The organism is Paraburkholderia sp. MM5477-R1, from assembly GCF_050436385.1.
In the GTDB taxonomy this organism is placed as follows: domain Bacteria; phylum Pseudomonadota; class Gammaproteobacteria; order Burkholderiales; family Burkholderiaceae; genus Paraburkholderia; species Paraburkholderia tuberum.
Window position 1 is genome coordinate 172,517 of sequence record NZ_JBNDMC010000005.1, and the last position, 56,496, is coordinate 229,012.

Genomic DNA, 56,496 nt, shown 5'->3' on the forward strand with positions numbered 1-56,496 from the left:
GTGACGACGGTGATCGTCCAGATCGGCCAAACCCTTGCCACGTTTGATCAGTTTCTTGTGCCGACGACGCAGGACATCGGCGGCGAATGACTTCACCGGGCCGCTGATTGCGTTGCGCTGTTCGTCGGACATCTCATCTCGCCAACCTTTGCGGTTCATCCAGAGCGCGAACTGGAGCGCGAGCCGCGTGTAGCGAACCGACTCGACCGCGGCCGCCGCGCGCTGCCGGTTGTTGACGGCAATCTGCTCGCACGCCTGTCTGACGGGCCGGATCTCGTCCGCATTGCCGTCGGCGCCGGCATGGTCGAGCGTCGATCCCGCAAGCACTTCCCAGTCGCGCGCGCCGCCGAGTTCCGAGGCAATCCAGCGCAACTCCTCGTCGAATCCGGACGAGGCGGGGATGACCTTCGCAAACAGGTCGAGAGCCGAACGCAAGCGACGAAGTCCCACGCGCATCTGATGGACGCTCGATGGATCGTGGCCCGACACGACGCCCCGTTCATTCGCGTGGACCTGGTCCAGACAGTTGCGCACAATCACGCAGAACGCATCCTCGACCGAGTCGCGTTTGTTCAGTCGCACTGGTTGCGCTTTCACCGCCTCGCTGTGCTCGTCAATGAGCAGTGCATACCCGACATCTGCCTTGCTGCGATGATCGATACGCAGCGGCACAGTTTCGAGCATTTCCAGCGCGACACGGTACAGCACATCCGGATTGCCCTGTTTCAGTTCCAGTTCCACCGCGGCGATCTGCACTGATCCCGAATCCGCTTCGACGCTTCCTTCGTCGAGAGCAAGCTCGAGTTCGTCTCCGGACGGCTGGCGCAGCACAAACGCTGACCGGTTGATCCGCGTGACGAACACCGGCTTCAGTTGGGCCGCAACGGTCTCGTCGCGAATCAGCTTTCCGCAGTCGCTGTCGTCGGGGATCTGGTCGTACAGCAGCGTTAGATCGGGCGCGTCGGTATTCACGGGCATCTCGAACTCGTCCCGGTCGAACAACCCCGCCTTGGCCGATCCTTCGCGCTTCAGCGTCTGGATTTTCTCGTTGCCGACGGTGCGCACGCGCAGCGAAGCCCCGCACCAGTGAAATGAAAAATCGGGCGTGTCGAAATAGGTGCTCGTCAGCAGGTGAGGCGTTCCCGCTGTGGCTTCCGATTGCGCAAGCATCGACGCGTTACGCAATTTGACGAGATCTTCGTTTGCAACGCGCAGCTTCAGCTCCCGTTCCATGCCGCCTCCGAAATGAGCACCGGACTGTCAGACTACACCGGATTGGTTGGACCGCGTCACGGCCGATCGTCCCCAGTGGCCTCGGATAAAAGTCGTACACGGAAAAAGTGGATGAGACGGTGGACGAGCCTGGCGCGAATGCCTGTACACGTTGGGACAGCTTGATTAGGAAATGATCATTTCCTATAATCGCTGTATGACTACACGCAACCATGCTGCCAGACAGCCACGTGCTCCAGGTCGTCCACGCGAATTCGACATGGACGTCGCGCTGGACGGCGCAATCCAGATTTTTCGTGAGCGCGGTTATCAAGGGACGTCTCTTGGCGAGCTTGGGTCCGCGATGGGGCTCACGGCCGGCAGTATCTACAAGGCGTTCGCCGATAAGCGAGCGGTATTCCTTGCCGCGCTCGAGCGCTACATCCACCTACGAAATGACCAGTTGCAGAGCCTGCTCGACGCGGAGCAGACCGGCCGCGACAAGGTACGGGCCATTCTGCGGTTTTATGCTGAGTCTGCAATTGGCGATGAGGGCAAGCGAGGCTGTCTCGTAGTCGGAAGTGCAGTCGACCTGCTGGCCTTCGATGATGAGGTCGCGAGTCACGTGGTCGCGTCTTTGCAGCGAACGGAGCGTCTGTTGTGTCGTTTGATCCGAGTGGGCCAGACAGACGGTTCGATCGCGTCCGCCGTGGATCCGGACGCTACCGGCCGCGCACTGCTGAGTCTGACGCAAGGTTTGAGAGTCGTCGGCAAAGTCGGGCGATCCCGGGCACACATGATGGCGGCGGCGGATCAGGCCATGCGTCTGCTGGACTAAGCACAGCAAGACATAGCATCGCATGACCTCCGCGTGCCGCTCGCCCTATTAGGAAATGTCCATTTCCTAACATCATCCGCCAATGAGAAAAGCCGCTCAACGGTGTCATCCCCCAACCCAGAGGAGTCTCGTTCGTGAAAACACATCACTCGTCGGTGCCATCAGGGAGTTCCGGATTCGTAAGCACGTTGCCAGTAGCAAGGCCCGTTGCGGGGCTAGCAGGATTCGAGCACAAGTTCGCGACCGTAGACGGACTGAGGCTGCACTACGTCACCGGTGGAAACCCACAGGGCGACGTGGTCGTGTTGCTCGCGGGCTTTCCCGAGAGCTGGTTCGCCTGGCGCAAAGTGATGGGACTGCTTGCAAAGACCTACCGAGTCGTCGCACCGGACCTTCCCGGACAAGGTGATTCGGATCGTCCGATGGACGGCTACGACACACAAACCCTTGCGAGCCATGTTCACGGTTTGCTCCAGCAACTGGGGATGACCCGGTACTTTCTTGCTGCACACGACATTGGAGCGTGGGTGGCTTTTCCTTACGCCGTAATGTTCGGCGACGAGATCCGGCGACTCGCGCTGCTGGATGCGGGGATCCCCGGCGTGACGTTGCCTGATGCGTTGCCGAGCGCGCCCGAGCGTGCATGGCGCACCTGGCATTTCGCATTTCACGGGCTACCGGACCTGCCGGAAGTGCTGCTCGCCGGCAAGGAACGTGAATACCTCGACTGGTTTTTGCGGCGAAAGGCGGCCAATCCCGATACTTTCACTGACGCCGATATCGATGAATATCTACGCATTCTCAAGAAAGACGGCGGCTTACGCGCGGGCCTTGCGTATTACCGGGCCGCGCATGTGTCCGCCCAACAGAATGCAGAACTGAAGCAACGAGGCATGCTCGACCTGCCACTGCTGACGCTCGGTTCCGATCAAGGTTCCATCGCCGATATGGCAACACCTTTGAGAGCCTTTTTCACCGAGGTCAAAGGCCGCATCATTAGTCACTGCGGGCACTTCATTCCAGAAGAACAACCGCGCGCGGTCGCCGACGAACTCACTGCGTTCTTTGGAAGCGCAGAGGGGTAACGGGGCTACGGGGGCGCAAGATGCCGCGCATGGCTCAGGCGATGCGGGCGTGCTGTACGACGATCCATGCGGACCACACAAGCAACGCAATGCCGAGCGGCTTGCCGATGGAGCTGCCCCAGCGGAAATTCTTCTCGGCCGACATGATCGCGCCCAGCGCCAGCATCCAGCCGACGCTGCCAGTGCCGACCGCGAACATCAGCAGCATCAGGGCCCAACAGCAGCCGATGCAGAAAGCGCCGTGACTGATGCCGAGCGCAAAGCTCTCGCGGCGCGCGCTCCTGCCGCGCCAATGCTCGGTGATGAACATCAGCGGCGAGCGGCATTTGTCGAGACATCGGTGCTTGAGGCTGCTGAACTGATAAAGGCCCGCGAGCGCGACGATCGCGGCGCCGATCAGCCAGCCGTTTGCAAGCAAGCTCGCAGACTGGTCCGCGATCAGATGGAGCGCCGCGTCGAAGCCGTGCGCAAGCACGCCGAACAGCGCCCACATCGTCGCATAACCGACGATCAGAAGCGCCATCAGCGTGCGCCGGTTGGCGCGCGCGACGGTCATCCGCCGGAACGTGTCGAAGAGCGGGAAGGCGGTCGGCAGCATCATCGCCGCGATCATCAGCAGCCATGCGACGCTGTGCAGCAATGCCGCAATCGTGAGGCTCGCGCCGGGCACCTGACGGCATATCGCGCCGACGAGCGGCAGTTCGGCCCAACTCGCATGATGCAGAAAACGCGCATAGGGCCCCGCGTCCCATATCCATAACGCGATCCACGCGCTGCCCGTCAATGCGACGAACAGCGGCGCGAACAGCCGCGAGCGTGCGAGCATCTTCACGACGCGAAGCTGAACGATCCCTGAATGGCGTTATGTCCGGTCAAGGCGAGGTCGAGATCGAGCTTTTCGTGCCGCAGGCGGAATGAGTTCGCCTTGCCGACGAAAGCAGGGGAGCCGGGTATCGTCGAAAAGATGCTTTCGACCAGTTTGGTCGGCTCGCCGGTCGGGCCGCGATAGGGCTCCAACTCGGCCTCGATGGCTTCGCCGACTTTCATCCTGCCCTTGCCGTCGACGACCGCGTATTCGATCGGCGCGCGTTCCACGGACACGACTTCGCCGATCAACTGCACGAGATCCGCGATGGGGCCACCGCGCTCGCCACGGTACACGCTAACCAGGGCGTCGAATTGCGCGTCGCTCGCGCGCTCGTCGACGAACATCGCGACGCGCCAGCCGCCTTTGAGCGCGTTGCCGGGAATGAACGCCGCGAACGCGATCGTCAGGCCCGATACATCGACGCCGTCGATCATGCCTTGCTCGTAGTGGTATGCAAGCGCGCTGCGGCAAATGCCGTTATCGGGATCTTCTCCGATCCAGCACGGACACAGCACCTTGCATTCACACACTTCGAGGATGCTGCCCATCAGTTGATAGCTCATTCACGCCTCCGCTGCCGGTTGGATCCGGCCGGGAAGAACATCGCCGGACATCCTCTGTTGTAGCCGTTAAGCGGGCAGTAATCAAAGTGTTCGGGCGCTGCGAATGATTGAAGCGGCTTACACAGTCGGTGCTTTTGCGGTGCAGGAGGGGCGCAACTCTTATATAAGACATAAGACATTTGACCTTGCATGGGTATTGCAATTAAAATCGCGATCGAAGCAGTGCCCGGCACAGCTTGGAGTGCCTTAAAAGCCTTTCCCTGAAACGCAAATACCAGCAGGTCCCCCATGCTTGAAAATTTTCGTGCTCACGTGGCCGCGCGCGCCGCGCTCGGCATTCCTCCCCTGCCGCTGACGGCTCAGCAGACCGCCGAGCTGGTCGAACTCCTGACGAACCCGCCCGCTGGCGAAGAGCAGACGCTGCTCGACCTGATCACCAATCGCGTGCCCGCCGGTGTGGACGAAGCCGCCCGCGTGAAGGCAGGCTTCCTCGCCGCCGTGGCCAACGGCCAGACCGCCTGCGCGCTGATCTCGCGCGCCCGTGCCACCGAACTGCTCGGCACGATGCTGGGCGGCTACAACATCCAGCCGCTGATCGAACTGCTGTCCGACGCCGAAGTGGGCACCGTGGCCGCCGACGCGCTGAAGAAAACCCTGCTGATGTTCGACCAGTTCCACGACGTCAAGGAACTGGCCGACAAGGGCAACGCCAATGCGAAGGCCGTGATGCAGAGCTGGGCCGACGCCGAATGGTTCACGAGCCGTCCGGAAGTGCCGCAAAGCCTGACCATCACCGTCTTCAAGGTGACGGGCGAAACCAATACCGACGACCTGTCGCCGGCCCCGGATGCGACCACCCGTCCGGACATCCCGCTGCACGCACTGGCAATGCTGAAGAACGCGCGTCCCGGTATCACCCCGGAAGAGGACGGCAAGCGCGGCCCGGTCAAGTTCATCGAGTCGCTGAAAGAAAAGGGCCACCTGGTCGCGTACGTGGGCGACGTGGTCGGCACCGGCTCCTCGCGCAAGTCGGCCACCAACTCGGTGCTGTGGTTCACGGGCGAAGACATCCCCTTCATCCCGAACAAGCGCTTCGGCGGCGTGTGCCTCGGCGGCAAGATCGCCCCGATCTTCTACAACACGATGGAAGACGCCGGCGCTCTGCCGATCGAACTCGACGTGTCGCAGATGGAAATGGGCGACGTGGTCGAACTGCGCCCGTACGAAGGCAAAGCCCTGAAGAACGGCGCAGTGATCGCCGAGTTCCAGGTCAAGTCCGACGTGCTGTTCGATGAAGTGCGCGCCGGCGGCCGCATTCCGCTGATCATCGGTCGCGGCCTGACCGCCAAGGCACGTGAAGCGCTGGGCCTCGCCCCGTCGACGCTGTTCCGCCTGCCGCAGCAGCCCGCCAATAGCGGCAAGGGCTTCTCGCTGGCGCAGAAGATGGTCGGCCGCGCTTGCGGTCTGCCGGAAGGCCAGGGCGTCCGTCCGGGCACGTACTGCGAACCGAAGATGACCTCGGTCGGCTCGCAGGACACCACGGGCCCGATGACCCGCGACGAGCTGAAGGACCTGGCGTGCCTCGGCTTCTCGGCCGATCTCGTCATGCAGTCGTTCTGCCACACCGCCGCTTATCCGAAGCCGGTGGACGTCAAGACCCACCAGACGCTGCCGAACTTCATCAGCAACCGTGGCGGCATCGCGCTGCGCCCGGGCGACGGCGTGATCCACTCGTGGCTGAACCGCATGCTGTTGCCCGACACCGTGGGCACCGGCGGCGACTCGCACACGCGCTTCCCGATCGGCATCAGCTTCCCGGCCGGTTCGGGTCTGGTCGCCTTCGCGGCCGCCACCGGCACGATGCCGCTGGACATGCCGGAATCGGTGCTGGTCCGCTTCAAGGGCAAGATGCAGCCGGGCGTGACGCTGCGTGATCTCGTCAACGCAATCCCGCTGTACGCGATCAAGCAAGGCACGCTGACGGTTGCCAAGCAAGGCAAGAAGAACATCTTCTCCGGCCGCATTCTCGAAATCGAAGGCCTGCCCGATCTGAAGGTCGAGCAAGCGTTCGAACTGTCGGATGCTTCCGCCGAGCGCTCGGCCGCCGGTTGCACGGTGCACCTGAACAAGGAACCGATCATCGAATACCTGAACAGCAACGTCACGCTGCTGAAGTGGATGATCGCCCAGGGCTACCAGGATCCGCGCAGCCTGCAGCGCCGCATCAAGGCGATGGAGCAGTGGCTGGCCGACCCGCAACTGCTGTCGCCGGATGCCGACGCCGAATACGCAGCCGTCATCGAGATCGATCTCGCCGACATCCACGAGCCGATCGTGGCCTGCCCGAACGATCCGGACGACGTGAAGACGCTGTCCGACGTAGCCGGCGCGAAGATCGACGAAGTGTTCATCGGCTCGTGCATGACCAACATCGGTCACTTCCGCGCCGCGTCGAAGCTGCTGGAAGGTAAGCGCGACATCCCGGTCAAGCTGTGGGTGGCCCCGCCGACCAAGATGGACCAGAAGCAACTGACCGAGGAAGGCCATTACGGCGTCTTCGGCACGGCTGGTGCGCGTACCGAAATGCCGGGCTGCTCGCTGTGCATGGGCAATCAGGCACAGGTGCGCGAAGGCGCGACGGTCATGTCGACGTCGACCCGTAACTTCCCGAACCGCCTCGGCAAGAACACGAACGTGTACCTCGGCTCGGCGGAACTGGCGGCGATCTGCTCGCGCCTCGGCAAGATCCCGACCAAGGAAGAGTACATGGCCGACATGAGCGTGCTCAACGCCAACGGCGACAAGATCTATCAATACATGAACTTCGACCAGATCGAGGACTTCAAGGAAGTCGCCGACGCCGTGACGATGTAAGTGTGCTGCCGGGCTACGGCGTGTTGTTTGCGTCGTAGCGCCACGAAATGGCGCCGTGGGCTGAATGCCTGCGGCGCCATTTTTTTTGCGGCGTTCGAGTCGAGGTCCGCGCGCGGCAGCCTCGCCGGGATCGCAGATGAATCTCAGGGCCTGGCGATAGCCGATCCGCATCGCAAGACAAACCCCGCGACCTGGTCCAACGCGTATCGGGCGCTTGCAAGCTCGTCGGTCGAGCGCTGGAACACGTGATGGAGTCCCTCGTAGATTTCCAACTGCACCGTGTTTCCCCGCTGCGCAGCGGCAGCCGCGTAGCGCCGGGCGTCGTCGAGCAGCAGTTCGTCCGTACCGACCTGAATGGCGATCGGCGGCAGATGTGCGGGAACGTGGTACAGCGGCGACGCGCGTCGGTCCGCGGGATCGGCTGACCCAAGGTACGCGGCGGCGGCATCGGCGAGTATGGGCCGCGTCAAGACCGGGTCGCGGGTCTCCTCACTGCGCGACGACGGGCCCGTCAACGCAAGATCGAGCCACGGCGAAAAAGTGGCCACACAAGAAACGTTCATCGACCGGCCTCCATCAGCGCCCAGCGCCGCAAGCGCGAGCCCGCCGCCTGCCGAGTCGCCAACCAGCGCGATGTCGCGAATGCCTGACTGCGCCATCCACCGCAACGCTTCGATCACGGCATCGTATGCCGCGGGAAACGGATGCTCGGGCGCAAGCGGATAGTCGAGAACGAAAGTGTCGATGCCGGCACGCACGGCGATCTGACTCGCCAGGCCGCGATAACCGGTGGCAGACCCGAGTACGAACGCGCCTCCGTGCAGAAAGACGATCGCGCGGCCGGCCACGGCGGATTCGGGCCGAATCCACCAACCCATTACGTCCGCGCTCTCGACTCTTTCAAGATCGACGCCGTCCGCTATAGGCGTTTGCGCCGTCATCGCGTCGTAGGCCTCACGCGAGGCTCCGCCGAATTCCGCAAAGAGTCGCTGAGTTCGGTCGAGCACCGAGATCGCCGCCTCGCGGTCGTCGTCACTCAAGGGGTGCCGCATCTCGATCAGGTTGGTCTGCTGTACGACGCTCATCATTTGCTCCTTCGTTAGTGGTGGTCGATGGGCAGACGATATCGATTCCGTGCAGCGTACAGAAGAAGGCCAAACGGAATACAATCAATTCCATTCCGGAAGTTTTGGGAGGCAAGGAGTGGACCGTCTGGATGCGCTCAAACTTTTCGTCCGCATCGTCGAGAGCGGGAGTTTCGCTGCGGCGGCGCGCGAAATCGGCGTGGGCCAGCCCGCGGTCAGCAAGCAGATCGCGTCGCTCGAACGCCATCTTGGCGCGCAACTGGTCAGGCGCACGTCGCGCAGCATGACGCTGACCGAGACAGGACAATCGGTCTATGAAACGGGTTTGCGCATCATTGGAGATTTCACGGAGCTCGAATCGTCCGTCGGGCGCGGTCAGGTTTCGCCGGCCGGGATGGTCCGGGTCACCGTGGCGCCGGTTTTTGGCCGGCTGTATGTGGTGCCGCGCCTGCCGGCATTTTTCGCCAGGTATCCGACCGTGTCGGTGGACTTGTCGGCCACGGAGCGAACCGTCAATCTGGTCGAGGAGGGCTTCGACCTTTCGATCAAAAGCGGGCGGCTTGCCGACTCTTCGATGATTGCAAGGCAGCTGGCATCGAGCCCAGTCGTTGTCGTCGCAACGCCGGATTACCTCGAAAAACACGGGCGCCCCGAACGGCCACAGGATCTCGCCCGACATGCCTGCGTCGTTTTCGCGCCGCTGCGCGAGCCGCGGGCGTGGCGCTTCGAAAACGTCGACGGTCCCGGCTTGCACGTCCCGTCCGGCAATTTTCACACCGGCGACGCGGAACAGATTCGCGCTGCCGTGCTCGCCCATATGGGACTGGTTCAAGCGCCGGCGTGGCTCTTTGCGCCGGAGATCGCGAGCGGTGCGGTCGTCAGCCTGTTGCCGGATTTCGCGCCGGCGCCGATGCCCATCCACGCCGTTCATCCTGCCGGCCGGCGATTGCCGACCAAGACCCGCGTATTTATCGATTTCGTTTCGGAAATTCTCACGTCTGATCCCGGTCCGGCCTTTGTCCCGGTCAGGACCTAGCGAGTGTTCCGCCGACACCGGATCATGCCGAACAGGGATCGCGGTCCGGCCTTACCGCGCCGCAGCCAATCGCCGGTCGACAAGGCACTTGACCCGTCCGACAATGCTTGGCGAAACACGGTCGAACCGGCTGTGATCCAGGCGTCTGTTTCCAATGCGGCGTGGGTCCCAGGCGGTCGTCCGCGATTTTTTTGACGCCCCCTGTCCGTCAGCATGCGGCCCGCGCGTCATTGTGATGGCGGCCAATGCAATTCATCCGCCTCAACCCCATGACGGAGGCTCAAATGGAATACCTGTTGATGATCTACTCGGAAGAAAACGGCTGGAACAAGATGACCGAAAGCGAGCGGCAGCAAGGCGTTGCCGCCTATCACGCGTACACCGAATCGTTGAAGAAAGCGGGGGCTCTGGTGGGGGCCAACCGGCTGCAGCACACGAACACGGCCACCACGGTGCGGCTCGTCGACGGCAAGCCGCAGGTGCTCGATGGACCGTATTCCGATTCGAAGGAGCAACTCGCCGGCTACTACCTGATCGACGTGCCGAACCTCGACGCGGCGATGTCGTGGGCGTCGCGTTGTCCCGGCGCGGCGCACGGCGTCATGGAGGTGCGCCCGGTCTGGACCGCCCCTTACGAGGCACCCACTGCATGAGTGCGTCCGGCGGCGCCCTGGGCGATGACGGCGCCGCGCGTTCGATTGCCGAGGCGGTCGCTCGCCGCAGCTACGGCAAGCTCGTCGCGCTGCTGGCGATGCGCACGCGCGACGTCGCCGCAGCCGAGGACGCGCTCGCCGACGCATTCGCGGCCGCGCTCGCGGACTGGCCGGAGCACGGCTGTCCCGCGAGTCCTGAAGCGTGGCTGATGACGGTCGCGCGCCGCCGGGCGATCGACGGCGCGCGTCATCGCCAGGTTGGCGACGACGTGGCGAACCAGTTGATGATCCTCGCCGACGAGATCGACGAGAGTGAGGCAGGCGCGTTGCCCGACCGGCGGCTTGCGCTGCTGTTCGCGTGCACGCACCCTGCGCTCGAGGCCGCGATTCGTACGCCGCTGATGCTGCAAGTGGTGTTGGGGCTGGAAGCGAAGATGATTGCGTCGGCGTTCCTGATGTCGCCCGCCGCGATGAGCAAACGTCTCGTGCGGGCGAAGACCAAGATCCGCGAAGCGGGCATTCCGTTCAGCGTGCCCGAGCGCGAGGAGCTGCCCGGCCGGCTCGACGCGGTGCTCGAAGCGGTCTATGCGGCGTATGCGGAAGGTTGGACGGACCCGGTCGGCGGCGATACCGAGCGACGCGACCTCGCCGACGAGGCGCTGTATCTCGCGCAACTGCTCGTCGAGCTGCTTCCTGACGAACCGGAGACGTTGGGCCTGCTCGCGCTGATGCTGTTTGCACAGGCGCGACGTGATGCGCGACGCGATGCGGCTGGCGACTACGTGCCGCTGTCGGCCCAGGACCCTGCAACGTGGAACGCGCCGATGATCGACGCGGCGAACGCACTGCTGCGGCGCGCGAACGCGCTCAACGCAATCGGGCGCTTTCAGCTCGAGGCCGCGCTGCAGTCGGCGCATGTGGATCGCTGCCGGACGCGTCGCCCGAACTGGGACGAAATCGTGCAGCTCTACGATGGGCTCTTCGCCATTGCAGCGTCGCCGGTGGTCGCCGTGAACCGTGCGCTTGCCGTGGCCGAACGCGACGGCCCGCAGGCGGCGCTCGACGCGCTTGCGCCGTATGCGGACGACCCGCGGCTGGCCGACTACCAGCCCTACTGGGCCGCACGCGCCAATCTGCTCGCGCGTGCCGGCGCGACTGCGCAAGCACTCGACGCGTACGATCTGGCAATCGGTCTTGAGCGTGATCCGGCCGTGCGCCGGTTCCTGCAGCGCAAGCGAATGGAGCTTGCGTCGACGAGCAGTTAGCGGAGTGGGTTGCGTTTGCCTGCTTCGTCAGGTCGGGCGTGGCGGCTTTGCCCCGACAGGCCTGCGCCTGAACCTTACCGCTCCGGCTGCAACAGCCCCCAGCTCACGAGAATCGCCTGGATGCTGCGCGCGTAGGCGTCGCGCTCGTGCGGCGATTCTGAGTGATACGCTCCGATTGCGCGCCATGTGTTGCCGTATCGCACCATCTTCTGCTTGAGCAGCCACGCGGCCACGAAGATATTCACGCACGGGTCCGTGAGCGCGCGGTGCGGAATGCCCCGGCTCTCGAGTTCAGGAAAGTGGATCGAATTGATCTGCAATTGCCCCACGTCGATCGAACCGTTGGCGTTGCGGTTGATGGCGCTCGCGTCGCCTTTCGATTCGCGCCATGCCACGGCGCGCAGCACGTGCGGATTGACGCCCTGGTAAGCGCCGGCCTTGTCGAAGCAATCGTCGGCGGACGGGGCGGCTTGCGCGGCCGAACTGCCGAGCGCCAGCAGCGCCGCCCAGGCGCATAGGGCCCACGACCGCAAAGGGCGGAAGGCGTTGGTCTTGTGCTGGTCCATGAGTCGGGGCTCCAGGTCCTGCTTTACTGCGCCAGCGCGGAATCGAGCTGCCGCTCGATGTCCTTGAGATAGGTGCGCGACGCATCGGAGACGACGAGGCGCGGCGTGGGCATCGCGCAGCGGCAATCGTGCTGGTGCGTCTTTTTCTTGTTGTGCGACGTCGAGCGCGGCGCGGGAAGATCGTCGTCGTCGCCGGTGGAGGGCGGCAGCATGGAGAGCGTGGGCAGCGGCGGGTAGACCTTGTCCGCAGAGGCTGTGGTGACAGCGGTGGCAGTGCCGGCCGCAGTCGCAGGCGCGCTGGCAGCGGGCTGGCCCGCCCATGCGGCCGAACCTAAGCATAGCGATGCCGCGGCGAAAGCAATCAGGCGCATCGTGTCAGCTCCCCGCATGTAGCGGCTGGATCGAGACGCTGTACGTCTGGTTCGCGCCGGTCGTAAGGTTTTCGAGCGTGGGTTTGAGCCCCTGCTGCGGCACGCCCCGCCAGATCGCCTGGTTGATGTACTTGAAGTCCTGGCCCAGCGCCGTTACGCGGATCACAGTGGGCTGCTTCTGCGCGGCGGCGAGCGCACCCGCCTTGGCGAGCACCGTAGTCAGTTGCGGATCGCGCGCGCCGAGTGCATCGGCGGGAATGTCGAACTTCATGATCACGTCCGACACCGCAGGTTTCTCGGCTTGAGCCGTATTGGGCTGCTGCAGTTGTGCGCAGCCCGTTACAAACATTACGGCAAGTAAGAGCACAGCGCGCGTCACGTCGGGGTCTCCAAAGTTTCGTGGCGATGTACGCGTTTTCGGCTTGGGATGCTCAGACTTGATACCTGGGGGCAAACGTTTGCGAAAAAAGAAAGAGTTCGCTCTCGCGGCGCCGCTTCCCGGAAGGTTGCTGCGTGCACCTCCGCCTTCGAGCAAAGAACTTCTTGCCCTGTCGGGTAAAGCCACAGCGATTGCTACGCGTACGCTCGTCTGAACGCGATCGACCTGACGCCCCAACCCGACGAACCGACTCACGCATACCGCGCGAGAAACATATCCGCCGCCGCTTCCGCGATGCGCTTCTGCTCGCTGGCATCGAGCGGCACTTGCCCCATCGCCACTTGCGGCCAGAAGGCAAAAGCCTTCACGAGCCCCTGCAACTGCAGTGCCGCGAAGACGGGGTCATCGGTCTTGATGCGGCCGTCCGCGGCGGCCGCCCGGACCCACGCCGTCAGATCTTCCTCGCGTTCGCCCATGCGAGCGACCATGTCCCGCGCGCGCTCCGGTGAATGTATGCCAGCCGCGATCGCCACCCGTGCAAGCGACAAAAAGGACTCGTCGTGAAGCAGCCGCAGCTTGCGCTCCAGCAGATCGAGCAACTGCGCGCGCAACGGTTGGTCAGCACGATAAGAGGGTGCATCGCCGTCATGGCTCGCGTCCCACAGCTGATGGAGAATCGCCGCGAAAAGCGCTTCCTTGCTCGGGAAATGGTTATAGACCGTGCGCTTCGAGACATTCGCGCGGGCGGCGATACGGTCCATGCTGGTAGCGTCGTAGCCGGCCGCGAGGAATTCCTCGATCGCGGCAGCGACGATCGCGACGCGCTTTCGGTCAGTCAGACGTTGGGGGCGGGCACAGGATTCCATCCAACAATTTTACACTGAGCAGTTTACTTTTCTTTAAGATAATCTACACTGCCGAGTGTACATTTTCTTCGGAAGGTCAACTTCATGACGTCGCTTCCCGCCCTGGTCCGCCGAATGCTCGGCGTGAACGCCGCACAACGCAGCCGCGCGAGGTTCAGCCTGTCGCCGCAGCATGACGGCGAGCGCTTTCGCAACGTCAGGCCGCGTCCGGCGGAAAGCCTGCGCAAAACGCTCGGCCTCGCGTGGACGGTGCTGTTCAACAAGCCGCGCGGCACCGTGCCGGCCGACGCGTTGCCGGTCGAAACGCTGACGCGCGCGCAACTCGACGCGGCGCCCGACCGCAGCCTGTACCGGCTCGGTCATTCGACGATGCTGCTGAAGTTGCGCGGCAAGTTCTGGCTGACCGATCCCGTGTTCGCCGAGCGGGCGTCTCCGTTCCGCAAGCTCGGTCCGAAGCGCTTTCATGCGCCGCCGATCTCACTCGACGATTTGCCGCCGCTGCGCGGCGTGATCCTGTCGCACGATCACTACGACCATCTCGACCGCGAAACCGTGCTGATACTGGCGCAGCGTACCGAGGTGTTTTTGACGCCGCTTGGGGTCGGCGACCGGCTCATCGAATGGGGTATCGACGCGGCAAAGGTTCGGCAGTTCGACTGGTGGCAGGGCACGGAGGTCGAGGGCATCGAGTTCACCGCGACGCCCGCGCAGCACTTCTCCGGGCGCAGCCTGTTCGACGGCAACCGGACGTTGTGGGCGTCGTGGGTGATCGTCGATCACGATTTGCGCGTGTTTTTCAGCGGCGACACCGGTTACTTCGAGGGTTTCAGCGCGATCGGCGAGCGCCTCGGACCATTCGACGTCACGTTGATCGAAACCGGCGCGTACGACGCGATGTGGCCATACGTCCATATGCAGCCCGAAGAAACCGTGCAGGCGCATATCGACCTGCGCGGCCGCTGGCTCGTGCCGATCCATAACGGCACCTTCGACCTCGCGATGCATCGCTGGCAGGAGCCGTTCGAAAGGGTGACGGGGCTGGCGCTCGCGCGCGGCGTCACGCTGTCGACACCGCGCATGGGCGAGCGGCTCGATCTGACCGCGGTGCATCGCGGCGAACGCTGGTGGCGCGACGTTGCGCAAACCGCTGCCGTGCCGAAGGCTTCGTGGCGGATGTGCGCGTCGCGCGGGGTCCAGGAGGGGGAGTCGTCCTGAGGTCGTTGGCACCGCCACGTCTTTGCGGCGCACGAGAGCGCACGAGCGGACTGTTTCGCGGCGGCGCGCGGGTGCGGCGCGCGCACGTTGCCGTTCCCGCCGAAGCGCTCGCGACCTCGAAGTATGCTCCGTCGGAACTGTCCGCCGCGGCGTGATACGCAACCGTCGATCTGCGGGTCAATTCTTCAGGTCGGCGAGAATGCGTTCCGCGAGAAAATCGCACACAGGCCGTTTCGAAGCGGCACTTCGCGCCAGCACGACTTCAAGTGTGCCGATTTCCGGCAGGCCATTCGCGGTTCCCAGCAGCGAGAAGTGAGCCGGTACCGCGCACTTGGCCAAAGGAGTCACCGCGAGTCCGGCCTCGGCCATCGTCAGCAGACCCAGCAGACTCGGACTTTCATACGAGGTTCGATAGGTGATGCGCGCGCGCTCCAGGCTCCGGATGGCTTTCTCCCGCGCGACGCTGCCGGGCAAAAACACGGCGATCGGCAAGGGCCTTTCACGCCAGATCTCGGTCGCGCCTGGCGCGGCGGCCCAGACCATCGGTTCGTGACGCAGGAACTCGCCGTGCAATCCTTTCACGCGCGTCGCGCAGACGAGATCGACCGTGCCGTCCTTCAACATGGGCTCGAGAGCGACGCTTGGCAGGCCCACTACCTGAATCTCCGCCTTCGGATAGGTCGCCGAGAATTTCTTGAGGATCGGCGGGAACAGTGACGTCGCATAGTCGTCAGGCACGCCGATCACCACGCGTCCGGTCACGTCGGGCCGTACCACCGCTGCCCACGCTTCGTCGCGCAGGGCGATCATCCGCCGCGCGTAGGTCAACAGCATTTCGCCGTCCTGCGTCGGCACCACGCTGCGAGGCTTGCGCACGAAAAGCGCCTTGCCGAGCGCCGTCTCGAGCGTCTTGATCTGCATGCTCACCGCCGATTGCGAACGATGCACGACCTGCGCCGCGCGACTGATCGTGCCGGCGTCCGCGACCGCGATGATCATGGACAGCACGTCCAGATCGAGCGCTTTCATTTCCGTTGCCATGATGGTTGATATCAGAAAAGTAGATCGATTCCATCAATATTATGCGATTTTCTTTTGCGAGCACACCCTCGATAGTGGCGCCAAAGGAGTCCTGTGATGAATGCACGTACCAGCCCATCGATTCTGGCCCCGGCCTTTGGCGCGGCCGCGCCATCGTTTGTGACCACCGCATCGAGTCTTGCGATACCGTATGTCGAGTCCGGGCGCGGCGAGCCGATGGTGTTCGTGCACGGCTCGCTTTGCGACTATCGCTATTGGGACGCCCAGATGGCCTCCCTGTCGGGCCGGTTTCGCTGCTTCGCGCCGAGCTTGAGCCATTACTGGCCCGAGATCGATGCATTTGGACACAGCGACTTCAGTTGGGAGGCGCACGTCGAGGAAATTGCCGGATTCATCACGGCGCTCGACCTTGCTCCCGTTCATCTGGTCGGTCACTCGCGGGGTGGGTGCGTGGCTTTCCATCTCGCGCGCGAATTTCCGCGCCTCGTGAAAACGCTGACGCTAGCCGATCCCGGCGGCCCGCTGCAAACCGAACCGAGGGGGCAGCCCGCGTTCATGCCGCCGGCGACCAACGTGTTGCGCGCACGGGTCGCGGAACTGATCGAGCGGGGCGAGTTCGACGCCGGCTTATCAATGTTCGTCGACTCGGTGAGCATGCCGGGGTTCTGGAACAAAAGCCCGGAGAGCTTTCGTCGCATGGCGCTCGACAACGCGCTCACGCTGCCAAAGCAGTTGCTCGATCCGCTTCCCGCCTATACGCCGGAAGCCGCGCGCGATATCAAGTGCCGTACGTTGTTGATCGACGGCCAGCAAAGTCCCCGTATGTTCCGCAATACGGTCGACAAGCTCGAACGGTGGATCGAGTTTGCCGAACGCGAAACGATCGACGGTGCGTCGCATGGGATGAATGTCGCGAGACCGGATGCGTTCAACAGGGCGGTTGCGACTTTCGCGGCGTAGCCCGGTTGGCGGGAGAGTGCTCCGGCGTGCACGCTGGTTTTCCCGGCCAGCAAGGTATCGATCTTGTGATCCTGGGCCAGCAACTCGGCCGCCGTACTCGAATGAACGACCGAGCCGCGCTCGAGCACCACGGCGTTGTGCGTGATGCCCAGCGCCTTGCGCGCGTTCTGCTCGACCAGAATCACTGAGAGGCCTTCGCGGATGATCTCCGAGACAGGTCCTGCACGATAATCGGCGCGAGGCCCTCGAGCGGTTCGTCGAGCAGCAGCACCTTGGGATTGAGCATCAGCGCGCGGCCGATGGCCAACATCTGTTGCTCGCCGCCGGAGAGCTGGTTGCCCATATTGGCGCGGCGCTCCTGCAGGCGCGGGAACATCCGATAGATGCGAGCCAGATCCCACGGACCGGACACGGCGATCGCCGTCAGGTTCTCTTCGACCGTCAGCGACTTGAAGATATTGCGTTCCTGCGGCACCCAGCCGATGCCGGCCAGCGCGCGCTGGCACGGTCGTAGTCCGCGCTTTGCTTCACGAGCCGCGCGCCCACTTCGGGACGCGCCAGCGATTTCGACGGCTTCAGCCGAAGCACGCTGCCTCTTCATTGGGCGGCCAGCGGCAGCCGGACACAGTTCTTGCTCGCGTATTCATCGATTCATCAATTCGGCGGGGCCAGGCGCAAAGCCGGCACGCATAGTGCTGACACGCGAGCGCCGTCGTGCCAACTGGCGACTCGGGCGCAGCGTCGAGCGAACCCGCGGTCACGACGACGCCCGATGCCATGCAACCGGGCCTTCGACCACAGGAGGAGTTTCAATGAAAGACATCGATCTGAACCAGCGCGTCGAAGAAATCGAACTGGCTCTTTCCACACTATTCGAGTCGCCGAAGGCGCCCGCGATCAGCAGCTACGACGACGGCCGGACGTTCTTCATCCAGGCCTCCTGGGTCGTCGAGTCACATGGCGACACGACGCTGGATGCGCGATGCGTGCTCACACTCCACTTTTCGGATTCGCAGATTCAGCGTTACGCGCAGATGGACACGGCACAACGTATCCTCGTGCGCGAACGCCTCTGCCAAATGGTCCGCGATCGACTCCGAGCGGAAGGCGGTGAGTTGCCCTTGCGGGGAGAGTGCGCCGAAGACCTGCAGGTGGAGGATCGGCTGCTGGATGTCGACGATCAGCTCTGATCCATCGCGGACGGCGTACGTCCGCGGCTTGGCGATTGGCTGTCCGAGCCGGCAGCCGCCTGCCAATCGAGTTGCGCCCGAATCTCCACGATGTAGCGAGGTCGAAAAGTGACTAGCACGATTCTTCGCTCGGGACCGGGGGCGGGAGCGACTCGAGCAATTTCACGAGCCTTGCCTGCTGCTGCGGAGTCAGTCCTTGAGTAGCGCTCACCTGCTGAACACGCGCGCGCCAGTAGGTCCGGCTGAACAACGAATCCGCGCCATCGGAGGACAGGATCCGTTCGAGATGGGAAATCGCATCTCCAGCGGTCAGGGGTGTATAGGGGCTCTCCCTGTCCGGGGGCCCTTTCCTGATTGTTGTTTTCATCCACTTCTCTCAGGTGGTGACCGGCTGGGTCCGGTCGTATACGTCCGGCTTCAATTGGCCGGTTCGTGCCAAACAACCCATGCGGGGCGCGCGCGCCCGCCAGCTACCTGGCGGGCTAGGTAGCATGACGCGCGCGGGGTCGCGTGGCGACGCGACCCATTGCAAGCGGCACGGCCCCGGTGTTCAGCAAAGCTCCGCGGCGGCCACCCACGGCATCGTCTCGAACTGCCTGAGAACGGTGTGCAGCGATCCGGAGAGCCTGTCGGCAAACGCGATCGTCATGTCTTCGACGTCACGTTTACGGTTGCTCGTAATCCGTACCTCCTCGATGGCATCTGCGACCGGCATCAATACCTGCCACACTGCGGCGACCCGCATGCAGCCGCGCCTCGCACGAACCGTAATCTGATGGCCTGTGGCCTTTAGTTGTCCGGTGGTTTCCGGTGTCATTCTTCAGCCCTCTCGATGTATCTGATTTGTTATTGGCACGGACGATGCACCTACATTCGCCCGCGCGGTTGATGCCACCACTCATGATGATCCAGCTGTCGTAGCAGTCGTGCCCGTCTGCGCTCACGGCGATAGTGATCAATCACCATCAGCATTGCGATGCCGAGGGCCGAGCCCCCAATGATCAGGCCCATCCAGGTCTCACTCATGACACGTTCCTCTCATGGAAGCACAGGGGTGTTGCGTGAATGGTTCACGCCGCTTCGTCCGATGTTCCGGGGCGTACCGGCGCGGTGTGTCGCGTTACTGCATGTGCTGGCCACCGTTGATCGCGATATTGGAGCCGGTCACGAAGCCGGCATCGTCCGAGCAGAGATAGAGCACGAGCGCCGCGACTTCCTCGGGCTTGCCGAGACGGCCCATCGGGATATGCGGCAGGACCTTCGTATCGAGGATCTCCTGCGGAATCGCGGTGACCATCCTGGTGGCCAGGTAGCCCGGCGAAATCGTGTTGACGGTGACCCCTTTGCGCGCCACTTCCAGTGCTAGCGACTTGGTGAAGCCGTGCATGCCGGCCTTGGCCGCGGCGTAGTTGGTCTGGCCGACCGAGCCTTTTGAACCGTTGACGGACGAAATATTGACGATGCGCCCCCAGCCTCGTGCGACCATCTCTTCGCACAGCGGCTTGGTCATGTTGAAGACCGAATCGAGGTTCGTGCGAATGACCGCATCCCAGTTCACCTTGTCCATCTTCCTGAGGGTCATGTCCTGGGTGATCCCCGCGTTGTTGACCAGGATGTCGACCGGGCCGACCTCCGCCCGAATCTTGTCCGCGCAACGCTGGCATGAGTCGTAGTCGGCCACGTCGACCGGGTAAGCGCGGAAGCTCCGGCCCTGAGTTTCCATGCCGGCCAGCCATTTGTCCGCACCGGTGTTGTTCGGCGAGTGCGTGACTACCACCGCATACCCTGCGTCGTGCAGTTTCGTACTGATCGCTTCTCCCAGGCCGCCCATGCCGCCCGTTACTACTACGATTCGTTTCGTCATCCTTTCCATCCGTGATCGTAACGTCTGCGAGGATCGTGAATACCCAATGGCGGTCTCGCATACCCGCCATTGTTTTGCCACAATGCGCTGCCGCCTCCAGCGTCGAGGGAGGAACGGCTGCTGCATTGATTGAACTGCGCGGGTTTTTATAGGCTTGTGGTATTGCGCGAATGGAGCCGGGTGCGTCAGCTCGCGGCGATATGCCGCGCCGGCGCACTGCTCAACGATTCCAGATGCCCCGAATGGTGTTTCTCGCCTGCCGGTTCAGGCCGGCGAGTTTCTGTGCCCTTCAAACGCTTCGCCGGCGAGCGAAAGAAAAATCGACGCATTCGTTCGGCAGAATTTCAGCAAAACTTCGGACGAAAGGTCTCTCATTGCTTCTCCCTCGATTGATTTCGAACCCCGCTTGCCTCGGAGACGACATGCGCAATGAATATGCTGAATGTCGGTCGGAGAGGATTCTGGAGCAAAAGTGTTATAAGTAAGACTAAATAAACACCACAAAACCAGTTCGGCCCGGATCGCACTTCTGATCGTCGGTATTCAACAGTCGAATGACGACACGGTGTCCATAATCGGGTCGCGGCCGATCGGTTGCCATAACCCTCGTCAATCCTGCCGTGCCACTGACCGGATGCTTCGCCCTCTACTTCAACTGTCATGAAATGACATAACAATTGATTTTAGAAGGTTAATTCTAACTTCGAAATGTTAAATTTTTGAGAAGAAGGGGCTAGGTGAATACCCTATCCAGAAAGGTCGGCTGTCAGGGGTGTAGTCGCGCTAAGTCGACGTTTGAACGTCCGAACGAGGGACTCGAATGGCCAGCGATGATGAGTGCGCTCTCCGATTGCTTCGCAGAGCACCCCAACAATGTCACGAAAATGACCGAAATGACAGGACACTGCAGTGAGCACCACCGGATGCATCATTGCATGTTATGCAAGAAAATGACAATTCAGTCGACCCTGTCAGACACTTCTGCCTGGGCCCGGCCGGCTCGCTGCGCGAGGGGGCGGCTGCCCAGGCAGCGTCGCTCGTCCGCGGCGCGTGCTGTAGAGAATGGCGAACGCTGCGGCGCGGCACGCATAGCGAATGCGTGTCGGCAGCGTTGAACGGGGCCGGATTTCGAAGGGCAACGCAGGCGCACATGGAACACCGTTCGCACGCGAGCGTAAGATGGAAGCGATTGATCGATGAGTTTCAAGGGGGCGCCATGAAGGCGGTGTGCCCGCTGCACGGGCCAACGACCATCGTCGGCACGAACGCGTATGGGTTTCCGATCTATGCGTGTTGCCGCGACGACGTTCCGTATGTCACGCCGCCGGACGCCTGTACGCGTGAACCGGCGCAACGCGGACAAGAATCGAAGCCGCCACCGCGGCAGCCTCAGGCAAACAAGGAACCACGCTGACGTTCGCGGGCAACGTCATACCCGCAGCGAAACCTTATCGGCTCCAGTTGCAGTCGATCAACGCATCAACGAGGCGCCAGTCCTGCCAGTCGCAAAAGTCGAGCATCAGCGTGCCGCATGGTTCCGGACGAGCCGCGAGTCGCTCCGCAAGTTGCTCGTGAATGCCGCGATGCCGTGTATCTCCACACGCCACGACGACCGGCGCCGCCGCCATCCCCGTGCCGCTGCAAAAGTTGATGACCCACCGCTCGCCGCACAGAGCGGGGGCGAGGTTCAACAGTGAATCGATAGCGCGCCATTTGTAAGCGATCGATGTCGGCACCGGCACGCGAAACTCGTCCTGAATGGTGAATGGCGCCGGCACGACGTCGATATCGAACGTCGCGTTCTCGGGCCAGACTGTCAGGTCGATGCCGAGCGGCTCTTCACTCGCGAAGCGCCGCAGTAGCACGATGCTCCCGCGTACCGCCTCCAGCAGCGGCCGCCCGGAAGCAAGGTGCCAGCGCACATCCGCATGTTTTTCCACATACCATTCGAAGGTCGCGGCAAATGCGCGGGCGCAGTCGCGCGCGGGCCATTCGTCCTTGACGGACATGACGATACATTCGCCGCGGTGAAGCGCGAGAAACTGAGCGCATGTCCGCACCACATCGTCGAAAGTCAGGCCCAGCGAGATGCCGCCGTGATGAATCGCGAAGCGATCACGCACATGGCGGCAGCGGATGTCGAGGACCCGCACGCCATGGTGCAACTGATCGTCGAGCGTGGCATGCTGCGTGCGCGCGAGCCGGTCATCGATCGTGTAGGCGCAGGTGTCGTGGCTGCCCGGCAAGGTCAGTGCGGACAGCAAGCGGCTGCCATCGATGGCCGACATCCAGTCAGCCGGCGAAACGGTGTGATCAGTCAGGGCAGGGCGCAAGAAAACCTCTGGATAAGCAAAGCGTCTGCTGCAGCGGCGGCGTGAAGTCGGAGCCCCTACTTCAACCCGCCCGAAAAGCCCTGCAGCAGATAGCGCTGCACATAGCCCGCGAGCAGAAGCGTCGGCACCGACGAAATCAGCCCCGCGCTCATCAGTTCACCCCAGTCGATGCCGTTCTCGGTCACATAACCCGCCATGGCGAGCGGCAGCGTGAAATGACTCGGCGACGAGACGAACAACAGCGCCAGCAGAAACTCGTTCCACGCGATGATGAACACGAAGATGGCGGTGGCAACGAGACCTGGCGCGCACAGCGGCACGACGATGAAGACGATGCGCTGCGCGAGGTTCGCGCCGTCGAGCGCCGCGGCCTCCTCGAATTCGATCGGCACGTCGCGCACGAACGGCAGCAACATCCAGATCGCCATCGGCAGCGCGTACAGCTGATAGGCGAGTATCAGCCCAAACAGCGAATCGAGCAGATGGAGCCACTTGGCCAGCGAAAACAGCGGTACGGCCACCGTAATCGGCGGCATCAGCTTCAGTGCCAGCACGAGCAGCAGGAACAGCAGATCGAGGCGCGCGGGAAATGCAAGCCGCGCGAGGGCATAAGCGGCCGGAAAAGCCAGCGCGAGCGCGAGCAACGTGGCGCCTGGCGCGACCCACACGGAGTTCAGCACCGACTGGGCCATGCCGCTTTCCCACACCGCCGCGAAATGCTCGAACGTGGGCGCCGAAGGCCACAACGCGAGCGGATGGGCGAGGCGTTCCAGCGTCGGCGTGAAGGCCGCGCCAGCCATCCAGATGCACGGCAGCAGCAACACCGCCAGCGCAGCGATCCGCAACAGCCCTCGCACCGCGGCAGCGGACGAGCGTCGCGCGAAACCCTGCAAGCGTGCGAGAGGCATCAACGGTCGCGCTTGACGGCCGATTTCCATATGTATCCCGAGACCAGCACCGCGCACGTGAGCAGCATCAGTACCGAAGCCGCGCTGGCGGGTCCTACGTTGAAGAACCGGAAACCCGTGTCGTAGATGTACGTCGACAGCGTTTGCGTGGCATTGCCCGGACCGCCGCCCGTCAATGCGTACACCTTGTCGAACAGCTTGAAGGTGTCGATCGAGCGCAGCAGCATCGCGAGGGCGACGTGGGGTGCAACGAGCGGCAGCGTGATGTATCGCAGGCACTGCCATTCGTTCGCGCCGTCGATGCGGGCCGCCTCGGCGATTTCCGGCGGAATCGACTGCAGCCCCGCGAGAATGATCAGGAATGCCATCGGCGTCCATTGCCAGACATCGACCAACATCAGCGACCAGAGCGCGAGGTGCGGATCGGATAACCAGGGCACCGCCGGCAGACCTGCCGCCGTGAGCAGCGCATTCAGGAAGCCGCGGTAATTGAGCCAATTGCGCCAGATGGCGGAGCACACGAGCGTGGAGAGCATCATCGGCAGCACGGCGAGCGGCAAGGCGATGCGCCGGCCCGGAAACGCGCGCACGAACAGCAGCGCGAGCGCGAGGCCGAACAGGACTTCAGCGAGCGAGGCCACGCTCATGAACTGGATCGTATTGACGAAACTCGTGCCGAACTCGCCGTCCGCAATGACCGATCGATAGTTGGCGAGCCCGATGAACGAGCGATGCCCCGACGCGTAATTCACCGAGAAAAACGAATCGATCAGCACGCGCGCCATCGGGTAGAGCGCCAGCACGCCGAGCACGAGCGCGGCTGGGCTCATCAGGACGATCAGCGGCAGATAACGTCGCAACCCGCTCATCGACTCTCTCCCACGCTTGTCTGCGCTGTCACCGCCGCTTTCACTGCAATGCGGCGTTGGCCTGGGCGATCTTCTGCGCCGCCTGATGCAAGGCTGCGTCGGGCGCGGCCTGCCCCGTCAGCGCGAGTTGCAACGCGTCGCCGAGAATCGCCTCGATCTGCTGCCAGTCTTTCACGCGAGGCCGCGCACGGCCCGCTTCGAGCGCCTTCAGCTGGTCCGGGTACCAGCGATACTGCTTGACGAGCGTCGGATTGACGAAGACGCTCTTGCGCGTCGGCGGAATGCCGAGCACGGCCAGTTGTGTTTGCGTGGCCGACGAAGTCAGATAGGCGAGGAAATCCGCCGCCACTTTCGCATGTGCCGCATCTTTCGCAATACCCATTTGCCAGATGCCGAGCATCGGCGCCGGCCCTTTGACCTGACCGGGCGGCGGTTGCAGCGCGACCTGGCCGACGACGCGCGACTTCGCCGGATCGTCGAGCGCGGGCAGCCAGGCGGGCCACACTTCGATGGCCTGCGCGGCCGTGCCGCCTTGCAGGGCGTCTCGCACTTCACCGGCGCCATATACGTCGACGTCCTTCGGCGCCCACTTCTTCAGGGCGAGCAGCATCTTCAGCGCGGCCAGCGCTTCGGGCGAATCGATCGTGACCTTGCCGTTGGTGTCGACGACATCTCCGCCATAGGCCCAAAGGATCGGCAGAAAACCGGTGACGACAGGGTTACCCTTCACGCCGCGAAACACGACACCCGAGACGTCCTTGTCGGCTGTGCCGATGGTCTGCGCGATCTTCAGCACGTCGTCCCAACTGCGCGGCGGCTGCAGGCCGCGACTCGCGAGCAGATCCTTGCGATAAGCGAACATCTCGACATTGCCGACGATCGGCATCGCGTACAAGGTTCCCGTCGACGTGCGTCCGAGGGAGATCGTGGACGTCACCATGTCGGCATCCGCGAGCGTGGCGGGCAGCGGCTGAAGCCATCCGTTGGCGATGAATTCGGGGGACCAGGTGTCGTCCATCATCACCAGGTCATAGGCGCGCGTGTTTTCGCGTAATGACAGCTTCAGTTTCTGATACAGGTCGTTGTTCGGCAGCTTCAGCAACTCGATATCGACGCCCGGGTGCTGTTTCTTGTAGCCGTCCACCGCCTGCGCGAGTCCGCGGCCGTAGATGTCGTCCCGGCCCGCGATCACGAGATCCGCGGCATGGGCACCAAGGGCGGCGATGGACAGGCAAGCCGCGACGCAAGCCGCGCGCAGGCAGGCGAACAGGGTCGTCCGCTGGATCATTGAAGCCATGGCTCTTGAATTCCTCCAGGGGAAAGGCGTATGCGTACGATGAGTCCAGAGCAACCCACCCCGCTTTTTTTTGATCGCGCGCAGCGTTGCGAAAAATAGATGCCAGATGCGGCAGCGGGAATTGCAGCAACCTAGCATGACGTACATGTGTCAGCAAGCAAGGTTGCCGGGTAGTGTTCGGACCCGCACGCAGGCACGCTTGCCGCGTGGTCCGTTTCCGCGCCGCGACCGCCCTCGGCTGATCATGGCGCGGGTTGGTCCATTGAACCGCCGCACCAACCCCGCAAAGCGATGCGGCCACAATGCTTCGGATCACGAATGAGCGAGAGGATGAAGGCCGCTAATCTCGCGGTCCATAGCCATCGCTCTCACCATGGACAAACCGCGTCCGGTAGCGCGGGCGGCAAAATTTTTTCCGCTCTGCACCATGAAATCCGTAGGGACCCGGTCATCGTTTGTACCGATTGAGCGCCGCGAGTCCCGTGAATATTGTTGTGTGCGCATTCTTCAAATGCTGCGATGTGGCGGGCAAATGTTGCTCAACGATCCTTTCGAATCGGAGATGCATGATGTCCAGTAACAGTGTGTGGCGAAACTTTCATTGCGTCGTCGCGACGGGGATGGTAGCGGCGGGCCTGGGTCTGCCGGCAGGCGCCCATGCGGCGGCAGAGCCGATCAAGATCGGCGTGATCAGCGAAGAATCCTCGGTGGCGGGCGCTTCGATCAGCAAGGCGGCGCAACTCGCCGCGGACCAGATCAACGCCAGCGGTGGCGTCGATGGCCGGCCCATCCAGATCGTCGCGTACGACGACCATTCATCGGCTTCGGACGGCGTGCGCGCCTTCCAGCGCGCGGCGACTCAGGACAAGGTAGTCGCTGTGATCGGCAGCTACATCAGCGAAGTGGCGCTCGCGATGGAGCCGTGGTCGGGACGCCTGAAGATGCCCTTCATTACTCCCGGCGCGGCTAGCAACGACATCTCGAAGCACGTTCACGACGACTACGACCACTACAAGTACACGTTCCACGGCTGGATGACGTCGGCGTTCATCGCACAGTCCATCTGCGACTTCTCACACGACGTTCTGGTCGGCCAGTTCAAGATGAAAACGACGGTCGTCATGAGCGAGGACGCGGCGTGGACCAAGCCGCTCGACGAACGCTACCTCGAATGCCTGCCCAAAGCGGGACTTCAGGTGCTCGATCACATCCGCTTCAATCCTGACACTTCCGACTTCACGCCGATCTTCAACCAGATCGAGGCGAAGCACCCCGATACGATCACCACCGGCATCAGCCACGTTGGCGTGCAGCCGACCGTGCAATGGCACGACCAGCAGGTGCCGATCCCGATGTCGGGCCAAAGCTCGCAGGCCACGACCACGAGCTTCTGGAAGGACACGAACGGCGCGACGGAAGGCGTGATCACGGCCTCGGCCGCGGCGCCGGGCGTGGCGATCACGCCGAAAACGGTACCTTTTACGGATGAGTATCAGAAGAAGTTCGGCGTTTCTCCGGCGTATTGCGGCTTCACGAGCTACGACCTCGTCTACATCCTCGCGGACGCGATCAAGCGCAACAAGGGCTCGACCGATCCGGACCAGATGGTCGACGCACTCGAGAAAACCGACTACGTGGGCACGATCGGACGCTGGCAGTTCTACGGCAAGAGCGATCAGTTCACGCACGCGCTGAAGTACGGGCCCGGCTATATCACGGGCATCGACCTGCAATGGCAAAACGGCAAGCAGGTTGCGATCTGGCCCAAGTCGATTGCCAACGGCGTGGTCAAATTCCCGACCTTCATGAAGGTGCAGCAGGCAAGCGCGAACTAGCAGCGCGACGATCGCGACTGTCCGGACCCGCGCGTAGCGAAGGCCCGGACACCGCACGCATCGACACCTTAACCAACATGAAAGGCCGGGCATGTTGCTACTGCAGATTCTCGTCGACGGCTTTGCGATCAGTTCCCTCTACGCGCTGGGCGCGATCGGTTTCACGTTGATCTTCGGCGTCTCCGGCATCTTGAATCTCGCGCACGGCGGCGTGATGCTGGTCGCGGCGCTGATGGGCTGGATGCTCGCGGGCGAGGCGGGACTTGGCACCTATCTCGGCACGCTGCTCGGCGTGTTGGCGGGTCTCGTGACGGCCTTCGTCACCTACCTGATGGTGGTGCGGCCCATTCAACGCTCGGCCGCGATTCCCGGCGAAGAGAAGGAAATCTTCGTGCTCACCGGCACGCTGCTGTGGGGCATCATGATCCAGCAGGGCATGGCGTGGCTCTTCACCGACAACCCGGTGACGATGCGCCCGCTGATCAGCGGTGTGGCGATGGTCGGCAGCGTGCGCGTGCCGTTCAACGAAATCATGATCGCGGTGGTCTGCTGGGCCGTGATCGGCATGTTGTGGCTGTTCGTGAACCGCACGCGCGCAGGCAAGGCGCTGCTCGCGGCTTCGATGAACCCTCGTGGTCTCACGCTGCTCGGTTTCGAACTCTCCCGAATCTATCTTCTCGCGTGGAGCATCTATGGGGTGCTGGCCGGTATCGCGGGCGTGCTGCTCGCTTCGTTCCTCGGCGTGAGCACCAACAATGCGGGGCAGCTCACGGCCAGCGCATTCTCCATTGTGGTGCTGGGCGGGCTCGGCAGCGTGTCCGGTTCGCTGATGGCCGCGTATGTCGTCGGTTATCTGGAAACCATTACGGCCTATCTGATCGCGCCGACCCTGCGGCCGCTGCCCGCGTTGCTGCTGCTGGTGCTCGTGGTGTATGTAAGACCCCAGGGCTTCCTGGGACGCCGCTAACAGTGCGAATGGAGCGTACCCCCATGTCCGTTCTTCTCCGTTCGCGTGGCGCATGGATCGCCGTTGCGCTCGTCGCGATGGCGGCGACGTTGCCGTGGTGGCTTTCGGGCTACATCCTCGGCGTGCTCACGGTTGCGTATTACTTCGGCGTGTTCGCCATGTCGTGGGACCTGTTGTTCGGCTTTGCCGGCGAGGTCAACTTCGGGCCGACGTTCCTGATCGGACTCGGTGCCTATTCGGCCGCGATCCTCGACGCCAGATGGGGTCTGCCCATACCCGTTTGCGTGCTCGCTGGCGGCGGCGTCGCGCTGGTGGGCGGCCTGCTGCTGGCGGTGCCCGCGCTGCGGTTGCGCGGTCCTTACTTCGGGCTGGTTACGCTCGTGGCCGTGCTGCTGCTGCAGAACGCCATCGTGATCTTTGCGGGCATAACTGGCGGCGAGATCGGCATGATGGTGCCGGACGTTATGTCGGTCGATGCCAACCATAACTACTGGATCGCGCTCGCGTTCCTGATCGTTTGCGCCGTCCTGCTGTTCGGCCTGTCGCGTTCGGCAGTCGGTCTGATCCTGCAGGCAAGCGGCCAGGACGCGACCGGCGCGCAGGCGCTGGGTTTCAATGTCACGCGACACAAGCTCGTGGCCTTTTGCATCAGCGCCGTTTTCTCCGGCGTGGCCGGCGCGATGCTGGTGTTCTACCAGGGCACGGCCTCCGTGAGCACGGTGGTGGATCTCAGCGTGGGAGTACAGATCATCATCGCGGCCGTGCTCGGCGGACGCCGCACGATACTCGGCGCGGTGCTCGGCTCGATCTTCCTGATCGTCGCCGGCGAGTTTCTGCGCCCGCTCGGCCAGCTCAACACATTCGTCGTCGCGGCGGTCGCACTGGCGGCGCTGCTGTTTTTTCCAGACGGTCTGCTCGGCAATCTGCTGCGTGCGAGGGAGCGCCAATGAGCGACACGCCGCTGCTCTCCGTACGCGGACTGACCAAGCGCTTCGGCGGTCTCGTCGCCGTGAAGGATATCGGCTTCGACATCCGGCCCGGCGAGATTCTTGGCCTGATCGGACCAAACGGCTCGGGCAAGTCGACCGTCATGAAGCTGATCATGGGCATCGAGCGGCCCAACGCGGGGTCGGTCAAGGTGAATGGCGTGGAGATGGCCGGCTGGGCGCCGCACCGGATCGCGCGCGCGGGCGTGGGCATCGTGTTTCAGCATTCGCGGCCGCTCCATCGGCAGACGGTGCTGGAACACATCAAGCTCGCGCTGCTTCCTGATTCGCTCGTCAAGCTGGCCGCCGAACCGCACGTGCACCAGCGCGCGCAGGAAATTGCCTCGCGTGTGGGCCTTGCCGCCGTCATGCATCGGCATCCCGCGACACTGCCATTTGCGGATCTGCGCCGCATGGAGATGGCCAAAGCGATCGCGCGCGACCCGCAGGTCGTGCTGGTGGACGAGCCGTTCGCGGGACTGACGGTGGCGGAATCGGAGGCGTTTTCCGAGCTGATTCGCGGCTTTCGCGCCGAAGGCCGCGCGGTGCTGCTGGTCGATCACAACGTCAAAAGTCTGTCCGCGCTCGCCGACCGCGTGCTCGCGATGTACCTTGGCGAGCATGTCGCCGAGGGCACCGCCGAACAAGTGATGCAGAACGAGACAGTGCGCCGGGTCTATCTGGGCAGCAAGCTGGAGTTGCGCCAGCGCACCGGAGCCGCGGGCATTGCCAGGCCCACGATTCTCGAGGTGACCGGTGTGCGTGTGCTTTACGACAAGGCGTGCGCACTCGACGACGTCAGTCTGCAGGTGCGCGAGGGCGAGTTCGTATCGGTTGTCGGTCTGAACGGCGCGGGCAAGACGACGCTTTTCAACGCGCTCTCGGGCCTCGTGCCGTACAAGGGGACGATTCGCTTCGACGGGCACGATCTGCGCGGCAGCAGCGGTGCCGCGATCTCGCGCGCCGGCCTCGTGCAATGCCCGGAAACGCGCGAGCTATTCGGCGACATGACGGTACGCGAGAATCTCGAACTCGGCGGATATCATCTCGCCGATACGGTGCGCGTCAAACAGCTGTCGTGGCTGTTCGATCTCTTTCCGATCCTCAAATCGCGCCAGGGCCAAACCGCGCGCACGCTTTCCGGCGGCGAGCAGCAAATGCTCGCGATCGCGCGCGCGCTGATGACCCAGCCGAAGCTGCTGATTCTCGACGAACCGACACTGGGGCTCGCGCCCGTGATTCTCGAGCAATTGTCGAAAGCGCTGGATTCGCTGCAAAAGTCCACGCCCATTACCGTACTGCTGGGCGAGCAGAACGTCAGGTTTGCGCTGCCGCATGCGGACCGTGTCTACGTGCTCGAACATGCACGCATCATCTGGGAGGGCAGCGCTTCGCGCTTCGAGGCTGAGATGGGGCGCGGCTTTCTCGAGGCAGCGCCTACCGGTGAGCCCGACGCCACGACCTCCGGCGACGCGCGCAGCTAAGGCCCGCAGCGGCAGGCGAGCCCATAGCGCCGCATCAGGACAGGGACGCAAAGCGAAATCGACCCGCCGCCTTCGTCAACAGACCGGTCTGCTCGGTCAGCGACGCGGCCGCGGCGGCTGCCTGCTCGACCAGCGCGGCATTTTGCTGCGACATCTGGTCCATCTGCGTAATCGCCCGATTGACTTCCTCGATGCCATCGCTCTGTTCGGCCGAGGCCGTCGCGATGTCGCTCATGATCGACGTGACGCGGCTGACGGCCGTCTGTACTTCGCCCATGGTCTCACCGGCCCGACCGACCAGGCGCGAACCGTCCGCGACGCGGGCTGTCGACGCGTCGATGAGCTCCTTGATTTCCTTCGCCGCTGTCGCTGAGCGCTGGGCGAGATTGCGCACCTCGCCAGCGACGACGGCAAAGCCACGTCCTTCCTCTCCGGCGCGAGCAGCCTCGACAGCCGCATTCAACGCAAGGATGTTGGTTTGAAAGGCGATGCCTTCGATCACGCCAATGATCTCGCCCATCCTCTTCGCACCGTCGTGAATGTCGGTCATCGCGGCGATGACCTGACGCACCACGTCCGCACCCGCACCGGCCGTCGTCTTCGTCGCGTCGGCCAGCTCGCGCGCTTCACGCGCGTGCGCGGCGTTCTCCGTGACGGCATTGGTGAGTTGCTCCATGCTCGCCGCCGTTTCCTCGATGGACGCCGCCTGCGTCTCGGTGCGCGCCGACAGGTCCGCGTTGCCGGCCGAGATCTGCTGGGTCGCGGATGCGATCGACTCGCTGCCGCGCGCGATCTGTTCGATCATCGTGCCGATGTCCTTCTGCATCTGCCCGACGCTTCTGACGAGGCGACCCATTTCGTCATCACTGTCGAAGCGCAATTGCTGCGACATGTCACCCTGAGCGAGTCGCTCGACATGGCGCACCGTCATATCGATCGGGCGCGCGATTGCGCGAAGCAGCGTGAAACCGCAGGTGACGCAGGTCAGAAGACCGACGGCGATCGCGATTCCGGTAATTGTCACGAGGGTGTCATAGCGGTCCTGTGCCGTCTTGTAACGCACATTACCCTGCTCGTTGCGAAACTTGTCCAGATTCGCGGTTTTCTGCGTGAGAGCCGCCGACAGCGGTGGCATCACGACCATCGCATCGTGGTCGGCGGCTTCATGGTCGCCACGGCTCATCGCGTCCATCATCGGTTCGAGTGCGCCATGCAGCATCGCTTCCCGGGCGTCGGCCACGGCCTTCGACAAGGCCGCCTCGGCCTCGGAAACGGGCAGTGCGCGGTACTCTTTCCAGGCCTTGTCGGAGACCGCAAGATAGTTGCGGGCCTTATCGATGAGCGCGGCTCTGTCCGCTGCTTCCGGGTGCAGCAGCACGCGGTCGAGCGTGGTACGCACTACCGTCAGGTTCAGGTTGGACTTGCCGAGCGCGGTTGCGGCAGCCACGTCGTTCGTGTACGCCTGCGCAACGGCATGGTTTGAACCACGCATGCCGGCGATCCCCAGCACGCCGGTCACGGTCAGCAGGAACCCGAGCAAGGCGAGTGTGGCGAGAAGACGGAACTTGATGGTCAGTTTCATGCTGAATGCGGTGGAGTGAGGTGTCTCTGCATTAACGGCACCCACCCGGAAAAGTTCAGTTCTATTGATGATTCGGCGAGCCGTCGAGAAGCGCGGCGGCTTCGGTCGTCGGTGCCGGCGGGATCGCCGGTTGCGCGGCAGGACCAGGTGTGTGGAAGTGAGGCGTATTGTCGCGATCCAGCACCGCGCGCGCCAGGTTCCTGTCGAGTTGCCCCTCCCAGCGAGCGACGACGACGGTGGCAACGCCATTGCCGATCAGGTTCGTGACTGCGCGCGCCTCGTTGAGAAAGCGGTCCACGCCGAGCAGCAGCACGAGGCCTCCCACGGGAATCTTGTGCATCGAGGCGAGCGTCGCGGCCAGTGCGACGAATCCCGCCCCGGCCACCCCCGCAGAGCCCTTCGACGTGAGCAGCAGTACGCCGAGCACGAGCAACTGGTCCCAGATGCTCAGGTGGACGTTCATCGCCTGGGCGATGAACAAGGCCGCCATCGTCAGATAGATCGCCGTTCCGTCGGCATTGAACGTGTAGCCGGTGGGCAAGACCATGCCGACCACCGGGCGAGCGCAGCCCATCGCCTCCATCTTGATCAGCATCTGCGGCAACACCGCTTCCGTCGACGCCGTGCCGAGCGTAATCAGAATCTCGTCCCTGATGTAGCGGAGAAACTTCCACAGCGATAGCCCGCACATTTTCATGACGAGGCCGAGCACGACGAACACGAAGAAGAACGAAGTCAGATACAGACAAAGCATCAACTCGCCGAACGATGCCAACGTGCCGATGCCGTATTTACCGATGGTGAAGGCCATGCCCCCGAACGCGCCGATCGGAGCAACGGACATGACGATTCGCACGACGCCGAACATTCCTTGAAGGAACATGTCGAGCATGTCGACGAATGGCGCGGCACGAGGTCCGAGCTTTGCCAGCGAGATGGCGAGCAGGACTGAAAAGAAAATGATGGGAAGCATCTCGCCTTTGGCGAATGCCCCGACGATGCTATTCGGAACGATGCTCATGAAGAAGTCGAGCATGCCGTGTTGCTGCGCCGCGTGCGTGTAGGTCGAAATCGCAGCGGCATCGATCTGCGAGGGATCGATGTTCATTCCGCTGCCGGGTTTGATGACATTGACGACCACCATTCCCGCTATGAGCGCAATGGTCGACGCCAGTTCGAAATACAGGAGGGCTTTCACGCCAACCCGGCCCGCTTGATGAAGGTCGTTCATGCGCGCAATCCCGACCACGACCGATGCAAAGATGATCGGTGCAAGCAGCATCCGGATCAGCTTGATGAACAGGTCGCCCAGCGGTTTCATCTGCGAGGCGAGCTCGGGGTAGAAGTGGCCGAGCAGGACACCGGCCACGATCCCGATGAGGACCTGAACGTACAGCTTGGAAAGTGCTCTTGTTACTTTCGATACTGGCATGTCTGTCTCCTGTGCACGGCGTCTTCAAAGGGAAAATGCGGCCCTCCCACGCGGTAGCGTGGAAAGGCCGCATTGAGCCGGCTTCGTTCCGTCTTTGTATGAACCATTCAACCGGGAATGTTGGTCGGTGCCGTTGCGCGCGCGCGTTATTCAGCCAACTTGCGCATCTCGGCGATGAGGTCGGATTTGCCTTCGAAGCCGATGCCGGGCAGCTCCGGCATCGTGATGTATCCGTTATCGACACGAACGCCGTCGGGGAAGCCGCCGTATGGCTGGAACAGGTCCGGGTACGATTCGTTGCCGCCAAGTCCGAGGCCCGCCGCGATGTTCAGCGACATCTGGTGCCCGCCGTGGGGAATACAACGGCTGCGCGACCAGCCATGCTGATGCAGCATGTCGAGCGTTCGCAGATATTCAACGAGGCCGTAGCTCAACGCGCAATCGAATTGCAGCCAGTCGCGATCGGGACGCATGCCGCCGTAGCGGATCAGGTTGCGAGCATCCTGCATCGAGAACAGGTTTTCGCCAGTTGCCATCGGCTTGTCATAGTAGTTGCGCAGCGTCGCCTGCAACTCGAAGTCGAGCGGGTCGCCCGCCTCTTCGTACCAGAACAGGTCGTACTGCGACAGGGCCTTCGCATACCTGATCGCCGTATCGAGGTCGAAGCGGCCATTGGCATCGACCGCGAGCTTCTGGCCGTCCTGCAGCACGCTGAGGATCGAGTCGATGCGTCGCAGGTCTTCGTCGAGCGAGGCACCGCCGATTTTCTTCTTCACGACCGTGTAGCCCCGGTCGATGTAGCTGCGCATCTCATCCTTGAGCTTTTCGTGGTCCTGGCCCGGATAGTAGTAGCCGCCCGCCGCATAGACGAAGATCTTGCGGTTGGCCTCGCCATTGCCGTACCGTTGCGCGAGGAGCTGAAACAGCGGTTTGCCCGCGATTTTCGCCACCGCGTCCCAGACGGCCATGTCGATCGTGCCGATGGCGACGGACCGCTCACCGTGGCCACCGGGCTTCTCGTTGATGAACATCGTCGCCCAGATCTTGTGGGGGTCGAGGTTGTCGCCGGAGTCGTCGACCAGCGAGGCAGGGGCGGCCTCGAGCAGGCGCGGGATGAAGCGCTCGCGCATCAGCTTGCCCTGGCCGTAACGGCCGTTCGAGTTGAAGCCGTAGCCGATCACCGGCTTGCCGTCGCGAATGACGTCCGTGACGACCGCGACGAGACTCAAGGTCATTTTGCTGAAGTCGATATAGGCGTTCCGGATCGGGGAACTGATCGGAACGGTTTTTTCGCGGATTTCAACGATTCTCACGCCACTGTCTCCAGAGATTTGAACAGTTATTGAGCCACACCGGCTTCAATGTGGTGCTTAGCTTAGCCGCGAAAGAGCTTGCTAGAATTCACTTACGTTCACTACATATTTCACCAAAAGTGAGTACTGCCCCCGCATCCGACTTTGAGTTCTTCATTCTCCTGGCGAAACTCAGGAGCATGTCCGGCGCCGCGCGGGCGCTCGATCTGAGTCCGCCAGCGGCGACCAAGCGGCTGGGGATCATCGAGCAGCGGCTCGGCGCGCGTCTGGTCAACCGGACCACGCGCAGCGTCAGCCTGACGCCCGAGGGCGAGACCTATCTGCGCTACGCGTCCCAGATCGTCGGGCAGGTCCGCGAGATGGAGGAGGCCATATCCGGTGCCGGACGCGATCCGCATGGGCCGTTGCGCATCAACGCGACGCTCGGTTTTGGCAGGACCACGATCGCGCCGCTCGTCTCTGACTTCGCAAAGCGTTTTCCGAATGTCGAAGTTCAGTTCGAGGTGACAGACCGGCCGGTCGATCTCGTCGAAGGGGCCTTCGACATGGCGATACGGTTCGGCGAGCTACCCGACAGTCGCCTGAGCGCGAGGCGCATCATGAGCAATCGCCGCTTTCTTTGCGCGTCCCCGAAATATCTGGAACGTTTTGGAACGCCCGAGCGGGTGGAGGACCTGCACCAGCATCGCTGCATCATTCATCGGCAGAACGATGACGCTTATGGCGTGTGGCGCTACATCGTGAACGACCACATCGAGGCGATCAAGGTGAAAGGCGCGCTATCGAGCAATGACGGCGACATTGTCCTTCGGTGGGCGCTCGACGGTCATGGGATTCTGATTCGCTCTGAATGGGATCTGGCCAAGTATGTACAGAGCGGGCGCCTTAAGCTGGTGCTGCCGAATACCGTGCTGCCGTCCGCGGACCTGTTCGTCTATTACCCCAGGCAGCGCAATCAGACCGCGCGGGCACGCGCCTTCATCGACTTCCTCGTCGATCATTTTCACGCACCGTTCACACCGGTCGACGCCACCGTCGAAGTTCCGGAGAGGAAGAAGTGGGTCTCGCGAAAGTGACGTTCATGTCGCGAGGACAGCGCTCGTGAAAAACCGCCGCAAGAATGGCGACCATTACTGGGTATGCGCGAACGTCACACCGGTGATTGAAAGCGGCAAGACCGTCGGCTATCTGAGCGTTCGTACCAAGCCTTCGCGCGACGAAGTGAAGCTTGAAGCGTGAGTCGTCGCTTACGCTCGCTCGATGATCGTTCCCTTTCGGGGCGGACCGCTCGGATCGTAGTGGAGGTCTGGCGCATCACTGCCGGTTTTTTCCAGCGGCTCGATCTTTGCAGTCAACCTAGTTCGAACGAACTCACCCCGAACACGCGTTGCACGGGAATGGCCGGCGGGGCGCGAGTGTACATTCGCGCCGTTTCGAACGCGCTAACCATGCCGTAGCGTTCAGCGAGCGCTACGGCGGCCGCGTTGACCTCCGGCACGTCGAACGCGATGACTTCGCCTGCGACGCTCGCGACCAGTCCGTCGAACAGATCGTTGGCGATCCGTGCGTCGTCGGCAAAGAGCGGACCGATCTTGTAGCCGGTCCCGCAACGGCGCAGCACGCCGTACCCCCTTATCTGAGCGTTGCGCACATCCGCCAGGGCCAGCGCCTGTGGCTGCGCGATCCAGTCCGCCAGGAAGCGGGGACGGGCGGTCGAAAAACATGCGCTGTCGTAGGCAACCAGTTGCGCGAACGGTACCTCCCGCGCGTTCGTCAGGTTTGGCGTCGACGCAGCTTGCACGACGCCCTGGAAGCGGATGTTGCGATAGGCGAACTGGAAGCCGGATTTTTTATAGTTCTGCTGCTGGGCAACGACACCATCGAGGCCGATCGTACGATCTCCCAGATAGCGCATCGCGTGCTGCCAGGTGCGCAGACCGAAACCCCTGGCGCGAAACGCCGGCTTGACGATGTAGAGGCCAATGAAACCGAAGCGCTCATCGTAGGCGACTGCCGAGATACATGCCACCGGCTCCCCGCGCCAGGTACCGACGAAAAAGCCATTGGGGTCTGCATTCCAGAAGCACCTCGCGTCGTCGAGGCCCGGATTCCACCCCTCTGCCGCAGCCCATTCGACCGCCAGATCGACCTCGCGGAACGCCATGTTGCGCACAAGGAAATCGTCACGATCATCCATGATCAAACGCATCAACGTGATTGGCTACAACGTCTACGCAGGCGTGAAGACGACAGCGCCCTGCTCGGCAACTTGCGCGAAGGTCCGAGCGAAGCGGTAGGCCTGTCCTTCAATGACCAATTGGTTGAATCCTGAGCGCGTGGTCTCCAGAAGCGCGTGGACCAGCTTGTTCGGAATGGCCGCGCAGCTCGTCCAGTCCGCGTCTGGCTCGCCAGGATCACCAAGGTAGACTTCGCAATTTTCGCCTTGAGAGAGCACAAAAATCAGGCTCTTTCCTTTGTCTAGCGAAAGCTCCAGGTACTCTGAAAGCGTAGATGCGGGGTCGCGAGAGGAAGAGTTCATAAGTGGCCTTTTGTGGGTCGGGCGTGGCATCCAAATAGGTAACAAGACATGGCACACCTCGAAGACGATCAGACCGGCAACTGGCCGGGCGCACCATCCAGAATGCGAAGCTTGTCGTCGATGTCGGGAAGCTGATGGCCAGCCGCGCGAAGCTCGTTGACAAGCCGATGCGCAGTTGCGCAACACTGCGCAAGCGTCTCATGCAGTCGCGGTTCGCCCCGCAGACCGGTCACCACCTTTTCCAGCTCGGAGGGGGGCTCGCTTAGCAGGGCGGGAACCACCTCTTCCGCCGGAATCAGCGACCCGTGACTCAAAAGCTGGGCCGTCCACTCGCATCCATACAGCAGCGTCCGTCGCTCAGCCCGTTTCGCTTCTTCCTGCTCCAGAGTCGCGAGACTGTGCCGGTTCTTGTGAATCGAAGCGCGCCAGGTCGCAAGTATGTCGGCGCGCAACGCTGCAATTGCATTGCCGAGCGACGTGCTCTGTCCGCCAACGACGAGCCGGCGTTCGTCGAGCCTGTCGACGTGGTCCCGGTATCCTTCGAGGAAGGGCTGCCAGTTCAAGGGCAATTCGGTCGTCTCGGAGAACGACCGGCTAGTCTCATTGAGCTCGGTCCTGATGTCCTCGATGGCCCGAGCGTCGGCAAGCCGCGCCTCATAGACCTCGTGAGCCGTCACCATCTGGCGATGAAGGGCGAAAAGGGGATTCTTGTGGCGGCGTTGCAGGTGTCGCTCGGCGGCGCCGGGATGAGCGCTCCATCTCCAGTTGGGCAGCGATTTCGCGTCGAAGTCGACCGCGTCTATCATGGGCCGGAATACCGCCAGCCCCTCTTCGGTTGCATGCTCAAAACAGTCGGCCAGTTTGAAGTCGTTGCCTTGCATGTCGGCGCCTTCATTCCCGGCATAAGGCGAGTCCGGTGCGAGCCTGAGGAAAGCAGTAGCGAGGAAAAACTCCATGGGTAGCTCGACGGACAGACCCTCCAGTCGGAAGGTGCGCTGTTGAGCGGAAAGGTCCTCGACAGAATGCGCGAGGCGGTTTTCGAGGTCGAGGAGCGAGTCGATCTTGTCGCCGGACGACGGTTGCATCGCGTCGGCGAGCAGGCACAAAGACTCACGCACCATTTTTGCCGCGATCGTGCCGTGCTTCTCGGCGAAAAGCCACAACCAGAGGGCAAGCTGATACCCCCGGACTCCGTTTCGCGCGAGCGTTTCGACTTCGGGCGCAAAAGTAATTCCAGGCGCGGCCCAGTTCGCAAACGGTGGCGAGTCGCTGCCCAGGTACATATCCAGAAGCTGCTTCAACGACTCATGCGTGCCGCTCGGCCAGCTTCGCGTCTCGTCGTACCGCTTCTCGGTCTTCCAAAGTTTCCAGGCCATCGTGAACCTCGCAAGAGTGTGCGGGATGCGGCTTGGTGAAGATACTTGCACACTCGGTCGGGGGCGTAAACCGGCGGTTGACCTTGTTGACCCGGAGAGGTTGCCGCGGTGCGATGGGGGTTTAAAGCGGGTCAAAACGCTATGAGGATCAATCGGCTTTTGGTCGATCGGTGCCGCCATAAGTCAGGCTTTCTCGGCCTGCTCGATCCTGGACTGGCGCGACTCGGAAACGGCGTCCGGGCGCATTCGAATCCCGCGGCTCGTGGTCGGTCGAGGTTTCGCTCACGCGCGGTTAGTACTAGGCTAGAAGCCGGATCGACGAAGACCGGCTGGCGCGCGAACCATCCACGGTCGCGTTGGCCCGTGTTCGACGTGTTTTCATCGGCGTGTTGCCGCAATGGAGCGAGGTCCACCATGCAATTGTCCGCCGTCAAGGTCGTCAAGCCCGAAGCGACCAACTTCATTCTCGGGCAAAGCCACTTCATCAAATCTGTCGAGGATATTCACGAAGCGATGGTCGGCACGGTGCCCGGCATCAAGTTCGGTCTCGCGTTTTGCGAGGCTTCCGGCAAGCGCCTCGTGCGGCGCTCCGGCACCGACGAAAGCCTCGTCGAGATGGCATGCCAGAACGCAACCAACGTCGGCGCGGGCCATAGCTTCTTCGTGTTTCTGGGCGACGGCTTTTTCCCCGTCAACGTGCTGAACACGATCAAGGCCGTGCCGGAGGTCTGCCGCATCTTCTGCGCAACGGCGAATCCCGTCGAAGTGCTGATCGCTGAAACAGATCAGGGGCGAGGCATCGTCGGCGTGGTCGATGGTTTTTCGCCTGTCGGCACGGAAAGCGCGGAGGACATTCAATGGCGCAAGGATCTTTTGCGCACGATAGGCTACAAGCTGTAGCGGCTGCGCATTCACCCGCTTCACGCGCGCCGCCACGCCTGCCGACATCCTATGGAACGACAACGACGCCTGATGCCGGGCACGCTGTGGCCCGCCATTGTGCGACAGACCGGACATGCGCTGAGCTGCGGCGCGCTGCGACCGATCGACACGCAACAGTCCGTGATCGACAGCGGCGGCATCCGCTTTCTCGTGCGTCGGGTGTCGAGCCTGACGCGCAAGGAACAGCAACGCGAGCAAGCGCGCAAGCTGCAGACGGCAAAGCACCCTCAGGCGAACCCGTTTCTTCCCTATGAGCCGGATCTGTTCGTCGCCGACATCTCCGATACTCACCTCGCGTTGCTGAACAAATTCAACGTGATCGATCATCATCTGCTGATCGTCACGCGCGAATTCGAACCGCAGGAAGCGCTGCTCGATCTTGCCGATTTCGAAGCGCTGCTCGCGTGCATGGCCGAATTCGACGGCATCGGCTTTTACAACGCCGGCACGCAGGCGGGCGCGAGCCAGCCGCACAAGCACCTGCAAATCGTGCCGCTGCCGCTCGGGGAAGCCGATCCGTCCGTGCCTGTCGAGCCCTTGCTCGGTGCGGAGAACGGCATGCCGGATCTGCCGTTCCGGCATGCGTTCGCACGCTTTCACGCCGATGATCTGGCTCGCGCGGATGCGCCGAAGCTGGCGCTTTCCCGCTATCGCACGCTGCTCGAAGCGGCGGATATCGGCGCGCTCGAAATCGACCGTGCCTGCTGTCATGCGACGCCCTACAACCTGCTGGTCACGCGGCGCTGGATGTTGCTCGTGCCGAGATCGCAAGAGCGAGTCGAAGGCGTGTCGGTCAACGCGCTCGGCTTTGCGGGTTCGCTGTTCGTGCGCGATGCGGCTCAACTGGATGTGATCGAAAGGCTCGGCCCGATGACGGTATTGGAACGTGTCGCGCTGCCTGCGAATCCATAGCGGCCGCGCAACCCGACCGCGCAGCAGACTCACGCGACGAACTCAAGCTCCGTCCGACTGCAAATACCTGTGCGCGAAAGCAATCGCCATGCTGCCCTCGCCGACGGCCGAAGCGACGCGCTTCACAGGACTCAGTCTCACGTCTCCACACGCGAACACGCCAGCCACGCTCGATTCGAGCAGAAAAGGATCGCGCTGATGCGACCAGCGTCCGGCCTTGACGACGTCATCGCCGGTCAGAACGTAGCCGCGCACATCGCGCGCGATTTCGGGCGGCAGCCACTCAGTCTGCGCATCCGCTCCGATGAAGACGAACAGACCGCCGCAGTCGTGTCGGCTCACTGCGTCGCTCGTCGAATCGCGAACGGTGATGGCCGTCAGATGCGTATCGCCATGCGCGCCGACGACTTCCGAGCGCAGCCGCACCGCGACATTCGATTTGCCCGCTAGCTGTTCGACGAGATAGCGCGACATGCCCTTTTCGAGCGAATCGCCGCGCACGACGAGCGTCACGCTGCGCGCATGATTGGCGAAGTACAACGCCGCCTGGCCGGCCGAATTGCCGCCGCCGATCAGATGGACATCGAGGCCGTGCGTCGCGCTCGCTTCGCTGCGCGCCGCGCCGTAGTAAATCCCCTTGCCGATCAAGCGGTCGAAGCCGTCGATCGCGAGCCGCCGCCACGTGACGCCCGTCGCGAGAATGATGGTTCGAGCGTGCACAGCGTCGCCGCCATCGAGATGAATCCGCCGCGCCTGCACATCGATGCGCTCGACCGAGCGCGTCACGAGGATCTCCGCGCCGAGCCGCCGTGCCTGTTGCAGCGCGCGGCTCGCGAGTTCGTCGCCGGAAACGCCATTGGGAAAGCCGAGATAATTTTCGATGCGCGAGGACGTGCCCGCCTGTCCGCCCGGCGCCTCGCGCTCGAGCACCAGCGTGCGCAGACCTTCCGACGCGCCGTATACCGCCGCAGCCAGCCCCGCGGGGCCGCCGCCGATGATCGCCGTGTCGTATCCGGCCAGACGCGGCTGCGTCTGGAGGCCGAGCAGTCCCGCAAGCTCGCGGGTCGCGGGCCGCCTCAGCACCGTGCCGTCGACGAGGCGCAACGCGGGGCACTCGCCTTCCGTTGGACACGTGCCAGGCCAGCGCGCGGCCAATTCGGGCGCATCCGGCGCCAGCCAGTCGACGCTGATCTGATTGCGCGCGAGGAACTGACGCAGCAGTGTGCACGCATTGTCCCAACGGTTGCCGACGATCGTCACACGCGCCTTCGGCGGCTCGGCGGAAAGGCTTTGCAGCCCGCCGATGCGTTCGCGCGCGAGCGCGCCCATCTTGAACGCCACGTCGGGCGACGCCGCCGCGAGCGCATAGTATTGCGGCGCGTCGACCCGCATCACGCGCGAAGGCTCGGCCGCTCGATACGCGCCCGGAAACGGTGCGCTCAGCGCGAGCGGCACTTCGCCGAAAATCGTGCCGGGCAGACGCCAGCCCAAGGTTCGCTCGATGCCGTCGAACGTCTTGATGACTTCCATCTTGCCCGACAGCACGGCGTATAACGCGCGCTCGCCGCCTTCATGGACCGCGAACTCGCCCGCGCATAGATGCAGGTCGGCGCACGCGTGCACGAGGATTTCCAGTTCGCTGTCGGGGAGGGTCGAGAACAGCGGCACGGCGCGAATGTCGTCGATCGTCAGCATGGCTTGGTTTTCCGTTCTGTCAGGCAGATCACGTAACGCGCGGTCCACCGCGTTTCAGCGGCGTCATGTCGGACGATTGGACTCGCGCAAACGGATGTGCAGACAAGGCGCGAAGTCGGCAACCGCACCGACCCAGTATAGGATTTTCAGATCGCGATGCAGACGATCGAGCCATGGGTGCGCTTCTGAAAGACCTAAGCTGGATGAACGGCCGCGATATGAATGCCGTATTTCGTCGCTGCCATGCAACCAGTATCAGGCGACCAGCGTGGAGGTGCGCAATGGTGTTGCGATGGGTGCGAATGGTATGTCTGGCGACGTACGTGTGTGCCAGCGCGCAAGGATGTCTGGCCGCGGATTCGTCGGCGGCGCTCGCGGCTCCTGTCGCGCCGCCGGTCGTCTATGTCTCCGATTTCGATCTCGACGCCGCGAACATCGCCCCTGACAGCGGGCCAGGCCACCGCGCGCGAGGCATCCTGGGCAATCTGGTGCCTGAGGGCCCGCTGCGTCAGCAGCAGGATCCGCAGGCGCGTGCGCGAGACATCGTTGCGCTGATGGCGCAATCTCTGACGGACGATCTGAAGAAGGCCGGAGTAGACGCGCGCCGCGTCACGCCGGGTGAACCGCTGCCCCACGGCGGCTGGCAGGTGCGCGGCGTTTTTCTCAGTGTCGATGAGGGTAATCGGCTGCGTCGCGCGATGGTGGGTATGGGCGCGGGCCAAAGCCAGTTTCAGGTCGCGGTTTCCTGCGATAACCTGGCTACGCCGGAGTTACCGCCGCTCTATGAAACTGTTGAAGAGGGGGCGAGCAGCGATATGCCGGGCGCCGTGATCAAGCTCAACCCGTACGTGATCGCCGCGAAGGTCGTTCTGTCGGGCCGCGATGAAAAGATGGCGGTCAGGAAAAGCGCGGAGCAGATCGCTGACGAACTCGCGCGACGGCTTCAGACGGGTGCAAGGGAGGCCGGCAGCGCCGCCCCCGCCCGGTAGGCGGCCGAAGCCGCCCGCTCAGCAGCCCGTCCGCTTGACGCGCTCGACCGCGAGGCCGAACACCGGACGCAGCTTCGTGCCGACCACGTTGCCGAAAAACGCCGAGACGAGCCACAGCCAGCCGTGCAGGCTGCCCGACACGATGCCGCTGAAGTACGCGCCGATATTGCAGCCGTACGCGAGGCGTGCGCCGTAGCCGAGAATCAGTCCGCCGATGATTGCCGCGATCAGCGAGCGCAGCGGCAGACGCCACACCGGCGCATAGCGGCCGGCCAGCGAAGCGGCAACCATCGCGCCGATCACGATGCCGATGTCCATGACCGACTTCACGTCGTGGCTGATCGGTGCGACAAGGGCGGCCGCGTTCGGGCCGGTGCTCCACACATGCCAGCTCGCGACGTCGACGCCCATCGCGGAGAACGCCTTCGCGCCCCACAGCGCGAACGCCGACGTGATGCCCCACGGATGGCCCGACAGCGCGAGCGTCGCGAAGTTGAGGATCGCGAGCACGACGCCGCCGGCGAGGAGCGGCCACGGGCCGTGCAGCCACGGCGATGCGTTCGGGGCGCGATCCACGTCGCTGACGAGACGGCCGTGACGGCGCTTTTCGATCAGCACGCTCAGCGCGGCGATGGCCGCGAACACCACGAGGTTCAGCGCGATCGCCGGGCCGACGCCGAGCGTCTGCACGAGCGAGATCGGCGGCAGATGCGGCAGCGCGGACCAGAACGGCATGTGCGCGGTGCCGATTACCGAGCCGATGATGAACGCGATCAGCGTGACCACCATCCGTGTGCTGCCGCCGCCGACCGTATACAGCGTGCCGGAGGCGCAGCCGCCGCCGAGCTGCATGCCGATGCCGAACATGAACGCGCCGATCAGGACCGACGTGCCGACGGGCGACACTTCGCCGACGACCGGATGACCGAATAGCGTGCCGGCGGAAAGCGCCGGGAAGAACAGCAGCACGCCGATCGCGAGCATCAGCATCTGCGCGCGCAGGCCGGCGCCGCGGCCGTCGGCGATGAACACGCGCCATGCGGACGTGAAGCCGAACGCGGCGTGATAGAGCGTGACGCCGAGCAGGGCGCCGAGGACGTACAGCGCGGCCTGTTTCACGCTGACGGTCTGCGCGAGATAGATCGCGCCGAGCACGACCAGCGCGAGCGCGACGGCGAGCGGCTTCGGATTGATGTTGACGAGACGGCGGGGCGCGCCGAACGGCGTGGAGAGATCGGACATGGTGAGCGGGGCGGGCACGCTTGTCGCGCGAGGGCGGCACGCCTATGAAACGGCGGTCGCTACGCGGGAGGAGGGCCGCGAATAGTCGTTTTTGGGAAAGCTCGCGAGTATACCGAAATGTCGCGTTGCGGCTGTTGCCCAGCAAGGTTCGCGCTGCTCGATCGCAAATCCGGGCGCGCGCGGTGCCGCCAGGCTGCAAGGCCCGCCGCACGGGCGCTTGACGTTGGTCGACCGCGCTTGAAACCAGTGACTTAATAACCTGCCGTAATAACGGTATTTCAAACTTGAATTGAAATCGTTATCAAGATGGAAGGCGACGGTAATCCCGTCCCGGTCGCGCAACAACATTTCGGGCCGAAATATCGACCAAATCAGCCACGGTAGTTAAGTGGCGACGAGGCGAACTGCTAATCTTCATACGCGGCGACTCACGCGTTTCCGGTCGGCTCCACGGGTCGTTGGCAGCCGTTTCGCGCGAGCGTGGAAGGGGGATGTATGAGCACTCGAAGGCCATCTCTGCTGCGGCAACGTCCATCGCAACGCCGTCATGCAAGCGTGCGAATTTCATTTGCCATCGTCATTTCGCTGACCGGACTTTCCACGACGCACGTCGCGTGCGCGGCGGGTACCCTGCCGCAAGGCGGGCATTTCGTCGCCGGCTCGGGAAGCATCACTCAGAACGATGCCGGCATGAGCATCACGCAAGCGGGCTCGCGCGGCATCATCGAATGGAACAGTTTTTCGATCGGATCGTCCCGCACGGTGTCGATCAACAACGGCACGGGCGCGACACTCAATCGCGTGACGGGTAACGATGTGTCGGCGATCTACGGCGCGCTGAAGGGCACCGGCAGCATCTACCTCGTCAATCCGCATGGCGTGCTCATCGGGCCAGGCGGCGTGGTGTCGACGGGAGGGCGTTTCGTCGCGTCGACGCTCGACGTCCCCAACGACGTCTTTCTCAACCCGCCCGGGTTTGGTGGCTCGGCTTACACAGGCAGTTCCACGGCGGATGTAGTCAATCTCGGCAAGATCAGTTCGTCGGGTGGGGACGTGTTTCTGATATCGGCCAGCAAGGTCACGAACGCAGGGACGATCGATGCGCCGAACGGCAATGCCGAACTCGTCGCAGGCCGTCAGGTCCGGCTCTTCGACGGCAACTTTCAACAAGTCTTCGTGGACGTGGGAAGCGGCGGCACGGTGACGAACTCAGGCACGGTACGGGCGGCGATCATCGACGTGCAGGCGGCCGACGGCAATATCTTCGCGCTCGCGGGTCATTCGGGCGCCCTGCGCGCCACCGGCACCGCGACGCGCGACGGCCACGTCTGGCTCGTCGCGAACACCACCGTCAACGGGGTCGTCGTCAACTCCGGCAACGTCGATGCGCGCGGGGCGCAAATCAGCGCGCGTAACGCGGACGGCAGCGGCGGCACGCTCGACATGTCCGGCAAGGACGTCAAGGTCGGCGGCGCGGATGTGCGGGCGAAAGCATGGAACATCACCACGGGGGACTTCACCGCGGACGTCCCGACCGCCAACACGCTCGGCGCAAGTCTGAGCAACGGCGCGTCCATCTCCGTGCTCGCGAACGGCGCGGACGGCAAGCTCGGGGCGACCGGCGAGGGAGACATCGCGATCGAAGCGAGCGTGCGCTGGCACGGAGCCTCCTCCCTGACGCTCGACGCGGCGCACTCGCTGACGATCGCACCGCAGGCGACCATCGCCAATAGGGGCACAGGCTCGCTCACGCTGTCCGCCGACACCTATGGTTTCGACAACGGCGGCAGTCTGACCAACCAGGGCACGGTCGACTGGTCGCGAAGCATGGGCATCGTCAGCGGCCTGTACGACATGAACGGCAGCTACACGCCCGGCACGGTGTACACCAACGTATCGTGGCACCCCGCGCCGTTTACTGGGCTCGTCACGCAGTTCACGGCCTATCAGCTCGTCAACTCCATGACGGACCTGAGCGCGGTGAATAACAACCTCTCCGGCAACTATGCGTTGGGCAGCAGGGGGCTGGAATTCGCGGGTGCGCCGGAGTTCGGAGGCATCGGCACCGCCGCGAATCCGTTCACCGGTCAGTTCGACGGCATGGGGCATCTCCCCGCGGATCTGCGTCTCTCAAGCGCGGCCGATACCGGACTCTTCGGCGTGATCGGCAAGAGCGGCGTCGTGCGCAATTTCACGCTCGCGGACGGCACCGCGACGTCCTCGGGAGAAACGGTCGGCTTGCTGGCCGGCATCAACTACGGATACATGGTGAACGTCGGCGCAACGGGCGCCATCGGTGCCCCGGGCAACACGAGCACAGTGGCCGGCGGTCTGGTCGGCGAGAACTTTGGGCGCATCGAGCGCTCGTGGGCGGGCGTGAACATCATCGGCGTGGGCCAGATCGGTGGGCTCGTCGGCCTGAACGACGGTCGCATCGATCAGTCTTTCGCGATCGGCCGCGCAACAGCCGGTGCGCAAAGCACGGTCGGCGGACTGGTCGGCACCAACCATGGCGCCATCACCCGATCGTATGCCTACGAATTCCTGAACGGCGGCGCGACTGTCGGCGGACTTGTCGGCAGCAATACGGGCTTCATCCGCGAGTCGTATGCCGCGTCCAGGCTCACGGCGGGCGCGAACTCGACGGAGGGCGGTATCGCGGGCACCAACAGCGGCCGGATCGCGGCGAACGTGTTCTGGAACAGCCAATCGTCGGGGGCGGCGGCGGGTGTCGGTTCGGGCACGGCGGTGGCCAGTTCGAGCGGACTCACGGACACCCAGTTGCTCGAGCCGGCGAGCTTCGGTCCGACGTGGGATTTCAGCGCGAACGGCACGTGGGTCGCGGGATATCCAGGGCCTCAGTTGCGCTGGCTGGCAGGGCACTGACATCGAGGGTCCGACAGAACCCGGCGCGGGCGCACTCGGCCTTCGGTGCCGCGATCACGATGCAAGCCGGATTCAGCGGTTTGACGACTGTTCGCGCAGGTAGGCCTGCGCTTCCGCCTCCGTCTCATAGACATAAGGTGACAGCCCGCGCCGCGTAAGGGCGCCACCCAGCTTGGCGCGCATGAAAGCGCTGGTAGTGAAGCGTGTTACGCCGACATAGTAGCGCTGCACCATATCCTCGACCATTTCGACGTACGCGTCCTCCAGCGCGGGGTCCAACACGAAACCCTCGTAGTTCACCACTGCATAAACCTTGTGGTCCAGTGGTTCGCAGACGCGGCATACCTGAGCCCGGATCGCCGCGATGTCGTCGGGACGCTTCACCTCGAGGCGCGCGAAATTGAGAAACATGATGTTCTTGTCGTCGTCGTAGATGAAGCGCGCTTCCAGCGGCAGTCGCAAAACATTCGAGCGCAGGCCCATCGGTTCAGGCAGGAAAATCCGCTCGTCCATCTGCGTCGGCGAACGCAGGATCGGTGCGAAGTCCATCCTGGCCAGAATATCGCGCTCCAGATCGACGCCCGGTGCAATCTCGATGAGTTCCATGCCCTCGGCGCCCAGCTCGAACACGCAACGCTCGGTGATGTAGAGGACCGGCTTGCCCATTGCCGCCGCATACGGGCCAGAGAACGTGCGATGCTCGACTTCCTCGATGAATTTCCTGGCCGTGCCGTCACGGTGGATATGCAGCTTGCCGTCGACGACCGAAATCTGGCTGTGGCCCGCCATGAAAGTGCCGACGAACACGACTTTCCTGGCATTCTGGCTAATGTTGATGAAGCCTCCGGCGCCGGGCAGGCGCGGCCCGAATCTCGACACATTGAGGTTTCCCATGCGATCGGCCTGGGCGAGGCCAAGAAAGGCGACGTCGAGCCCGCCGCCGTCATAGAAATCGAACTGGGCGGGCTGATCGATGATCGCCTGCGCATTGGTCGCCGCGCCGAAGTTCAAGCCTCCCGCCGGAATGCCGCCGATGACGCCGGGCTCGGTGGTCAGCGTCATCAGGTCGAGGATCCTTTCCTCGTTGGCGACGCTGGCGATGCCTTCGGGCATGCCGATCCCGAGATTCACCACGCTGTTTGGCTGGAGTTCCATTGCCGCGCGTCGCGCGACCACCTTGCGCTCACTCATCGGCATCGGCGCCACACTGCTCGCGGGGACCCGGATTTCGCCGGCGTACGCCGGACTGTATGGTGTGGCAAAGGTCTGCTGGTGGTTCTCGGGCGGCGCCAGCACGACGCAATCGACCAGCACGCCGGGGATCTTGACCTGTCGCGGATTGAGCGAGCCGCTTTCGGCGATGCGCTCCACCTGGACGATCACGAGGCCGCGGCAGTTGTGCGCGGCCATGGCGATCGCGAGAGCCTCCAGTGTCAGGGCTTCGCGCTCCATGGTCACATTGCCTTCCGGATCGGCAGTGGTGCCGCGCACGATCGCGACGTTGATCGGGAAGGCCTTGTAGAACAGATATTCCTCGTCGCCGATCCGCATCAACTCGACCAGATTCTCGGTGGTGCGCTCGTTCAGTTTGCCACCACCGAAGCGCGGATCGACGAAGGTGCCGAGGCCGACCCGGGAGAGATGGCCTGGCTTTCCGGCCGCAATGTCGCGAAACAGGTGGCTGATCACGCCCTGCGGCAGGTTATACGCCTCGATCTGGTTATCCACCGCAAGCTGCTGTAGCTTCGGCACGAGGCCCCAGTGTCCGCCGATGACGCGCTTGACGAGTCCCGGCGTCGCCAGGTGGTTCAGTCCGCGTTCCTTGCCGTCTCCCTGGCCGGCCGCATAGACCAGTGTGAGGTTGGCGGGCTTTGGGAGGGTGACTAACGTATCCTCGTCATGCGCCGTACAGAGTTGCTCGATGGCAATGGCGATGTCTTCGGCGAAGCCGATGCCGACGAAGCCACCCGTCGCGACCGTATCGCCGTCGCGGATCAGGCGCACGGCATCGCGCGCCGACGCCACTTTGCCGGACGAACGGGAAAGGATGGCCGGTGAAAGCGCCCCCGCGGTTGATTGCGTGCTCACGTTTCACCTCGCCTGATTCGAGCGCGACTGTCTAATAGGCGCCACCGGTATCAATGGTCAGATGGAGCATGTCGTCCTCGAGAATCCTGATGAAATGCTCGTCCTCCTGCAGGAGTTCCTCCAGCACGTCACTGTCGGAAAGCACGCCGATGACGCGCCCGGATTCGATCACAGGCAGGTGCCGGATCCGCCGGGTATGCATCGACGCGAGGCATTGATCGCAGGTATGCTCGGGCGTCACATAAAGCACCTGGGTGGTCATGATGTCGCCAACCCTGGTGTTCGCGGCGTTGCGGCCAAGCACCTCGACCTTGCGGGCGTAGTCGCGCTGAGACAGCACGCCAACCAGATTGCTGGCCTGCAGCACCAGCACCGTCGTCACGTCCTTGTCGGCCATCAACTGCAACGCGTTCAGCACCGTGTCGTCGGGGCCCACTGAGATAACCTCCCGAGGGTTCCCGGACAGAATTTGCCGTGCTGTCTTTCTCTCCTTTTTCATGACCGCCTCCAGACAGAAAGGGGAGCATGTACGGACTACGCTTGATTAAAGCGAAATCAAAGCGAAATCGGAATACCATCGTCCAGGCCCAGCCAAGGCTGGCGATCTTTTCTTATTCGTTGAATTGCAGTGTAGATCGCTTGACCTGAGTCGAACGAACATTTTCCGTTCCGGCGCTACGCCACTCGGTGAGTCGAAGCGACGAGGCACCTGCCGCACGAGCGCGCCTTGCCCATTCGCAAGCGTCCGGCGCTAACTGTCGCCTCACCACCGCAGTCGCACCGGCAAACCCACAATCCATCGCCAGCGTACCGCTCGGTCGTCAGCTGGCCGAAAACCTCGCCGCTCTTCAGCGCAGGTGAGCCCGGTCGCGACCGCCACACGCGACGCTGCTCACGGCAGCCGCAATCACGCACTGCACCGCTCTCTACCGTCTTGAGGGCGGAAGTCACGTGGCCGCCGCATCGGCATCGCCAGAGCCACACGTCCGCGCCGCAATATTGAAGCGCGACGAGATCGCCAAAGGCGCGACCAGCGACATCGCGACTTGGCGGAAAGGGCCATCGAGGCTGCAAGGGGCGGCGGGTACGTTTGTTCACAGCAAGCAAAATGGGGTGCGGCGTCGTGTTCTCAAGCATACCTGCGCCTTTGGTTCGGAGCGGGTCGACGCTTCGATCAGCTTATAGCCGTTGTGTGGTATTGCTCACACTTTGTTGCAATTTGCTGCAGGCGGCTAGAGTGCCCGCCCGGCAAGGCTTAGCGGCTCGCGGCGAAACGTGGATACGGTTCCGCTTCCCACAGCAGGGTGAAGATTTCAAACGCTGAACCGTTAAAGGACTCAACCAGTGGGGAACACACACCATGAAGATTGAATCCAGCAATTTTCCGCTCGCGGCTTCGCAGAACGGTCCGCAACGCGCAACGATCAACAGCGATGCGAAGGATGCCGTCGAGTCCGCGCACCAGGTCAGCGCTGCCGGCGCGCAGAATTCGACGGTTAATCTCTCATCAGTGTCCGCGATGCACACGTCCAGCGATTCGGATAGCGACACGGCGAAGGTCGAGTCGATCAAGGCCGCCCTGCGTGACGGCAGCTACAAGGTCGATTCCGGAAAGATCGCCGACGGCATGCTAAGCACCGCGCGCGACCTGCTGCAAACGACTACTCGCTGACCGGCGGCTGAACGTAGCAATACCGACGGCGGATAAGCGACGCAGGCGTCAGCGCTGACAGCCGTGAAGGCGAGCCATTGGCTTCATTGTCGGTCCGCGTTCGGGGTGGCGGCACGCCTGCAATGCAGTGCATCGCAGGGAGAATTTTCGCTGCGGGCTTCTTCGACAATTCTTCCCGAGACCCACCACCTGATTGCGGGAACGACGCCATTGCGCCGGTCTGCGTCGTTGCAAGGCAGTCCATGAAGACTCGCACGGCGTGATTGGCCGGCCGGGGGCCGGCCCGCCATGCTTACTGGGCGATCTTTTTCGCTTCGTCGCGCCAGTAGTGTTGCTGGTTCCACCCAAGAAGGCGCTTGAGCTTCTCGTTGCTGAGCAGGGTCTCGAACTCGCCGAGTTGCTTTTTGAGCGGCACGCCGGGGTAGTAGCGTCGGAGCAGTTCCGCGGTAGGTACGTCGGACGACACGTCGTCGGCCGCGACATTCATGACCTGAAAGCCGAGGCCGTCCTTTTCGATGGCAAGCCGGCACGCGCTCGCGAGATCGCGCCCGTCGATATAGCTCCACGCAATCCTCTTGCGCAGTGCTGGATCCTTGAGCCACGCCGGAAACTTCGCGTAGTCGTTGGGTTCGAGCACGTTGCCAATACGAAAGCAGTAAATGTCAGAGCCCGTGCGCGCGTGGAACGCCTTCGCCGTCACTTCGTTGATAACCTTCGACGTCGCGTAGCTGTCCATCGGGTTCACCGGGTATTCCTCGTCGAGCGGGAAGTACTCTGGACTGCGATCCCGGTGCGCGAACACCATACCGTATGTGGTTTCGCTCGATGCCACGATCACCTTGCGGATGCCAAGCTTCGACGCTGCGTCGAGGATGTTGTACGTGCCCATCACGTTGATCCGGTAGACCTCGTTGTCGGGCGTGATCATGATGCGAGGGATCGCCGCAAAATGCACAATCGCGTCGATCGGCTTTGGTTCGAGGTCGTCGGCGAATTCTCCCGGCGCGGTGCTCGATGCCAGCGCATTGAATACCTGGCCCGCATCGGTGATGTCCGTAATCAACGTACGCGCCGTGCGCGCCGCCATCGGCACGCGATCAAGATTCATCACCTCGTAGCCGTGCTCGACCAGGTTCTGGACCACCCATTTTCCGGCCAGGCCGCTGCCGCCGGTCACGATCACTCGCTTCGTCATGTGCTCCTCTTCTCCTGTTTTCCTACATGTTTTAGCGCTTTTCCGCGCGTGTCGCGCGGCCTCATTCCATCATAGGATCGTTGCGCTCCGTATCCTTGATTCGGCAGTAACAGTTCTGATGTTGAGTCGTGCGGCTCCAACTGGCCGGCCTCCGCCCGATGCGGCCGGCTGGAGACGACGTTCAGGCGTTGATCCAGGCTCGCGCCTGTTCCAGCTCGTTGACGTGGAACGCCTTGATTTCAGCCTTCGTGAAGAACCGGGCCAAATGCATCGAGGCGCGAATCCAGCCTGCGTCGGCCACCACGGCGGCGCGCGTGACCTTGCGGGCGACGGAGACGCCGAGCGTCAGGTCGGTCCATAGCGCCTTCGGCTCGATGCCGCTGAAATGCTCGATGCGTTCGAGCACGCGGGTCTTACCGTTCAGTTCAAGATCACCGCGCATGCGCTCGATGGCTTCGCGCAGTTCGTGGTCGGTGATTTTGCCTTCGACGGATATTTCGATGACCGACGAATCGGGGACGGTGTGATACAGGATCATGGCAGGACCTCTAGCCAGAGAGACGTTACACGCTCAGGCAAGGATGAGCCTGGCGTTCGACGGCGTACTCATGGTACCTCTTTCCACGCGCTCGGTTAGGTTACGAGCCGATCTTCCCCTGAGAGGCAGTCGAGGCCAACGGCGCCACCGGCCGGCCGCGGTACGGCGTGATGGGCGCGTGGCTCACGACTGCGGCACGATCACGAACAGTTGGTAGGGACGCGCGGGCAACTCCCGTCCCCATGCGGTCTTGCTCACCTCGAGCGCAATCGGCGCTGCATGGCTTAGCGACGATGCCGTCGCGATGCAGCCCGAGTCGTCGCCACGGCACACAATCAGCGAGCCCTGGCGCGCGAAATCGGCGGATGTGAGCCCGGGCGTTGCCGCCGGCCAGTCGAGATCCCAGAAGCGGGGGTGGCCGCCGTCATAGAACACCATCGAAGCGGCCTCATGCGTCGAGCCCGCCACGATCGACAGCGGCTGGCTGGTGCGTTCGTGCCACACCGCCTGCGCGGCTGCCGCGAGTTCCGCGCGCGGCTCGGCCGCGTCGTCGGAATTGCGCCGCGCCCCTGTGTAGCCGACCACTGCCGATACCGCGAGAACCAGCGCCCAGTACACCGCCATGACGCGTATGGCACGCTGCGGCGCGAACTCGAAGCGGGCTTGCACGAGCACGGCAAGCCAGAGCGGCACCATTGCAAACCACTGCGCCATGCCCCAGACCGAGGCCATCTGCGTCTTGCCGATCACGGACAGCAGGCCCACCGCGAACAGTGGCCCCAGCGCGAGCCACCAGAGATCCGGGTACGACGCGCTCCGAACAACGCTCAGCGCCATGAGCCGCGCAGCCCCGCGCGTGCGCACCATCAACAGCACGAAAACGAAACTGAGCGCGAGATAGCCGATCTGCGCGAGCGTGTAGATGCCAAAGCGCCCGACCGCGGCGAGAAGCGTGCCGCCGGTGCGTTGCGCGGCATACTCGAGCGTCGGGAAATGATTAACCATCATCCAGTGTACGTGCGGGGCCAGCACGGCGACTCCCGCCGCCACCGCGAGCAGCGAATCGACGCTGACGAGGCGCGCACGCCATGCGGGACGCGCGAGCAATGCCAGCAACAGCCCGAGCAGCAGCACGATCGTGAAGTACTTGCCCAGCACGGCAAGCGCCGCGCACGCCCCGAGACCGAGCGCCGCGCCGCTGCGCGAGAGGCGGCTGCCCGGCTGCACGTAGCGGACGAAAAAGTAGGCGGTCCACGGCCAGACCGACAGCAGGATCGAGTTCGGATTGAATTTGATGGCGAGATTCGAGTAAAGCGGCGAGACCGCCATCGCAAGCCCGGCGATGATCGCGATCTGGCGCGGCACGAAGCGCCCGGCGAGCGCGACGATCCCGGCCAGGCCGACCAGCACGTTCACCGCCGACAGCGCGAAATACGCGAGATCGGTGTGCGGGAACACGCTGAACCAGGCCGCTGCGATGCGACCCATGACGAAAGCGGCGGGTGCTTCGCGTAACCGGCCTGCCACTCGATGCCCCAGACATAGGTCTCGACCATGTCGCCCTGGATGTCGAGATTGCCGCGCGCGAGCCAGGCGGCCAGAGTCCAGACCAGCGCGTGGAAGGGGAGCAGCCAGCCGAGTGACGCGATGCGCGCGGCGGCAGGTTTATCGGAGGCTGAGGCGAGCGACGTGGGATTCGAAAGCTGGGTCGACATTGAACCTTTTGGTCTGAGTGCCGCCCTACCGGGCAGCGTTTTTGGCCCGGCATTGTAATATGAGCTTACGTAGGGAGAGAGCGATCCTGACAGACTGCCCGGCAACCCATGGCGCCCGATCAAATCAAAAAGGCCTTGATGAAGGACGTTCGCGGCGAAAATTGACCCGTGTGGTCAAGCCGAAGATTCGATTCTCTTGACGCGGCGCTCAACTCGGCCGCAATTGCAGATGCGCTTGAGGAAGCTCTGAGCTGGGCGTGGATCGTAGCAACCCCGACACGAGCCGCGCAACCGTCGCCAGCGTTCCAGTGGATCTGATGGCGAAAAGCTGCGCGTGACGCGCGATAACGCGTCTCGAAGTCGCAATTCTTTGAGCGCGACGTGTACCGACGGGTCATGCGCGGCGGATTCGACCGGTCGATGCAATAGTTTGCCGGCATCGTTCGGCTGGGGCCCCATGTTTTGGCTGCAAAACGCGTCGCCATCAGTCGCAAAGCAGCCCCACCATCGGAATCGCCGGGGTTCGTCCCGCGATCAGGTCGGCCGTGATTCGAGCCGATCCGTGTGACATGGTCCAGCCGATATGACCGTGACCGGTATTCAGATAAAGATTGCGATACTTCCTGCGCCCAAGAAACGGCAGGTTCGTCGGCGTCATCGGCCTGAGACCGGCCCACATTTCGGCGCGATCGTAGTTGGCGCCGGCCGGGTAGAGTTCTTGTGTCACGCTCTTCATAAACGCAAAATCAGAAGGCTTATGGCTCGTGTCGTAGCCGGCAAACTCCGCCGTTGCGGTGACCCGGATCCGGTCGCCGAAGCGCGAGATTGCGACCAGGTTGTGCTCGTCGACCACTGCAATGGAGGGTGGCATGGGCCGGCCATCGATCGGAATCGTGAGGGAGTATCCCTTGATCGGATAGATCGGAAGATCGATGCCGATCTGTCGGCCAAGAACCGGACTATAGGGGCCAAGGGCGAGCACATACGCGTCGGCTTTTACAAGGCCTCGACTCGTTCTTATGCCCACCACGTCCTGCCCAGCGGTTTCGAAGCCGTCGATGGCGGTGTCCGTCAGAAGCGTACCGCCACGCGCGACAATCTTTTCCGCAAGGGCGCGGGTGAACTTCGCAGGGTCTCCAGTCTCATCGGTCGGGCAGTAAATGGCACCCGCTATCCTGTCTTTTGCCGAAGCCAGCGACGGGTCGAGTGCGACGACCTGATCGCGGCTGAGAACCCTGATGACTTGCCCATCGGATTCCAGCAGCTTCATGTGTTCGACTCCGCGATCCTGCGCTTCCTGCGTCCGATGAAAATACAGAATTCCGCGGTCATTTCGATCGTATTCAATGGCGTCCTCAGCGATCACATTCTGTAGCACGCGTTGCGAGTACGCGGCAAGCCGATGCTTGAGCAGGGTATTGCGGCGTGCCTTCTCTGAGGTGCATTCCATCAGGAAACGCCACGACCAGCTGTAAAGCCTGGGATCCGCCGAGAACTTGAAGCGCAACGCCTGATCTTTCAGCACCAGCGATTTGAGCAGAATCATCGGCGCTTTGGGCGAGGACCAGACAAAGGAATGCCCGGGCGCGATCATGCCCGCGTTGCCCCAACTGGTTTCCGATGCGACTAAAGGCTGCCGCTCGACGATCACGACCTCATGGCCATCCTTCTGCAACTGGTACGCGGTTGTCACACCGACTACCCCGCCACCGAGCACGACAACTTTCATGATGTCCTCAGATACAAGGGGGCCGGCGGGCATTCAAGGCG

General features: G+C 63.2%; 51 protein-coding genes and 1 pseudogene (1 of these 52 running past the window's edge). 20 read left to right on the plus strand and 32 right to left on the minus strand.

All coding sequences use genetic code 11. The features are described from left to right. Nucleotides 1-1,233, minus strand: partial view of a CHAD domain-containing protein gene (locus OKW35_RS13115; RefSeq protein WP_429552244.1) — the 5' portion only. The gene continues 297 nt to the left of window position 1, outside the view; 1,233 of the gene's 1,530 nt are visible here — the first part of the coding sequence; the start codon lies at nucleotides 1,231-1,233; the stop codon falls past the left edge of the window. Nucleotides 1,234-1,492: 259 nt separating this feature from the next. Between OKW35_RS13115 and OKW35_RS13120 the strand changes: the two genes are divergently transcribed. Then, nucleotides 1,493-2,050 carry a TetR/AcrR family transcriptional regulator gene (locus tag OKW35_RS13120; RefSeq protein ID WP_429552245.1) on the plus strand — a complete coding sequence of 186 codons (558 nt, stop codon included), beginning with the start codon at nucleotides 1,493-1,495 and terminating at the stop codon, nucleotides 2,048-2,050. A 260-nt stretch (nucleotides 2,051-2,310) separates the two neighbouring features. Then, nucleotides 2,311-3,135 (plus strand): alpha/beta fold hydrolase, encoded by an 825-nt coding sequence (locus OKW35_RS13125; RefSeq protein WP_429552777.1) that lies wholly within the window; start codon nucleotides 2,311-2,313, stop codon nucleotides 3,133-3,135. 34 nt (nucleotides 3,136-3,169) lie between these two features. Here OKW35_RS13125 and OKW35_RS13130 read toward each other — a convergent pair whose 3' ends face one another. Together OKW35_RS13130 and OKW35_RS13135 are read right to left on the minus strand one after the other, a co-directional pair. Next, a complete protein-coding gene (locus OKW35_RS13130; protein ID WP_184067959.1) occupies nucleotides 3,170-3,961 on the minus strand; it encodes a DUF2182 domain-containing protein in 792 nt (263 codons plus the stop codon). Between the two features lie 2 nt (nucleotides 3,962-3,963). Next, entirely contained in the window at nucleotides 3,964-4,566 is a 603-nt protein-coding gene (locus tag OKW35_RS13135) for a DUF1326 domain-containing protein (protein WP_429552246.1), read from the minus strand. Nucleotides 4,567-4,854: 288 nt separating this feature from the next. On the opposite strand from OKW35_RS13135, the gene acnB reads away from it, so the two are divergent. Next, nucleotides 4,855-7,440, plus strand: coding sequence for a bifunctional aconitate hydratase 2/2-methylisocitrate dehydratase (gene acnB, locus OKW35_RS13140; RefSeq protein ID WP_184067887.1), 2,586 nt, complete (start codon nucleotides 4,855-4,857; stop codon nucleotides 7,438-7,440). A gap of 143 nt (nucleotides 7,441-7,583) precedes the next feature. Here the strand turns inward: acnB and OKW35_RS13145 are convergent, their stop codons facing one another. After that, nucleotides 7,584-8,528, minus strand: a complete 945-nt coding sequence (locus OKW35_RS13145; RefSeq protein ID WP_429552247.1) for an alpha/beta hydrolase fold domain-containing protein — start codon at nucleotides 8,526-8,528, stop codon at nucleotides 7,584-7,586. A gap of 115 nt (nucleotides 8,529-8,643) precedes the next feature. On the opposite strand from OKW35_RS13145, the gene OKW35_RS13150 reads away from it, so the two are divergent. The 3 genes from OKW35_RS13150 to OKW35_RS13160 all read left to right on the plus strand — a co-directional run bounded on the left by OKW35_RS13150 (nucleotide 8,644) and on the right by OKW35_RS13160 (nucleotide 11,479). Continuing rightward, nucleotides 8,644-9,561 carry a LysR substrate-binding domain-containing protein gene (locus OKW35_RS13150; RefSeq protein WP_429552248.1) on the plus strand — a complete coding sequence of 306 codons (918 nt, stop codon included), beginning with the start codon at nucleotides 8,644-8,646 and terminating at the stop codon, nucleotides 9,559-9,561. A gap of 284 nt (nucleotides 9,562-9,845) precedes the next feature. Next, nucleotides 9,846-10,214, plus strand: a complete 369-nt coding sequence (locus tag OKW35_RS13155) for a YciI family protein (RefSeq protein ID WP_184023933.1) — start codon at nucleotides 9,846-9,848, stop codon at nucleotides 10,212-10,214. Further along, entirely contained in the window at nucleotides 10,211-11,479 is a 1,269-nt protein-coding gene (locus OKW35_RS13160; protein ID WP_429552249.1) for an RNA polymerase sigma factor, read from the plus strand. Before OKW35_RS13155 ends, OKW35_RS13160 begins: the two co-directional genes overlap by 4 nt. Nucleotides 11,480-11,553: 74 nt before the next feature. On the opposite strand, the gene OKW35_RS13165 is transcribed toward OKW35_RS13160, so the two are convergent. The 4 genes from OKW35_RS13165 to OKW35_RS13180 all read right to left on the minus strand — a co-directional run bounded on the left by OKW35_RS13165 (nucleotide 11,554) and on the right by OKW35_RS13180 (nucleotide 13,661). Next, nucleotides 11,554-12,045 (minus strand): lytic transglycosylase domain-containing protein, encoded by a 492-nt coding sequence (locus OKW35_RS13165; RefSeq protein WP_429354337.1) that lies wholly within the window; start codon nucleotides 12,043-12,045, stop codon nucleotides 11,554-11,556. Nucleotides 12,046-12,068: 23 nt separating this feature from the next. Continuing rightward, nucleotides 12,069-12,416 (minus strand): hypothetical protein, encoded by a 348-nt coding sequence (locus OKW35_RS13170; RefSeq protein ID WP_184044876.1) that lies wholly within the window; start codon nucleotides 12,414-12,416, stop codon nucleotides 12,069-12,071. A 4-nt stretch (nucleotides 12,417-12,420) separates the two neighbouring features. Further along, nucleotides 12,421-12,795 carry a hypothetical protein gene (locus tag OKW35_RS13175; RefSeq protein WP_429552250.1) on the minus strand — a complete coding sequence of 125 codons (375 nt, stop codon included), beginning with the start codon at nucleotides 12,793-12,795 and terminating at the stop codon, nucleotides 12,421-12,423. Between the two features lie 251 nt (nucleotides 12,796-13,046). Next, on the minus strand, nucleotides 13,047-13,661 hold the full coding sequence (locus tag OKW35_RS13180; RefSeq protein WP_184067909.1) for a TetR/AcrR family transcriptional regulator: 615 nt from the start codon (nucleotides 13,659-13,661) through the stop codon (nucleotides 13,047-13,049). A gap of 84 nt (nucleotides 13,662-13,745) precedes the next feature. Between OKW35_RS13180 and OKW35_RS13185 the strand changes: the two genes are divergently transcribed. Continuing rightward, nucleotides 13,746-14,876 (plus strand): MBL fold metallo-hydrolase, encoded by a 1,131-nt coding sequence (locus OKW35_RS13185; protein ID WP_429552251.1) that lies wholly within the window; start codon nucleotides 13,746-13,748, stop codon nucleotides 14,874-14,876. Between the two features lie 177 nt (nucleotides 14,877-15,053). On the opposite strand, the gene OKW35_RS13190 is transcribed toward OKW35_RS13185, so the two are convergent. Then, entirely contained in the window at nucleotides 15,054-15,905 is an 852-nt protein-coding gene (locus tag OKW35_RS13190; protein WP_184044869.1) for a LysR substrate-binding domain-containing protein, read from the minus strand. Nucleotides 15,906-16,013: 108 nt separating this feature from the next. Between OKW35_RS13190 and OKW35_RS13195 the strand changes: the two genes are divergently transcribed. After that, nucleotides 16,014-16,877 (plus strand): alpha/beta fold hydrolase, encoded by an 864-nt coding sequence (locus OKW35_RS13195; protein ID WP_429552252.1) that lies wholly within the window; start codon nucleotides 16,014-16,016, stop codon nucleotides 16,875-16,877. Between the two features lie 44 nt (nucleotides 16,878-16,921). On the opposite strand, the pseudogene OKW35_RS13200 reads toward OKW35_RS13195, so the two are convergent. Next, nucleotides 16,922-17,391: pseudogene (locus tag OKW35_RS13200) on the minus strand (ABC transporter ATP-binding protein); the annotation flags it as partial. Between the two features lie 298 nt (nucleotides 17,392-17,689). On the opposite strand from OKW35_RS13200, the gene OKW35_RS13205 reads away from it, so the two are divergent. Then, the gene (locus OKW35_RS13205; RefSeq protein WP_018422505.1) at nucleotides 17,690-18,067 is read left to right on the plus strand and encodes a DUF3022 domain-containing protein; all 378 of its coding nucleotides are present in this window, start codon (nucleotides 17,690-17,692) and stop codon (nucleotides 18,065-18,067) included. A gap of 112 nt (nucleotides 18,068-18,179) precedes the next feature. Here the strand turns inward: OKW35_RS13205 and OKW35_RS13210 are convergent, their stop codons facing one another. The 7 genes from OKW35_RS13210 to OKW35_RS13240 form a co-directional block, all read right to left on the minus strand. Then, nucleotides 18,180-18,434 carry a hypothetical protein gene (locus tag OKW35_RS13210; protein WP_260321441.1) on the minus strand — a complete coding sequence of 85 codons (255 nt, stop codon included), beginning with the start codon at nucleotides 18,432-18,434 and terminating at the stop codon, nucleotides 18,180-18,182. Nucleotides 18,435-18,617: 183 nt separating this feature from the next. After that, nucleotides 18,618-18,884 carry a hypothetical protein gene (locus tag OKW35_RS13215; RefSeq protein ID WP_187615616.1) on the minus strand — a complete coding sequence of 89 codons (267 nt, stop codon included), beginning with the start codon at nucleotides 18,882-18,884 and terminating at the stop codon, nucleotides 18,618-18,620. A 303-nt stretch (nucleotides 18,885-19,187) separates the two neighbouring features. Further along, a complete protein-coding gene (phbB, locus tag OKW35_RS13220; RefSeq protein WP_429552253.1) occupies nucleotides 19,188-19,931 on the minus strand; it encodes an acetoacetyl-CoA reductase in 744 nt (247 codons plus the stop codon). A gap of 1,448 nt (nucleotides 19,932-21,379) precedes the next feature. After that, on the minus strand, nucleotides 21,380-22,264 hold the full coding sequence (locus OKW35_RS13225; RefSeq protein WP_429552254.1) for a phosphatidylinositol-specific phospholipase C: 885 nt from the start codon (nucleotides 22,262-22,264) through the stop codon (nucleotides 21,380-21,382). A gap of 56 nt (nucleotides 22,265-22,320) precedes the next feature. Then, complete coding sequence (locus OKW35_RS13230; protein ID WP_184069600.1) at nucleotides 22,321-23,172, minus strand: carbohydrate ABC transporter permease; 852 nt, start codon at nucleotides 23,170-23,172, stop codon at nucleotides 22,321-22,323. After that, complete coding sequence (locus OKW35_RS13235; RefSeq protein WP_090810929.1) at nucleotides 23,172-24,041, minus strand: carbohydrate ABC transporter permease; 870 nt, start codon at nucleotides 24,039-24,041, stop codon at nucleotides 23,172-23,174. Before OKW35_RS13235 ends, OKW35_RS13230 begins: the two co-directional genes overlap by 1 nt. A gap of 40 nt (nucleotides 24,042-24,081) precedes the next feature. Then, entirely contained in the window at nucleotides 24,082-25,338 is a 1,257-nt protein-coding gene (locus OKW35_RS13240; RefSeq protein WP_429487550.1) for an ABC transporter substrate-binding protein, read from the minus strand. Nucleotides 25,339-25,907: 569 nt separating this feature from the next. Between OKW35_RS13240 and OKW35_RS13245 the strand changes: the two genes are divergently transcribed. The 4 genes from OKW35_RS13245 to OKW35_RS13260 all read left to right on the plus strand — a co-directional run bounded on the left by OKW35_RS13245 (nucleotide 25,908) and on the right by OKW35_RS13260 (nucleotide 30,610). Further along, nucleotides 25,908-27,173, plus strand: a complete 1,266-nt coding sequence (locus OKW35_RS13245; protein WP_429552778.1) for an ABC transporter substrate-binding protein — start codon at nucleotides 25,908-25,910, stop codon at nucleotides 27,171-27,173. 91 nt (nucleotides 27,174-27,264) lie between these two features. Then, complete coding sequence (locus tag OKW35_RS13250; protein ID WP_184024029.1) at nucleotides 27,265-28,140, plus strand: branched-chain amino acid ABC transporter permease; 876 nt, start codon at nucleotides 27,265-27,267, stop codon at nucleotides 28,138-28,140. Between the two features lie 23 nt (nucleotides 28,141-28,163). Beyond that, nucleotides 28,164-29,090: a branched-chain amino acid ABC transporter permease gene (locus OKW35_RS13255; RefSeq protein WP_187613388.1), complete on the plus strand. Its 927-nt coding sequence runs from the start codon at nucleotides 28,164-28,166 to the stop codon at nucleotides 29,088-29,090. Beyond that, nucleotides 29,087-30,610, plus strand: a complete 1,524-nt coding sequence (locus OKW35_RS13260) for an ATP-binding cassette domain-containing protein (RefSeq protein WP_429552255.1) — start codon at nucleotides 29,087-29,089, stop codon at nucleotides 30,608-30,610. The genes OKW35_RS13255 and OKW35_RS13260 overlap by 4 nt, the downstream gene beginning before the upstream one ends. A 34-nt stretch (nucleotides 30,611-30,644) precedes the next feature. Here OKW35_RS13260 and OKW35_RS13265 read toward each other — a convergent pair whose 3' ends face one another. From OKW35_RS13265 to OKW35_RS13275, 3 genes are all read right to left on the minus strand, one after another. Continuing rightward, nucleotides 30,645-32,192, minus strand: a complete 1,548-nt coding sequence (locus OKW35_RS13265) for a methyl-accepting chemotaxis protein (RefSeq protein ID WP_429552256.1) — start codon at nucleotides 32,190-32,192, stop codon at nucleotides 30,645-30,647. Nucleotides 32,193-32,253: 61 nt separating this feature from the next. Continuing rightward, on the minus strand, nucleotides 32,254-33,624 hold the full coding sequence (gene dctA, locus OKW35_RS13270) for a C4-dicarboxylate transporter DctA (protein WP_429552257.1): 1,371 nt from the start codon (nucleotides 33,622-33,624) through the stop codon (nucleotides 32,254-32,256). Nucleotides 33,625-33,770: 146 nt separating this feature from the next. Next, nucleotides 33,771-34,937 carry a mandelate racemase/muconate lactonizing enzyme family protein gene (locus OKW35_RS13275; RefSeq protein WP_184068557.1) on the minus strand — a complete coding sequence of 389 codons (1,167 nt, stop codon included), beginning with the start codon at nucleotides 34,935-34,937 and terminating at the stop codon, nucleotides 33,771-33,773. Nucleotides 34,938-35,116: 179 nt separating this feature from the next. On the opposite strand from OKW35_RS13275, the gene OKW35_RS13280 reads away from it, so the two are divergent. Next, nucleotides 35,117-36,013, plus strand: coding sequence for a LysR substrate-binding domain-containing protein (locus OKW35_RS13280; RefSeq protein ID WP_429552779.1), 897 nt, complete (start codon nucleotides 35,117-35,119; stop codon nucleotides 36,011-36,013). A 25-nt stretch (nucleotides 36,014-36,038) separates the two neighbouring features. Next, nucleotides 36,039-36,176, plus strand: coding sequence for a hypothetical protein (locus OKW35_RS13285; RefSeq protein WP_184068571.1), 138 nt, complete (start codon nucleotides 36,039-36,041; stop codon nucleotides 36,174-36,176). A gap of 112 nt (nucleotides 36,177-36,288) precedes the next feature. On the opposite strand, the gene OKW35_RS13290 is transcribed toward OKW35_RS13285, so the two are convergent. The 3 genes from OKW35_RS13290 to OKW35_RS13300 all read right to left on the minus strand — a co-directional run bounded on the left by OKW35_RS13290 (nucleotide 36,289) and on the right by OKW35_RS13300 (nucleotide 38,777). Beyond that, nucleotides 36,289-37,134, minus strand: a complete 846-nt coding sequence (locus OKW35_RS13290; RefSeq protein WP_429552258.1) for a GNAT family N-acetyltransferase — start codon at nucleotides 37,132-37,134, stop codon at nucleotides 36,289-36,291. Nucleotides 37,135-37,167: 33 nt separating this feature from the next. Continuing rightward, the gene (locus OKW35_RS13295; protein WP_429354354.1) at nucleotides 37,168-37,476 is read right to left on the minus strand and encodes a hypothetical protein; all 309 of its coding nucleotides are present in this window, start codon (nucleotides 37,474-37,476) and stop codon (nucleotides 37,168-37,170) included. A gap of 68 nt (nucleotides 37,477-37,544) precedes the next feature. Next, nucleotides 37,545-38,777 (minus strand): tryptophan leader peptide, encoded by a 1,233-nt coding sequence (locus OKW35_RS13300; RefSeq protein ID WP_429552259.1) that lies wholly within the window; start codon nucleotides 38,775-38,777, stop codon nucleotides 37,545-37,547. Between the two features lie 489 nt (nucleotides 38,778-39,266). On the opposite strand from OKW35_RS13300, the gene OKW35_RS13305 reads away from it, so the two are divergent. Beyond that, a complete protein-coding gene (locus OKW35_RS13305; protein ID WP_018422486.1) occupies nucleotides 39,267-39,752 on the plus strand; it encodes an adenosine-specific kinase in 486 nt (161 codons plus the stop codon). A gap of 51 nt (nucleotides 39,753-39,803) precedes the next feature. Next, nucleotides 39,804-40,706, plus strand: coding sequence for an ATP adenylyltransferase family protein (locus OKW35_RS13310; protein WP_429552260.1), 903 nt, complete (start codon nucleotides 39,804-39,806; stop codon nucleotides 40,704-40,706). Between the two features lie 42 nt (nucleotides 40,707-40,748). Here OKW35_RS13310 and OKW35_RS13315 read toward each other — a convergent pair whose 3' ends face one another. Further along, a complete protein-coding gene (locus OKW35_RS13315; protein WP_429552261.1) occupies nucleotides 40,749-42,401 on the minus strand; it encodes an FAD-dependent oxidoreductase in 1,653 nt (550 codons plus the stop codon). A 281-nt stretch (nucleotides 42,402-42,682) separates the two neighbouring features. Here OKW35_RS13315 and OKW35_RS13320 point away from each other — a divergent pair, with 281 nt between their 5' ends. Continuing rightward, a complete protein-coding gene (locus OKW35_RS13320) occupies nucleotides 42,683-43,390 on the plus strand; it encodes a DUF4410 domain-containing protein (protein WP_429552262.1) in 708 nt (235 codons plus the stop codon). An 18-nt stretch (nucleotides 43,391-43,408) separates the two neighbouring features. Here the strand turns inward: OKW35_RS13320 and OKW35_RS13325 are convergent, their stop codons facing one another. Next, nucleotides 43,409-44,632, minus strand: coding sequence for a YeeE/YedE family protein (locus tag OKW35_RS13325; protein WP_429552263.1), 1,224 nt, complete (start codon nucleotides 44,630-44,632; stop codon nucleotides 43,409-43,411). 495 nt (nucleotides 44,633-45,127) lie between these two features. On the opposite strand from OKW35_RS13325, the gene OKW35_RS13330 reads away from it, so the two are divergent. Further along, entirely contained in the window at nucleotides 45,128-47,518 is a 2,391-nt protein-coding gene (locus OKW35_RS13330) for a filamentous hemagglutinin N-terminal domain-containing protein (RefSeq protein ID WP_429552264.1), read from the plus strand. Between the two features lie 72 nt (nucleotides 47,519-47,590). On the opposite strand, the gene OKW35_RS13335 is transcribed toward OKW35_RS13330, so the two are convergent. Together OKW35_RS13335 and OKW35_RS13340 are read right to left on the minus strand one after the other, a co-directional pair. Then, entirely contained in the window at nucleotides 47,591-49,606 is a 2,016-nt protein-coding gene (locus tag OKW35_RS13335) for an acyl CoA:acetate/3-ketoacid CoA transferase (protein WP_429552265.1), read from the minus strand. 31 nt (nucleotides 49,607-49,637) lie between these two features. Continuing rightward, nucleotides 49,638-50,105 carry a CBS domain-containing protein gene (locus OKW35_RS13340; RefSeq protein WP_184068525.1) on the minus strand — a complete coding sequence of 156 codons (468 nt, stop codon included), beginning with the start codon at nucleotides 50,103-50,105 and terminating at the stop codon, nucleotides 49,638-49,640. A gap of 861 nt (nucleotides 50,106-50,966) precedes the next feature. Here OKW35_RS13340 and flgM point away from each other — a divergent pair. Then, entirely contained in the window at nucleotides 50,967-51,278 is a 312-nt protein-coding gene (gene flgM / locus OKW35_RS13345) for a flagellar biosynthesis anti-sigma factor FlgM (protein WP_429552266.1), read from the plus strand. A gap of 292 nt (nucleotides 51,279-51,570) precedes the next feature. On the opposite strand, the gene OKW35_RS13350 is transcribed toward flgM, so the two are convergent. The 5 genes from OKW35_RS13350 to OKW35_RS13370 form a co-directional block, all read right to left on the minus strand. Then, nucleotides 51,571-52,473 (minus strand): NAD-dependent epimerase/dehydratase family protein, encoded by a 903-nt coding sequence (locus OKW35_RS13350; RefSeq protein ID WP_429354362.1) that lies wholly within the window; start codon nucleotides 52,471-52,473, stop codon nucleotides 51,571-51,573. A 181-nt stretch (nucleotides 52,474-52,654) separates the two neighbouring features. Continuing rightward, nucleotides 52,655-53,011 (minus strand): STAS/SEC14 domain-containing protein, encoded by a 357-nt coding sequence (locus OKW35_RS13355; RefSeq protein WP_184024102.1) that lies wholly within the window; start codon nucleotides 53,009-53,011, stop codon nucleotides 52,655-52,657. Between the two features lie 183 nt (nucleotides 53,012-53,194). Further along, nucleotides 53,195-54,499 carry a glycosyltransferase family 39 protein gene (locus tag OKW35_RS13360; RefSeq protein ID WP_429552267.1) on the minus strand — a complete coding sequence of 435 codons (1,305 nt, stop codon included), beginning with the start codon at nucleotides 54,497-54,499 and terminating at the stop codon, nucleotides 53,195-53,197. Then, nucleotides 54,424-54,726: a hypothetical protein gene (locus tag OKW35_RS13365; protein WP_429552268.1), complete on the minus strand. Its 303-nt coding sequence runs from the start codon at nucleotides 54,724-54,726 to the stop codon at nucleotides 54,424-54,426. Before OKW35_RS13365 ends, OKW35_RS13360 begins: the two co-directional genes overlap by 76 nt. Nucleotides 54,727-55,210: 484 nt before the next feature. Next, nucleotides 55,211-56,455 (minus strand): D-amino acid dehydrogenase, encoded by a 1,245-nt coding sequence (locus OKW35_RS13370; RefSeq protein WP_429552269.1) that lies wholly within the window; start codon nucleotides 56,453-56,455, stop codon nucleotides 55,211-55,213. Between the last annotated feature and the right edge of the window lie 41 nt (nucleotides 56,456-56,496).

Bases quoted from the DNA above. Each gene is read 5' to 3' on its own strand.
- OKW35_RS13365 (WP_429552268.1), bottom strand. From the start codon at position 54,726: ATGTCGACCCAGCTTTCGAATCCCACGTCGCTCGCCTCAGCCTCCGAT.
- OKW35_RS13360 (WP_429552267.1), bottom strand. From the start codon at position 54,499: ATGGGTCGCATCGCAGCGGCCTGGTTCAGCGTGTTCCCGCACACCGAT.
- OKW35_RS13130 (WP_184067959.1), bottom strand. From the start codon at position 3,961: ATGCTCGCACGCTCGCGGCTGTTCGCGCCGCTGTTCGTCGCATTGACG.
- OKW35_RS13290 (WP_429552258.1), bottom strand. From the start codon at position 37,134: ATGGATGATCGTGACGATTTCCTTGTGCGCAACATGGCGTTCCGCGAG.
- OKW35_RS13155 (WP_184023933.1), top strand. From the start codon at position 9,846: ATGGAATACCTGTTGATGATCTACTCGGAAGAAAACGGCTGGAACAAG.
- OKW35_RS13340 (WP_184068525.1), bottom strand. From the start codon at position 50,105: ATGAAAAAGGAGAGAAAGACAGCACGGCAAATTCTGTCCGGGAACCCT.
- OKW35_RS13235 (WP_090810929.1), bottom strand. From the start codon at position 24,041: ATGAGCGGGTTGCGACGTTATCTGCCGCTGATCGTCCTGATGAGCCCA.
- OKW35_RS13240 (WP_429487550.1), bottom strand. From the start codon at position 25,338: ATGGCTTCAATGATCCAGCGGACGACCCTGTTCGCCTGCCTGCGCGCG.
- OKW35_RS13280 (WP_429552779.1), top strand. From the start codon at position 35,117: ATGTCCGGCGCCGCGCGGGCGCTCGATCTGAGTCCGCCAGCGGCGACC.
- OKW35_RS13120 (WP_429552245.1), top strand. From the start codon at position 1,493: ATGGACGTCGCGCTGGACGGCGCAATCCAGATTTTTCGTGAGCGCGGT.
- OKW35_RS13165 (WP_429354337.1), bottom strand. From the start codon at position 12,045: ATGGACCAGCACAAGACCAACGCCTTCCGCCCTTTGCGGTCGTGGGCC.
- OKW35_RS13185 (WP_429552251.1), top strand. From the start codon at position 13,746: ATGACGTCGCTTCCCGCCCTGGTCCGCCGAATGCTCGGCGTGAACGCC.
- acnB (WP_184067887.1), top strand. From the start codon at position 4,855: ATGCTTGAAAATTTTCGTGCTCACGTGGCCGCGCGCGCCGCGCTCGGC.
- OKW35_RS13315 (WP_429552261.1), bottom strand. From the start codon at position 42,401: ATGCTGACGATCGACGACATTCGCGCCGTGCCGCTGTTCTCGACCCTC.
- OKW35_RS13145 (WP_429552247.1), bottom strand. From the start codon at position 8,528: ATGATGAGCGTCGTACAGCAGACCAACCTGATCGAGATGCGGCACCCC.
- OKW35_RS13245 (WP_429552778.1), top strand. From the start codon at position 25,908: ATGTCCAGTAACAGTGTGTGGCGAAACTTTCATTGCGTCGTCGCGACG.
- OKW35_RS13205 (WP_018422505.1), top strand. From the start codon at position 17,690: ATGAAAGACATCGATCTGAACCAGCGCGTCGAAGAAATCGAACTGGCT.
- OKW35_RS13325 (WP_429552263.1), bottom strand. From the start codon at position 44,632: ATGTCCGATCTCTCCACGCCGTTCGGCGCGCCCCGCCGTCTCGTCAAC.
- OKW35_RS13350 (WP_429354362.1), bottom strand. From the start codon at position 52,473: ATGACGAAGCGAGTGATCGTGACCGGCGGCAGCGGCCTGGCCGGAAAA.
- OKW35_RS13260 (WP_429552255.1), top strand. From the start codon at position 29,087: ATGAGCGACACGCCGCTGCTCTCCGTACGCGGACTGACCAAGCGCTTC.
- OKW35_RS13255 (WP_187613388.1), top strand. From the start codon at position 28,164: ATGTCCGTTCTTCTCCGTTCGCGTGGCGCATGGATCGCCGTTGCGCTC.
- OKW35_RS13180 (WP_184067909.1), bottom strand. From the start codon at position 13,661: ATGGAATCCTGTGCCCGCCCCCAACGTCTGACTGACCGAAAGCGCGTC.
- OKW35_RS13170 (WP_184044876.1), bottom strand. From the start codon at position 12,416: ATGCGCCTGATTGCTTTCGCCGCGGCATCGCTATGCTTAGGTTCGGCC.
- OKW35_RS13370 (WP_429552269.1), bottom strand. From the start codon at position 56,455: ATGAAAGTTGTCGTGCTCGGTGGCGGGGTAGTCGGTGTGACAACCGCG.
- OKW35_RS13330 (WP_429552264.1), top strand. From the start codon at position 45,128: ATGAGCACTCGAAGGCCATCTCTGCTGCGGCAACGTCCATCGCAACGC.
- OKW35_RS13355 (WP_184024102.1), bottom strand. From the start codon at position 53,011: ATGATCCTGTATCACACCGTCCCCGATTCGTCGGTCATCGAAATATCC.
- OKW35_RS13190 (WP_184044869.1), bottom strand. From the start codon at position 15,905: ATGAAAGCGCTCGATCTGGACGTGCTGTCCATGATCATCGCGGTCGCG.
- OKW35_RS13195 (WP_429552252.1), top strand. From the start codon at position 16,014: ATGAATGCACGTACCAGCCCATCGATTCTGGCCCCGGCCTTTGGCGCG.
- OKW35_RS13215 (WP_187615616.1), bottom strand. From the start codon at position 18,884: ATGACACCGGAAACCACCGGACAACTAAAGGCCACAGGCCATCAGATT.
- OKW35_RS13265 (WP_429552256.1), bottom strand. From the start codon at position 32,192: ATGAAACTGACCATCAAGTTCCGTCTTCTCGCCACACTCGCCTTGCTC.
- OKW35_RS13295 (WP_429354354.1), bottom strand. From the start codon at position 37,476: ATGAACTCTTCCTCTCGCGACCCCGCATCTACGCTTTCAGAGTACCTG.
- OKW35_RS13135 (WP_429552246.1), bottom strand. From the start codon at position 4,566: ATGAGCTATCAACTGATGGGCAGCATCCTCGAAGTGTGTGAATGCAAG.
- dctA (WP_429552257.1), bottom strand. From the start codon at position 33,624: ATGCCAGTATCGAAAGTAACAAGAGCACTTTCCAAGCTGTACGTTCAG.
- OKW35_RS13210 (WP_260321441.1), bottom strand. From the start codon at position 18,434: ATGAAAACAACAATCAGGAAAGGGCCCCCGGACAGGGAGAGCCCCTAT.
- OKW35_RS13310 (WP_429552260.1), top strand. From the start codon at position 39,804: ATGGAACGACAACGACGCCTGATGCCGGGCACGCTGTGGCCCGCCATT.
- OKW35_RS13320 (WP_429552262.1), top strand. From the start codon at position 42,683: ATGGTGTTGCGATGGGTGCGAATGGTATGTCTGGCGACGTACGTGTGT.
- phbB (WP_429552253.1), bottom strand. From the start codon at position 19,931: ATGACGAAACGAATCGTAGTAGTAACGGGCGGCATGGGCGGCCTGGGA.
- flgM (WP_429552266.1), top strand. From the start codon at position 50,967: ATGAAGATTGAATCCAGCAATTTTCCGCTCGCGGCTTCGCAGAACGGT.
- OKW35_RS13305 (WP_018422486.1), top strand. From the start codon at position 39,267: ATGCAATTGTCCGCCGTCAAGGTCGTCAAGCCCGAAGCGACCAACTTC.
- OKW35_RS13230 (WP_184069600.1), bottom strand. From the start codon at position 23,172: ATGCCTCTCGCACGCTTGCAGGGTTTCGCGCGACGCTCGTCCGCTGCC.
- OKW35_RS13250 (WP_184024029.1), top strand. From the start codon at position 27,265: ATGTTGCTACTGCAGATTCTCGTCGACGGCTTTGCGATCAGTTCCCTC.
- OKW35_RS13160 (WP_429552249.1), top strand. From the start codon at position 10,211: ATGAGTGCGTCCGGCGGCGCCCTGGGCGATGACGGCGCCGCGCGTTCG.